Source organism: Olivibacter domesticus (genome assembly GCF_900109575.1).
In the GTDB taxonomy this organism is placed as follows: domain Bacteria; phylum Bacteroidota; class Bacteroidia; order Sphingobacteriales; family Sphingobacteriaceae; genus Olivibacter; species Olivibacter domesticus.
Window position 1 is genome coordinate 1 of record NZ_FOAF01000014.1, and the last position, 57,671, is coordinate 57,671.

At 37.3% G+C, this 57,671-nt stretch carries 36 protein-coding genes (1 of these 36 running past the window's edge); 16 read left to right on the forward strand and 20 right to left on the reverse strand.

Annotated elements, in window-relative coordinates:
• Positions 1-8,714, reverse strand: an 8,714-nt coding sequence (locus tag BMY50_RS26135; RefSeq protein WP_162276676.1) for a DUF11 domain-containing protein, incomplete at its 3' end; no start/stop codon positions are given.
• A 665-nt stretch (positions 8,715-9,379) separates the two neighbouring features.
• Between BMY50_RS26135 and BMY50_RS26140 the strand changes: the two genes are divergently transcribed.
• Positions 9,380-11,935: a hypothetical protein gene (locus BMY50_RS26140; RefSeq protein ID WP_093332250.1), complete on the forward strand. Its 2,556-nt coding sequence runs from the start codon at positions 9,380-9,382 to the stop codon at positions 11,933-11,935.
• Here the strand turns inward: BMY50_RS26140 and ruvA are convergent.
• Positions 11,887-12,471: a Holliday junction branch migration protein RuvA gene (ruvA, locus tag BMY50_RS26145; RefSeq protein WP_093332254.1), complete on the reverse strand. Its 585-nt coding sequence runs from the start codon at positions 12,469-12,471 to the stop codon at positions 11,887-11,889. The two genes, BMY50_RS26140 and ruvA, sit on opposite strands and share 49 nt — an antisense overlap.
• A 130-nt stretch (positions 12,472-12,601) precedes the next feature.
• Positions 12,602-14,899: an NADP-dependent malic enzyme gene (locus BMY50_RS26150; RefSeq protein WP_093332259.1), complete on the reverse strand. Its 2,298-nt coding sequence runs from the start codon at positions 14,897-14,899 to the stop codon at positions 12,602-12,604.
• 523 nt (positions 14,900-15,422) lie between these two features.
• On the opposite strand from BMY50_RS26150, the gene BMY50_RS26160 reads away from it, so the two are divergent.
• Positions 15,423-18,140 (forward strand): hypothetical protein, encoded by a 2,718-nt coding sequence (locus BMY50_RS26160; protein ID WP_093332269.1) that lies wholly within the window; start codon positions 15,423-15,425, stop codon positions 18,138-18,140.
• A 51-nt stretch (positions 18,141-18,191) separates the two neighbouring features.
• Here the strand turns inward: BMY50_RS26160 and BMY50_RS28255 are convergent, their stop codons facing one another.
• Entirely contained in the window at positions 18,192-18,365 is a 174-nt protein-coding gene (locus BMY50_RS28255) for a hypothetical protein (RefSeq protein ID WP_162276677.1), read from the reverse strand.
• A gap of 202 nt (positions 18,366-18,567) precedes the next feature.
• Here BMY50_RS28255 and gcvP point away from each other — a divergent pair, with 202 nt between their 5' ends.
• Complete coding sequence (gene gcvP, locus BMY50_RS26170) at positions 18,568-21,453, forward strand: aminomethyl-transferring glycine dehydrogenase (protein WP_093332279.1); 2,886 nt, start codon at positions 18,568-18,570, stop codon at positions 21,451-21,453.
• A 185-nt stretch (positions 21,454-21,638) separates the two neighbouring features.
• Here gcvP and BMY50_RS26175 read toward each other — a convergent pair whose 3' ends face one another.
• The 5 genes from BMY50_RS26175 to BMY50_RS26195 all read right to left on the reverse strand — a co-directional run bounded on the left by BMY50_RS26175 (position 21,639) and on the right by BMY50_RS26195 (position 25,994).
• Positions 21,639-22,949, reverse strand: coding sequence for a nicotinamide mononucleotide adenylyltransferase (locus tag BMY50_RS26175; protein WP_093332283.1), 1,311 nt, complete (start codon positions 22,947-22,949; stop codon positions 21,639-21,641).
• Between the two features lie 107 nt (positions 22,950-23,056).
• Positions 23,057-23,581 carry an NUDIX hydrolase gene (locus BMY50_RS26180; protein WP_093332286.1) on the reverse strand — a complete coding sequence of 175 codons (525 nt, stop codon included), beginning with the start codon at positions 23,579-23,581 and terminating at the stop codon, positions 23,057-23,059.
• A 13-nt stretch (positions 23,582-23,594) separates the two neighbouring features.
• Positions 23,595-23,996, reverse strand: a complete 402-nt coding sequence (locus tag BMY50_RS26185) for a response regulator (RefSeq protein WP_093332287.1) — start codon at positions 23,994-23,996, stop codon at positions 23,595-23,597.
• 12 nt (positions 23,997-24,008) lie between these two features.
• Entirely contained in the window at positions 24,009-24,869 is an 861-nt protein-coding gene (gene rfbD, locus BMY50_RS26190) for a dTDP-4-dehydrorhamnose reductase (RefSeq protein WP_093332288.1), read from the reverse strand.
• A 168-nt stretch (positions 24,870-25,037) separates the two neighbouring features.
• Positions 25,038-25,994, reverse strand: coding sequence for a glycoside hydrolase family 43 protein (locus tag BMY50_RS26195; protein WP_093332301.1), 957 nt, complete (start codon positions 25,992-25,994; stop codon positions 25,038-25,040).
• A gap of 446 nt (positions 25,995-26,440) precedes the next feature.
• On the opposite strand from BMY50_RS26195, the gene BMY50_RS26200 reads away from it, so the two are divergent.
• Together BMY50_RS26200 and BMY50_RS26205 are read left to right on the forward strand one after the other, a co-directional pair.
• Positions 26,441-27,487, forward strand: a complete 1,047-nt coding sequence (locus BMY50_RS26200) for an endonuclease/exonuclease/phosphatase family protein (RefSeq protein WP_093332317.1) — start codon at positions 26,441-26,443, stop codon at positions 27,485-27,487.
• A gap of 114 nt (positions 27,488-27,601) precedes the next feature.
• Positions 27,602-28,504: a magnesium transporter CorA family protein gene (locus BMY50_RS26205; RefSeq protein ID WP_093332320.1), complete on the forward strand. Its 903-nt coding sequence runs from the start codon at positions 27,602-27,604 to the stop codon at positions 28,502-28,504.
• Here the strand turns inward: BMY50_RS26205 and BMY50_RS26210 are convergent.
• Both BMY50_RS26210 and BMY50_RS26215 read right to left on the reverse strand, forming a co-directional pair.
• A complete protein-coding gene (locus tag BMY50_RS26210) occupies positions 28,499-29,509 on the reverse strand; it encodes a ketoacyl-ACP synthase III (RefSeq protein ID WP_093332323.1) in 1,011 nt (336 codons plus the stop codon). The genes BMY50_RS26205 and BMY50_RS26210 overlap by 6 nt on opposite strands.
• Before the next feature lie 281 nt (positions 29,510-29,790).
• Positions 29,791-31,533 carry a sensor histidine kinase gene (locus tag BMY50_RS26215; RefSeq protein ID WP_093332326.1) on the reverse strand — a complete coding sequence of 581 codons (1,743 nt, stop codon included), beginning with the start codon at positions 31,531-31,533 and terminating at the stop codon, positions 29,791-29,793.
• Positions 31,534-31,828: 295 nt separating this feature from the next.
• Here BMY50_RS26215 and BMY50_RS26220 point away from each other — a divergent pair, with 295 nt between their 5' ends.
• Complete coding sequence (locus BMY50_RS26220) at positions 31,829-31,996, forward strand: twin-arginine translocase TatA/TatE family subunit (RefSeq protein ID WP_093332331.1); 168 nt, start codon at positions 31,829-31,831, stop codon at positions 31,994-31,996.
• Positions 31,997-32,099: 103 nt separating this feature from the next.
• Here the strand turns inward: BMY50_RS26220 and BMY50_RS26225 are convergent, their stop codons facing one another.
• Entirely contained in the window at positions 32,100-33,293 is a 1,194-nt protein-coding gene (locus BMY50_RS26225) for a polysaccharide pyruvyl transferase family protein (protein WP_093332339.1), read from the reverse strand.
• Positions 33,294-33,296: 3 nt separating this feature from the next.
• Positions 33,297-34,829 (reverse strand): oligosaccharide flippase family protein, encoded by a 1,533-nt coding sequence (locus BMY50_RS26230; RefSeq protein ID WP_093332343.1) that lies wholly within the window; start codon positions 34,827-34,829, stop codon positions 33,297-33,299.
• A gap of 183 nt (positions 34,830-35,012) precedes the next feature.
• Here BMY50_RS26230 and BMY50_RS26235 point away from each other — a divergent pair, with 183 nt between their 5' ends.
• The 9 genes from BMY50_RS26235 (at position 35,013) to glmS (ending at position 46,623) form a co-directional block, all read left to right on the forward strand.
• Positions 35,013-35,939 carry a glycosyltransferase family 2 protein gene (locus BMY50_RS26235; RefSeq protein ID WP_093332346.1) on the forward strand — a complete coding sequence of 309 codons (927 nt, stop codon included), beginning with the start codon at positions 35,013-35,015 and terminating at the stop codon, positions 35,937-35,939.
• Positions 35,940-35,957: 18 nt separating this feature from the next.
• Complete coding sequence (locus tag BMY50_RS26240) at positions 35,958-37,022, forward strand: glycosyltransferase (RefSeq protein WP_093332349.1); 1,065 nt, start codon at positions 35,958-35,960, stop codon at positions 37,020-37,022.
• Between the two features lie 8 nt (positions 37,023-37,030).
• Positions 37,031-38,233 carry a glycosyltransferase family 4 protein gene (locus tag BMY50_RS26245; RefSeq protein WP_093332353.1) on the forward strand — a complete coding sequence of 401 codons (1,203 nt, stop codon included), beginning with the start codon at positions 37,031-37,033 and terminating at the stop codon, positions 38,231-38,233.
• Entirely contained in the window at positions 38,202-39,443 is a 1,242-nt protein-coding gene (locus BMY50_RS26250) for an O-antigen ligase family protein (RefSeq protein WP_093332355.1), read from the forward strand. Before BMY50_RS26245 ends, BMY50_RS26250 begins: the two co-directional genes overlap by 32 nt.
• Entirely contained in the window at positions 39,444-40,430 is a 987-nt protein-coding gene (locus BMY50_RS26255) for a glycosyltransferase family 4 protein (protein ID WP_093332359.1), read from the forward strand. It abuts the gene before it with no gap.
• A gap of 29 nt (positions 40,431-40,459) precedes the next feature.
• Positions 40,460-42,220 carry a right-handed parallel beta-helix repeat-containing protein gene (locus BMY50_RS26260; RefSeq protein ID WP_162276678.1) on the forward strand — a complete coding sequence of 587 codons (1,761 nt, stop codon included), beginning with the start codon at positions 40,460-40,462 and terminating at the stop codon, positions 42,218-42,220.
• 10 nt (positions 42,221-42,230) lie between these two features.
• Positions 42,231-43,148, forward strand: coding sequence for a glycosyltransferase (locus BMY50_RS26265; RefSeq protein WP_093332531.1), 918 nt, complete (start codon positions 42,231-42,233; stop codon positions 43,146-43,148).
• Between the two features lie 17 nt (positions 43,149-43,165).
• Positions 43,166-44,110, forward strand: coding sequence for a sugar transferase (locus BMY50_RS26270; protein WP_238383897.1), 945 nt, complete (start codon positions 43,166-43,168; stop codon positions 44,108-44,110).
• A 677-nt stretch (positions 44,111-44,787) separates the two neighbouring features.
• Entirely contained in the window at positions 44,788-46,623 is a 1,836-nt protein-coding gene (gene glmS, locus BMY50_RS26275) for a glutamine--fructose-6-phosphate transaminase (isomerizing) (protein WP_093332362.1), read from the forward strand.
• 258 nt (positions 46,624-46,881) lie between these two features.
• Here the strand turns inward: glmS and BMY50_RS26280 are convergent, their stop codons facing one another.
• Positions 46,882-47,559, reverse strand: coding sequence for a potassium channel family protein (locus BMY50_RS26280; RefSeq protein WP_093332365.1), 678 nt, complete (start codon positions 47,557-47,559; stop codon positions 46,882-46,884).
• 23 nt (positions 47,560-47,582) lie between these two features.
• The gene (locus BMY50_RS26285; RefSeq protein ID WP_093332368.1) at positions 47,583-49,367 is read right to left on the reverse strand and encodes a TrkH family potassium uptake protein; all 1,785 of its coding nucleotides are present in this window, start codon (positions 49,365-49,367) and stop codon (positions 47,583-47,585) included.
• 157 nt (positions 49,368-49,524) lie between these two features.
• Between BMY50_RS26285 and BMY50_RS26290 the strand changes: the two genes are divergently transcribed.
• Positions 49,525-49,779, forward strand: coding sequence for a hypothetical protein (locus BMY50_RS26290; RefSeq protein WP_093332371.1), 255 nt, complete (start codon positions 49,525-49,527; stop codon positions 49,777-49,779).
• Between the two features lie 73 nt (positions 49,780-49,852).
• Here BMY50_RS26290 and BMY50_RS26295 read toward each other — a convergent pair whose 3' ends face one another.
• The 5 genes from BMY50_RS26295 to BMY50_RS26315 all read right to left on the reverse strand — a co-directional run.
• Positions 49,853-52,144, reverse strand: a complete 2,292-nt coding sequence (locus BMY50_RS26295) for a GH92 family glycosyl hydrolase (RefSeq protein ID WP_093332385.1) — start codon at positions 52,142-52,144, stop codon at positions 49,853-49,855.
• 109 nt (positions 52,145-52,253) lie between these two features.
• Complete coding sequence (locus BMY50_RS26300) at positions 52,254-52,979, reverse strand: basic secretory protein-like protein (RefSeq protein ID WP_093332388.1); 726 nt, start codon at positions 52,977-52,979, stop codon at positions 52,254-52,256.
• 26 nt (positions 52,980-53,005) lie between these two features.
• On the reverse strand, positions 53,006-55,309 hold the full coding sequence (locus BMY50_RS26305) for a GH92 family glycosyl hydrolase (protein WP_377533720.1): 2,304 nt from the start codon (positions 55,307-55,309) through the stop codon (positions 53,006-53,008).
• Positions 55,310-55,433: 124 nt separating this feature from the next.
• Positions 55,434-57,068, reverse strand: a complete 1,635-nt coding sequence (locus BMY50_RS26310; RefSeq protein ID WP_093332394.1) for a RagB/SusD family nutrient uptake outer membrane protein — start codon at positions 57,066-57,068, stop codon at positions 55,434-55,436.
• Between the two features lie 57 nt (positions 57,069-57,125).
• Positions 57,126-57,671: the 3' portion of a SusC/RagA family TonB-linked outer membrane protein gene (locus BMY50_RS26315; protein ID WP_238383898.1), read on the reverse strand. It continues 2,505 nt past the right edge of the window; 546 of the gene's 3,051 nt are visible here — the last part of the coding sequence; the start codon falls outside the window, past its right edge; its stop codon occupies positions 57,126-57,128.

The following is a 57,671-nucleotide window of genomic DNA, read 5'->3' on the forward strand; positions in this document are numbered from 1 at the left end:
GTTACCTCGTTCTCATCCACTCCGTTTGCTACCGCATTATCTTTTGTTACTGCTAGGTTGCTCTTCGAGAAATCTATTTCTTGATTACCTACAGTCAGTGTAGCTTCTGCAGAAATCACATCACAACCTGCAGCAGAAGATACAACTACACGATAAGTATATATAGTTCCGGCAGAATCCGAAGGAACAGTAACGCTAAAGGTACTATCAACTTCACCTTGAAGGGTAGTCCAAGTAGTTCCCACTAATTGTTCCCACTGATAGCTCAAGTCAGTACCGGTTGCTTCGACATTAAAGGAAGCACTAAGACCAGGTGCTAAAGTTAAGCTAGTAGGTTGCAAAACTATTTCAGGTTTTGCGCTAATTGTGACAGCGATTGGAACCCTGTCTCCAACATCACACCCTTGACGAACAGCCTGTACATAGAAGGTATATTCACCCGGAGCTAGATCGGCTGGTAATGTAAATGATAATCCATCCGTTGTCTCCAATTCATTACCACCAATTACAGCATCAAAGATTTTATATATTGTACAACTATCAACTTGGTTCAACACAATTGGCTCATCCGGACACAATACCAGATCACCATCAGGATTAACCACAGGGCTAATGGTCGGTTTTAAATTAACATCATATACATTGGTGCTATTTCCAAGTACACTTGCCACGCTACCATAAGTTATTGATACACGATCAAAAGGCTCATTTGTTGGCGCCACAATAATCGCAGCACGTTGACTACTACCTAATAGTTTAAGATTTAGTAAACCACTTTGCTCATCTAGTGGTTCACCTACCGGTGTATTACCCAGGTAACGTTGAATTTTGTATCCTTTTAAAAGTTCTACCTGTAATATTGGATCATTAGGAACCTCGGTAACGATTCTGATCGAATCGTTTAGTTGGCTTTGTGATTTGAAGGCTACTGTTAAGAACGCTTCATTTAATACTGCCACTTCCCTTGAAATCGTAGCATAAGAAGTAGTATCATTATCAACGGCATTCCATGGACTTGTGACAGATGAAGTAGCACTTAATGCTCCCAAACCAATATCCCTTACACCATGTAATACATCGATCACATTTGGCTTCACGTTTGGCGCAACAGGAGCGCAATCATTTGTTGCACTGTTCCTAGTAACATAAGCACCATAGACACGGGTGTTTTGCGCAAGACTCAATACCGCCGCCTGTATCACACGTACGCCTCTATAATTTTTAGGCCCGGTATTATCAGCCGGCACAAATGTAAATTCTGCAACATTATCCCCTACCAGAAGGTCAAGCAATCCACCTTGAACATTTTGAGGTGCGCCAATTTCATTGCCAGCAGAATCTAAACCTACTACAGAAACACCTGTTAACACCCCTACAGCACTCAATTCTTTGCCAAGTTTGACAGTTACAGGTGTACCGGCCTCCGCCTGCTGAGCAAATACTAGGTTTTGACGTACACTACCAATTCCAGCCACACCCACTAATGTTCTTAATGTAGAATTCGTTTGTGGATTGCCATCTACCGCATTACCAGGATTCTCAACATCGCCCGTAAGTACTGCACTCCAAGTTTGCGTATTAGCGTATACACGCTCTACTAATGGAGGACAAGCATTTTCATCATAAACGGTAATAACAACCGTAGTAGAAGCAGAGCAATCACCATTGCTTGCAATGGCTGTATAAGTATATACACCCGGAATAGTAAATGTAGGTGTTAAATTTGTTGTTATATTCCCTTCATTATCATACCAAGTCACGGTCAATCCTGCTGGGTCTGTTGTAACACCAGGGATTTGGACCGCTTCACCCACTTTAGCAGAAATTGCGGGATCGCCATTTAATGTAATTGTAGGCGCTGGATTTACTGTTATAGCAGCTCCATCCGAAGGTAAGCTTACGCAAGTGCTTGTAGGATCAGTAACAATTACGGTATAAGTACCGGCTTCCGTCACCGTCAGTGTTTGTTGCGTAGCTCCCTGAATTTCCGCACCATCTTTGAACCATTGATTGCCAATGCTTGCACTTGAAGTTAAAATTACTTCTGATCCTTCACATATAGCATTTGCTCCATCCACCTGAATAGTTGGCTGTACTGGACGAGGAGTCACATCAACAGTAACTGCTGCCGAGAAATCGCTTTCACAACCACCAGCATTAACCGCTACCACTGTATACTGACCGGCCACGCTCACATCTAGTGTTTGCGAGGTCTCTCCTTGGATTTCAACACTATTGTTAAACCATTTATAAGAATCAGCATCTCCGCTAGCTGTTAAAGTAATAAACTCACCTTCGCAGATAGGATTTGCTCCCGTTATAGCAATAGTAGGTATCTCTGGTGTAGGAGACACTGTTACGCTAGTTTGCGCCGGTGGATTGTTAAAGCAATACCCTTCACCTTCTACAACGACGTAATAAGTTGTAGTTACCGTTGGATTAATCGTGATAGAGAGACCTGTTAATGGTGTTCCTGTCAATGCTTCATTATCATACCATTTTACCGCATTGCCTGTTGGAGGTGTAGTAGTCAATCCTGAGAAGGTCGCCGTCAAGGTTACCTCAGCTCCCGCACAAATAGGATCTGCACCGCCACTTAACGTAATGTTTGTGGCATTAATTGGCGTACAATCTGTAGGCATGCTATGCGTAGCTGTCTCTGATTTATCAGCAGTATCATCCTCATTCCTATAGATAGCCGTTACACTATTATCTATAGCAGTCACTACCGCAGGATCAATCGTATTTACTTCAACTGTAAACGTATATGTTTGTGTCTCACCAACACCTAATGCTGGTATGGTAAGTTCTAAATTATTTCCATTTGGCGTAAAATCACCCGCATTCTCGAGTGTTGTATTCGCTGGAACGGTATCAAGTAATTGAACGTTTGTTAGTGCCTTATTGCCGGTGTTGGTAACCGTAATCGTATAGGTTATTATATTACCTGAAACCGCTTGTCCATTATTGGCTCCATTACTTTCACCGGTTAACGCCAGGTCAAGATCATGTAGAGGTGTTACATCCAAAGACGTACCTGTGGTACCAGTTGTATCAGGCTCAGAAGGATTTGCGTTATCCGTAGGAGGGTAACTTTCGATAGGTGTTGTTACCGAGTCGGCCGCTACAGTCGCTACATTTCGAATAATCGAAATGTTTGTCAAATCTTCTTTTACCTTCACCGTAAATATCTGTGGAACAGAAGTTTGACCAGCCTCTAAGCTGGCTATTGTGAAAGATACCGTATTATTAGCAAAGGTGCCACCTGACACATATTCTACACCCTCCGGCAATTGATCTGTAATAACCACATTATTAAGATCTTGATTGCCCGTATTCCTTGTATATATACTATATTCAACAGTTTCCCCTCCGCGTACGGCGGTACTATCTGCACTGCCATTTACTTTATAGGCTTTCCATGATAATAATCCAGTTGCTGGTTCAACATCAATAACAGTTCCTGTTTCGCCTGTTTCATTTGGTTCTGTTGGATTTGTATTATCTACAGGAGGGAAACTTTCAATAGGTGTGGTTACTTCATCACTTACTATAGTAGCTACATTTCTTATTTCAGTAATACCAGTCAAGTTGTCTTTCACTTTTACCGTGAATACCTGTGCTGCTGATGTTTCACCAACAGCTAGTGCCGGAATTTGGAAAGAAATAACACCACCTGTCTCGGTACCGCCCGAAACATAATCAGTTCCTGCAGGTAAAGCATCTGAAATAACGACATTAGTAAGTGCTTGGTTACCTGTATTACGCACATAAATAGCATATTCAACATCCTCTCCCCCATTTACAGAAGTAATAGAGGCATCGCCATTTACTGTATATGCTTTCCATGATACCAACGATTTCAGTTGTTCCACTGGTATGTCTGTACCTGTATTACCGGTCGTATCAGGTTCTGTAGGATTCGTATTATCCGTTGGAGGATACGTTTCACTACCAGGATCGTTGATGTCTGTTTTAACTAAAGCGACGTTACGCACCGCAGTTACTCCAGTTAAATCAGCGTTGACTGTTACCTTGAACGCAACTGTTGCAGTAGCACCGGCGGCAACATTCACACTATCAAAGGTTACAATATTATTATCCAATGTTCCACCTGAACCATCTACATAAGTAGTATGTGCCGGAATAGTATCGGCAACAACTAACCCGCTTAAATCAAGTGTTCCTGTATTCTTTATATGAATAGTATATTCTATTTCTTCACCGCCTTTTACAGAAGTGATGGATTTATCATTATTCACGGTGTAGCTCTTCCATCCGACATAGCCAGAAACTGCATCACAATCTTGCTGGATATAATATAAACGTACATTTGGCACTACCGTAACTCCCACTAACGACCTTAATCGAATGGCAATTTCATCTACGGCAACGTCAGGGGATATCTTAATTTCAGGAGCTGCTCCATTATTGAACAATTGCAATAAATTAACATTTCCAACAACGGCATTTTGTAATGTATCGGCATACACCTCTTGACCATTTTTATAACCAACTACATCAATTCTACCGAATACACCCGCGTCCAGTGTTCCGGTACCTACAGCCATTTTAATTTTGAAAACACTGTTTGCTGCAACTTCCTTATTGAATTGAACGTTCTGTTGTACGGCACCAGCAACATTGATAGTACCTAAACTGAGTTCAGAGTAATCGCCATTATTGTTATTATCTAATATTCTATCTGCATTTTGAACACCATAGCTACCAATACCTGTTAAACCAACTGTTAGACCCGAACCGTCAAAGGACGTTGTAAAGGCTTCCGCGCAACCGTCAAAATTGGTTTCATAACACATTCCGTATACATTGATACTGTTATGTTGTCCTAATAACAAAGCATCCGTATGGTCTTCAATACGTACGCTGCTATAATCCACATTAGGCTTAATGGCTATATAAAATCTTCCGGCCTTATCTTGAACAATACGAATTTGGTTGTTTGGATTAAGACCTGTAGTAGATCCGGTAAACGAATCTTCACTTGACCCAGTAACCACTTCATTTCCAGCAGCATCTTTCACAATGACATTAAAATAATGGTTACCTAAAACAACATTACCAATTATATCTGTCAATAATTTACCAACACTACCTCCCAACAAGGACGCTAATAGACCTTCATCTCCCGCGTCAATTCGGACGAAGGATGTAGTGCCTGCCGGCACAACAGCACCATAACCAAATTCTACATGTCCAGAATATTTAGTCAATCCGGCATCCGAATGGATCGTTGCATAACTGTTATGATTACCATCAAATAAATTTGGTAAATCATCTACGTGTTCGGAATTCACTAAGTTATCTGCACATACAGGATCTCTATATGGCGGTGCTAAGAAATCAGGATCAGGACAGGCGTCTGAAATACGACTTACTCCATAAAATCTTATTGGCGCGCTGGTATTAATGCTCGCTACTGATTGCAGACCAAATTGTACACGATCATATACAACTCCCGGTGCAATTGTTAGTTGCTGAATGCCGCCAGAGTTCAATAATCCTAATAGATCTAAATTATTAATAAGAGCGCTTTGAAGTGATTCATTGTATACTTCTTCGCTACCATTAAATAATTTCACGCGATAGGAACCTGCTAAATCAAGATTCAGTATACCCGGTTGATCCAATTGAACACGTAGTCTCAATGAATCGGTTGCCGACGATTTTGTTTTGAAATAAATGTTTTGGTAAACAGTCGCTCCTACTCCTACAATTCCTAAATTGATAGTGGAATAATTGGATGAATTCTCATCAATCGTATATTGAGGATTGAATACGCCCCCTTTGCTAATATCCAATAAATCCAGTGAAAGACCGTCACCATCAAATGAAGTGAAAGTGGCTTGCTCACATGGATCAAACACTGTTTCCCTACACATACTATACACATTCATGGTAGCGGTATTATTTCCACCAATTAAAGCAGCTAACCCATGGGTTATACGCACAGACTGATATGGAACGTCTGCCGTTACGGCAATATAAAAGCGTCCATTAGCGTCTTTTACCACTTTGACCGCCTGTCCATCAAAACCATCTACACTAGAAGCATTGAAAATTTCGGCTCCAGCAGCATCTTTTAGTGCTACTTCAAAATAATGGTTACCCAATACCAATCCACCTGCTAAATCTGCAAGCGCTCCCCCAAGGCTTCCGCCCAATAAGGAATTAAGCATGTCATCCTCAAAATCTATACGGATATAGGAGGTTTCTTTTGCAGGAATAGCATTTGGATAAGCTAGTTCGATGTGACTACTAAATGATCCTAAACCAAGAGCAGTACCAGTACCCGCATATAAGGTGGCATAAGTATCATTTTTATCATCAATGGTATTCAGTGGGAAATTGGTATTTTCAAAGCTAGTAACGGTAGTTCCACAATCCTTTTGATTAAAAGGAGGTGTCGTTACCGGTGGATCTTGTAATTCAGGATCCGGACAAGCGGCACTAAAGCGCTCGATACTAAATACCTGTAATGGATTATTGATCACATTGGCGCTGAGCAGTGATTCTATACCTATTGCTACTCGATCAAAGGCTCTACCCGGACCAAACGGCAATGACAACACTTCTCCTCCCTGCAATAAATCTAATAAATCTAAATCGGAAACAAGGCCGTCTCGTAAGCGTTGCGAGAAGACTTCTTGATCGCCATTAAATGCTTTCACGACAATACTTCCCAATACTTCGGCGGAAATAACTGATCCACCATCCATTTTCAGTTTTACACGGAAGTGATCCGTTAAAGCAGACAATGTATGAAAATCAACATATTGATAAACACTGGCGGCTACACCTGCTGCCCCGATGCTGATAGATGAAGCAGTATTCGCGTCACCATCTATAGCATGTTGAGCATTCGTCACACCTGCATTTCCTGCTCCTAATAAATCTAAAGAAATTCCGTTAGAAGCCGTATAGGTATCAAATGCTTGTTCACAAGGTTCTGACCCTGTAGATACGCAAGCATGATACACATTCATATTACGCACTTCGCCTAGCCCTAGTAATGCACCTAGGCTCTCTGTTATACGTATACTATTGTAATCAGCATTAGGGGTTATTGCTATATAATAACGTCCTAGTTTATCCTGAACAACCTTAACCCGTCCGTCTGTATTATAAAAACCGGTGTTACTTGAACCGCTTAAAACAGAAGTACCATCATTTTTAGCATCCACTGTGAAATAATGGCTTCCAAATAAAACATTATTAACAACTCCTCCCAATAATTGCCCAACACTTCCATCTAACAAACCTCCTAAGACTTCGTTATCAAAATCAATACGAATATAACTTGTTGTTCCTGCTGTTTTTGGTTGGTTAAAGCCTAATTCTATATGGCCATTATAGGAACCAATTCCCACTGCTGTGCCAGAGCTAGCCTCCAAGGTAGTATAGGTATCATTATTACCATCAACAGCATTGTATGGAAAATTGGCATACTCGGAAGAGATCACGCTAGTAGCACAGTCCTTTTGACTGAGCATATGATCTGTTGGATTAGGAGGGATTATAGGATTTGGATCAGCACAATTTAATACCGGGCTATTTGCTCCACCATAACGTTCGACACTGTAAACTCTTAATGGCGAGCTAGCTAAGCTCAACCCAACCGACGTGTTTACGCCAATGGCCACTCGATCAAAAGGTACCCCTGGCCCTATTGGAAGTGTTACTGTTTCTCCATTCCGCAATAAACCTAATAAGTCAAGACCATTAATTAGGCCTCCTTGTAATTTTTTAGAATAAACGACTTGATCGCCGTTATACGCGCGAATCTCAAAGCTACCTATCAGGTTAAGATCAAGTAAACTTCCGCCACCTATTGCAAACTTCACTTTGAAATAATCCTGCGGGGCAGATAATCCATTAAAATAGAAAGTCTGAAAAACAGAACCTGCTACCTGCAACGTTCCCGTACTGATAGTGGAATAATTATTCGGATCACTATCTACCGCAAATTGGGGATTTTGAACGACATCTGTTAACGCAACACTGATTCCTGTACTTTTACCGACATCTGTATAAGTAGCTAAGCCACAAGAGGTCCCTGACAAGGTAAATCCATTATGCACGCGCATTGAAAGCGTTGAAGCAACATTTACTTCTGGCGGAAATGTCAACCTAATTCTTACACCATTATAAGGCACGGTATTTTGTGGAGCCGCTACCGCTAAATACAGCTCTCCATTATTATCTCTTATAAACGATGTTTCTATAGTAGCCCCTGTAATCTCTGTTCCCGCGTCACCTGCTGCAGTACCATTCGAAGCATTTTGATATAACCCAGCAATAATAATATCATTAGGTGTCCCAAGTAGTTGTCCTAAATTAAGGCCTAAACCTGATTCTGTTAGTTCGGAAACTTTTATGAACGAAATAGCATTTCCTGTTTGTGCGGTAGGATACTTTAGTTGCAACCATGCGTCCCCCCCCGCCAAAAGAACGGTCCTTTGCGAGGTCATGGTTGCATAAGTGTCGTCTGGTAACGCCGCATTAGCAGGATCCGTCACACCGCCTCCTGCAAACAATCCGATTTGTACACGTCCTGAATTAGGTGTCCAAGTAGCATAAGTTTTATTTTGCCCATACCCTATCCCGGCCATACCAAATACGGCAAAGAACACTGCTAAAACAGTAAACACAAAATGGGAAAAAGATTTTCTGAACGTAAAAGTTGTTTCCATACAACAGCTTGTTAAGTAATATTCAACATCAAACTGAATAATCACCAATTCACAGCCGTGCATCTCTACGACAAGACAGAGAATGGGCAAAACATTGCCCTAGATTTCATTAAAAACTGTTCTTCTAGTAGATTAAATGCAATAACAATAAATTAGTTTACTATTCGTTTATATTATTAGATCAAGTGAAATGTGGCTATGCACAATTCCTCTTCATCATTTAATTCTTCTGGATAAATGTCATACAAATGTATTTCACCGATATGAAGAATCAGCTGTTCACAATGTTCATTCGCGCAGCGACCGTTCAGTCCGTTCAGGTTATAAAAATTTCGTTCACTTTGTTCAGTTTTTAACAAACTTGACCCGTTTATACACAATTTTTCACACTTATTCCTATTGTTCAGTTTTATAATTTCTTAATATTGCACAGTTATTTAAAAATCAAATAACGTCCAGGAACATCATAAATCACTTATTTTAAATCAATTAAAAAAACAATACCGTCTTTTTAATTAACATTAATGCGCGTTGCTAGCGCCAGCTTTTTTAAATGAAGTGAAATAAACTTTCACTTCCCTTAAACTATGAACTGTTGCCAACGTTAGTTTTAACTTCTATATTTATCTCATGTATTTATACTGTAATTAACCAAATTTCCAAGCATGAAGATATTTTTACAGCCTCATATCCAAGAACTAAAAGATAAAGTACTCGAAATTGCACGTATAGAAAATATCATTTCGGCGGATTGCTATAAGCTTTCCGTAGAAATTTCTGCGAAAACACACAAGACTATTAGTCAGACTACTATCAAACGTGTTTATGGCTTCGCCCATGCACGCTACGCCCCTTCAACCTTTACACTTAACGCGCTGTCTCAATATTGTGGCTACGAAGGCTGGTCGGATTTCATCCAACAAATGGAAGCTAAACAGGAGAAGGCTAAAGAGCACGTCGCCTGGAACGAAATTGCACAGGCTGCACATAATATCACACGGTTCACTATACAAACGAATAAACATAAAAGTGGATTGTCTTATTTATATACTATTGAAAGACAATCTATCAACGATCATATAGATCGTTTTCTAAAAACGGGATCTACCGGTTGTATTATCAGTGCCCCATCTGGTATGGGAAAAACTATAGGTATCACCCATTGGGTAGACAAGCAGATGACTGCAAATCATTCGGCAAATAACAACCATATTATCCTTCACGTAAACAGCTCTTCCCTGTTCTTTGCTGCAGGTTTCGGCTTTCATAGCAATAAATGGCTCACCCATTTATTGAACTTTCCTCAACAGCAGCATTTTGAAGATTTCATAGAAGAATATAGAAAAAGTGCCCCAGGGAATTTTTATCTCATCATTGACGACTTTAATAATAATTTAATTAATAATCGCTTATTTGACATCGTCTTCAGGCAGCTTATTGACATGGTAGCTTATCTATCCAATTATCCATGGATGAAAGTTATTATTACATTACGACCTTCTACCTGGCAGAAATACGGTCATCTAATAGAAAATCATCTGGAAACCAATAAGCTTTGGTATACTAATTTTTCAGGTGCCAGAAGAGTCAATGCCATCAATCTGAATCCTTTTAGTAATCAGGAGATACAGCAGTTGGTTGATAAAATAAATGATGCATCGAGAGAAGAAGTTGTCTATACTCGAAAGTACTTCCCCGTAATCGCCACTCCTTTGCATTTTCAATATTATTATCAGCTTAAAGGGAATGCCATCCGTACAGATCAGTTAAATCCTGCGGACGAATATGCTATTGCTTCCGTATACCTAAATAAAAACATATTAAAGGGGGCTCTTGCCGCTGAAAAGCAGGTCATGTTGACGCAGTTTGCAAAGCTGTTACATTTTTCGGAAGAGGAAGCATTTGTGAACAAAAAAGATGCTTATGATATTATAAAGGAAAATCATAGCATTTATAGCGAATTACTGCATGCAGGCATTGTATATGAATACCAACGAGAACAGGGAACCCGAGCGGCATACCAGATCAAATTCAAGTCGCTAGTATTGGCAGCCTATTATATCGCGCAGGAAGCTATCGAAGAAAATAGTGGAGATATCGATGAAGCATTGATGGTCTGGATGCAAAAAAGTGACTATCCTGATCATGTAAAATTAGCCATCTTAAAGTGGTTAATCCTATTTTCGTTAGAAATAGGTGATCTGAGTATCTTCAATGAAATAGAGAAAATAGATTTTATTGAACCTCATCAGGCATCCCTTATTTTATTTACCTGCAGTAATCTTGATTATGTTATTCATGCAGATCCGTCTATTGCAGCTCCTCTTAATGATGCATTTGCCGCTTCTGCATTTATCGACATTGCCTTGGATCATGTATTATTGGAAATTGAATATCACCTTGCTTTAAAAAAACTACAATATTATAAGCTTTCCTATAGACAGCAAATTTTATTGCATACCTCACTCGCTTTCTTTGAGTTATTATATTTACAGGACGATGAAGCGTCTAAACATATAGAAATACTACAATCCATTCCGCGAGAGCATTTTGCAGAATTCTCATTGAATCCTTTAGTAATCATTGAAAGCATTCATCATTATTATAGACATAACTCGTTAAAAGGTGATACGCTACAAGAAATTAAACTGTTTTGTACATACCCTGAGCGTAATACTAATTTAACGCATAAACAACTTATTTATGTACTTGCTTATATTGCTTTAAATTTAGAAGGAAATCCGGAGATGTCCATCACCTATTTAAATGCTGTTAATGATTATGTACTAAACTTAAACCAAAACATCACGGCAGATTTTAAAGCATGCCTTCATTTTGCATTAGCTGATCGCTATGCCCATGCAAAGAAGATAGAGCAAGCCAAACAAGAGCAGCAATTAGCCGTAAAAATTAATAGTACTCATACATTAAACCGCATCCAAGCAGGACTTTTAGATATGGAAATGCTTCGCCATGAAAATCAAGACTTTCTTACACATGCACGACAATTAATCTTAATTACCAAACAATATAATCTCAAATACTACGAAGCATTTGTTCGTGTATATTTAATAAAGACTTTGAATCCAGACGACTATCAACACCTCATCGAGGAACATCGAATGGCTGTTTCTTCTTTGTTTGGTAATTCAGGATATAAGTTAGAAAGTTTTTATAATCTTTTTAAAGCAACTTTTATTAGTTCTTCGACAGTTAACTGAGTAGTATTTGCCTTAACCGTTTCGGCAAGTACTTTATCTGCTTGTGTTTTGTTAAATCCTAGCATTACTAATGCCGTTAACGCCTCTTCATAAGCAGATTGATGATGCGGAATGTTAATAAGTGTATCTGGACCTTCCTTTTTAAGTTTATCCTGCAATTCAAGGATTATACGCTGAGCAGATTTTGGTCCAATACCCTTTATTCGCTGTATCTGTTTTACATCACCTTGTACAATCGCTGCTTGAATTTCGACAGGGGTAATAGATGACAAAATCATTCGCCCTGTATTAGCACCTATACCCGAAACAGACAAAAGATGGTTAAACAAACGCCTTTCTCCTTCATCTGCAAAACCATATAATGTGTGCGAATCTTCTTTTACCTGAAAACTAATAAACAACTTGCACAACTCCTTGTCTTTAATATTTCCAAAGGTGTGTAAGGAAATATTGATATGGTAACCGATACCATTTACATCAAGTACTACATATGTTGGACATTTGAAGGCTAGTTTTCCATTTAAATATTCGTACATCTTTTTGTTTTTTTGTTACTAGTTATTCGTTCTTTGTTAAGGCTTGTGAATGATGGTTTCCAATTGGTGTATCTTATAAATAATTAGCGAATTGGCTTAATAGACCAATTCGCTAATCATATGATAATTTTTATTTCTTTTTCGCCTTAGCGTTTGCTTCTTTTTCTTTGGACTGTACATCTACAACAGCAATAGTTACCATGTTAACGATTTCTCTTACCGAACTACCTAATTGCAATACGTGTACAGGTTTATTCAAACCTAACAATATCGGCCCAACAGCCTCCGCTTCACCCAATTCTTGCAACAGTTTATACGCGATATTACCTGATTCGAGTGTGGGAAACACTAATACATTAGCAGGCCCATCACTTAAGTTGCTAAAAGGAAAGTTCTCGGCAAGCATATTGCTGTTTGTCGCAAAATTGGCCTGCATTTCACCGTCAACTATAATTTCAGGATATTTCGAATGCAGTATTTTGACTGCATTGCGCATTTTGGAAGGGATCTCTCCTTCATTAGAGCCGAAATTCGAATAAGATAGTAAGGCTATTCTTGGCTGTATATTCATTTTTTTTACGGCATCGTGAAGAAGTACCGTAATGTCCACCAACTCACTTTCCGAAGGATCCTTGTTCACCGTTGTATCGCCAAAGAAAACGGGACCCTTTTTTGTTAACATCATGTACATACCGGCTACGCGACTACCCGGTTTGGTACCAATAACATGTAAGGCAGGGCGTATAGTGGTGGCATAATTTTTGGTTAATCCGGAAATAAGGCTATCGGCTTGGCCAAACTCTACCATACTTGCTCCAAAATAATTACGATCTAACATAAATTTATTGGCTTCAAGCAGTGTCATTCCCCTACGTTGTCTTTTAGCATAAAGGGCTTCTACATATTGTCTAAACTGAGGCGTATCTACTTCCTCAAAAGGATCAATAATTTTAACATCATGTAAATCTAGACTATGCTCTACGATTATTCGTTTAATTTTCTCTTTTTTCCCTAATAGTATTGGGTGTGCGATCCCTTCGTCTTTAACAATTTGAGCTGCTTTAAGGATTTTATAGTTATCCGCTTCAGCAAAAACAACACACTTAGGATTTTGGCGTGCGGCCGCACTTAAATCACGCATTAACACATCATCAAGACCTAAACGTTTTCTAAGGGCATCTTTGTATTCTTCCCAATTTGTAATTTCTGCACGCGCAACCCCAGATGTAATAGCAGCCTTTGCTACCGCCGGTGCAACTTCTGTTATTAAGCGTGGATCAGTAGGTTTCGGGATAATATAATCTTTCCCAAATTTCAGGTTATTTATGTTGTAAGCCAAATTCACCGATTCTGGTACCGGTTCTTTGGTAAGCCGGGCAATTGCATATACCGCCGCCAATTTCATCTCTTCATTTATAGCTGTTGCCCGCACATCAAGAGCGCCCCTGAATATATAAGGAAATCCTAAAACATTATTTACTTGATTTGGATAGTCTGAGCGCCCAGTTGCCATGATGACATCTTTACGGGTGCTCACAGCAAGGTCGTAAGCAATTTCAGGATTAGGATTTGCCATAGCAAAAACTATTGGATTCTTATTCATTGTTTTTAACACTTCTGCCGACAGCACATCTGCAGCGGATAAACCAATAAACACGTCTGCATCCTTTACTGCTTCTTCTAACGTATGAAGATCACGCTCGGTAGCAAATTCTCCTTTTAATGCATCTAAACCCTGTCTGTCTTTACGAATCACCCCAGCCCTGTCAATCATCACAATATTCTCTGGTTTTGCGCCCAAAGAAATATAGATTCTAGAACACGAGATTGCCGCAGCACCAGCACCATTTACCACTATCTTTACTTTATCGAGTTTTTTCTTCTGTAACTCGCAAGCATTGATCAAAGCTGCTCCAGAAATAATTGCCGTGCCATGCTGATCATCATGCATAACAGGAATAGACATCTCTTCTTTTAGTCTTCGCTCAATCTCAAAACATTCAGGTGCTTTAATATCTTCTAAATTAATACCTCCAAAAGTTGGTTCTAGCAATTTCACCGTACGGACAAAATCGTCTACATTTTTTGTATCTAGTTCAAGATCGAATACATCTATATCTGCAAATATTTTAAATAATAAGCCTTTTCCTTCCATTACAGGTTTACCTGCTTCCGGTCCGATATCCCCAAGACCTAAAACGGCTGTACCATTGCTGATAACTGCAACTAAATTTCCTTTGGCAGTATATTTATATGCATCTTCTTTATTTTCAGCAATCTTTAGGCAAGGTTCTGCAACACCTGGTGAATATGCTAAAGATAAATCACGTTGCGAATTAGTTGGTTTCGTGGGTACTACGGCTATTTTACCAGGGCGGCCGTTAGCATGATAATCCAAGGCATCTTGCTTACGATTAATTTTACTCATTTTTTAATTGTTCCTTTCGAGATAACAGTTATTTAATCTTTAACGCTGATTGTTGCTTACAATTCAGCTAAGCACCAAAGGTAGGAAGTTTTACGACCAGTACCTAACACCCATCATTATTTGTTGTTGATTCATCAAGATGCTGCTATATGTAGCAAATTTAATTACTAGTTATATTGAAATAGCATGGCATCTAACATGCAGATTAGCTATTACTAAAATATTGATTAATTCGTATCTAATTAGGACTTTATTCGGAGATTGTTCGGACCTTCTTCGGACAAAAGCGAATAATATCCAATTTAATTTCAAATTAAACCACAGTCAATTATTTATATTCATACTATTTATAGCGTTTTTAGGGATTACAAAACACGAGTGTGAGATCACGAAATATTAGTGAAGTGAATTAGCTATCAACAGCAATATGTAAGTAAAAAATATTGTTAAAAATCTGTTAAAAATCAGAAGTAAATGAATAAATCAATAAATTAGCCATTCCAAAAAATTTGATCATCACTTTATGGTACATCTTAATAGATACTCACTTTTTATTATTTTATCTTTTTTAACGCTTACATCTTGGGGACAATCTCGCCAGAAAGGAATTAATCTGAACACTATTGTTGAAAAAACCAATACTCTTGCAACACAACAACCTGTAGAAAAAGTATATCTCCATTTTGATAAACCTTATTATGCCGTTGGTGATACCATGTGGTTTAAATCTTATCTCACCAGTCATCATCAACTGTCTACATTAAGCAAAGTCCTATACATAGAGGTTCTTAATAGCCGAGATTCTTTAGTAAAAACAACAATGATTCCTATAAGCCAAGGAACAGGAAATGGAACCATTGTGTTAGACCCACTTATTTACAAACAGGGAAACTACCGTGTTCGCTCATACACCAAGTATATGATGAACTTTGATCCTGATTATTTCTTTAATAAGAATATTCCTATTGGCGACGTTTTCAATAAAAGAGTGAAAACACATGCTAATTTTATTGCTGATACCAAAGCTAAAACTGTCGTTGTAAATGGACGAATTCAGTATACCGATGAAGAAGGCAAACCCTTAGCAGATAAGCGTGTTACATGGGAGCTCGTGAAAGGGACCGCCAGTTTGAGTAAAGGTAGGGGCAATACTGATAAAAATGGCTATTTACAGGTGAGCCTCAGCAATGAACAACAACAAGCTTTAAAAGAAGGGATTTTAAAAACCACGATTAACGTGGACAACAACCGCTCAACTAATATCAGCTATACATTGCGTTCCGCCTTCCAAACCCCAGATGTACAATTTTTTCCAGAAGGGGGCTATCTTATAGCCGACTTACCCAGCGAAATTGCTTTTAAGGCAGTTGGCGGCGATGGCCTCGGAATACCTGTTACCGGTATAGTGATTGATCAAAACAATCAGGAAGTTGCCAAAATGGAGACAACACATTTGGGCATGGGCAAATTCACTTTAACACCTCAAACAGATGTCAACTATACTGCAAAAATAACGTTAGCGGATGGCTCTCAGCGCAGTTATTCGCTGCCAAAAGTTAGACCTTTTGGAACGAGTCTTGCTGTTGATCCCACAGACAGTACAAACATTGCTCTTAAAATTATTTCCAACGATCTATACCTTAAACAAAATCAGGGTAAAGTGTTTTCTATAGTAGCGCAGAGTGACGGTGTTATTTACTATGCCGCTCAGACGCCACTTAATAGTGCAAGCATCAACGCATCTGTTCCGAAAGAGAAGTTTCCTTCTGGTATTGTTCAATTTACCTTATTTTCGCCAGCAGGAATCCCTCTAAGCGAGCGGCTTGTATTTATTCAGCGGCCGACCGAGCTTCAGCTCAGTCTCAGTTCTGACAAAAAGAGCTATCAGCAAAAGGGGCTTGTGAATTTATCATTAAATGCACGGAATGACAGTACGCAAGCCGTTGGTACTTTTTCTGTTGCTGTAATTGATGAGTCAAAGGTTCCCTTCAATGAAAATGCAGAGACCACCATTCTAAGTAGCCTACTTTTAAGCTCCGACATTAAAGGTTATGTGGAACAACCTAATTATTATTTTAAAACCGTAAATGCGGAAACCCGGGCGAAATTGGATATACTGATGATGACACAAGGTTATAGACGTTTTGATTACAAAGATATCATTGCGGATAAAATCCCCTCTTTAGCCCTAATGCCAGAACAAGGTGTTGATATTACCGGGGCCTTACGTTTACTTAATGGTATTGCCGTTCCGAATGGAAAACTTCAGCTCACTATTGGCAACAATAAAAATGCCGTCGAAACAATATCAGATGCACAAGGTAATTTCAAATTTAGCAATGTAATGTTTACCGACTCCGCACAAATAACAATTAGTGCGCGAAATAACGAGAATTATAAAAATCTTAAAATCACATTAAACGGAGACGCATTCCCTGCTATTACTCAAGGATATACCGCGGCAGATGAAATTTTAAATATCGACAGTACACTTACGCCCTATCTTAAAAACAGCGAAAAACAATACCGTACTGAGCGCGTACTAGAGGAAGTGGTGATTACTGCTAGAGCTGCGCCTAAACCCCGTCATACGCAATACCCTGCCTTATCTGGGTTAAGTCCTATTCCGGATCACCTAATAGATGGTGCACGATTTAGTGGTTGCAATTTATTGATTAACTGTTTGCAGACAGCGGCTATGGGGCTAACCTTCATGGACAACACTTTTTATATTACGAGAGATTATAACCAGGGCAACCGAACTCCTGTTCAGGTTTTTCTTAATGGAATGGCCATCGATGTGAATGGAATTAACACGGTGAGCCCGGCAGAGGTAGAATCGGTGGAAATATTTCTGCGGGATGATTTAGGCACTGTCAATAGAACTTATCAAAGTAATGGTGTTTTGGTAATTAATACCAAGAAGAAACCGGAAGGTACAAGGATCAGTAAAACAGAACTTGAAAATTTATTGCCAAAATCTAATGTTGTAACTATTACGCCATTAGGTTTTCAAGCCGAAAGGACCTTCTATATGCCCAAATATACTCCCACTAGTACACCAGGGCTAGATTTAAGAACTACTGTTTACTGGAATCCAACAATTATTACGGATGATCAAGGGAAGGCCAACTTTCAATTCTTCAATGCCAGTGGCTTGGGTACTTATAAAGCCGTTGTAGAAGGAATGGATGAAAATGGAAATATTGGTAGAGGTGTTTACCGGTATAAAGTAGAATAAGCAATTTGGGCAATGTAACTTATCAATTTAGCTAGTCAGTTACATTGCCAACTACTGTTCTTTCTTTCCCATCAAATACAAGCCCAGCACTCCGGAACAAGCGGCCAGTATATATATTATAAAAACCATAATATTCGACACGCTTGGTGTTAACATCATATAAATGATCCCTATAAAAGAGATAAAACCTGTAAGCATTGCAACAAATGGAATATGTCTTTTCATATCTTGCAAAGCTAACAAATCTGACAAAAACATTTCCCATCTCGCATTTCAAAGGCGTAAAAGTTAAGACATATTTTTCGTATCTTTGTGTCCTTAATAAAAACGATTTTGGTGCCCTGTAACAAATAAGCGGAAACCTCTCAAACCATCAATAAATAGTGGTTGCTTATCATTAGAAATTGCCAAAATAATTCATACGTGAATGAACTTAGATATAAATTTTCAAGAGAAATTTGAGGAGCGTCACATAGCTCCTCAGGGTCAGGATGTACCTGAGATGCTTAAAACAATCGGAATTGAAAGCCATGACCAATTGATTGCTGAAACTATCCCTTCAAAAATTCGCCTTAAAAGCCCACTTAATCTACCACCAGCACTAAGTGAAGCAGGATATTTGAATAGACTAAAACAGATGGCATCAAAAAATAAGGTTTTTAAATCTTATATTGGCCAAGGCTACTACGATGTCACCACTCCGGCTGTAATATTGCGCAATGTTTTTGAAAACCCAGGCTGGTATACGCAGTATACACCTTACCAGGCAGAAATAGCGCAAGGCAGGTTACAGGCATTACTAAATTTCCAAACTGCCATTATTGACCTTACAGGAATGGAAATTGCCAATGCGTCTTTATTGGATGAGGCGACAGCGGCCGCTGAGGCTATGTTTATGCAGTACGGCCTTCGTAAAAATAAAGATGCTAACACCTTCTTTGTATCCGAAAATGTTTTTCCACAAACATTAGATGTGTTAAAAACACGTTCAGTTTCCTATGGGATTCATTTACTGGTCGGTAATCATGAAACTATCGAACTGAATGATCATATTTTCGGAGCATTAGTACAATATCCTGCCGGTGATGGAAAGGTAATTGACTACCGTGCCTTCGCTGAGGCATTACATGCCAATGATGCAACATTGAGCGTTGCAGCAGATCTCATGAGCTTAGCCTTGCTTACTCCCCCGGGAGAATGGGGAGCGGACGTGGTCATTGGGTCTTCCCAACGTTTTGGCGTTCCCATGGGTTTTGGCGGCCCACATGCAGCCTTTTTTGCAACTAAAGATGCTTATAAACGTAATATTCCCGGTAGAATCATTGGCGTCACAATTGATTCAGCGGGTAACTACGCTTTACGAATGGCGTTGCAAACACGCGAACAACATATAAGAAGAGACAAAGCTTCTTCTAATATCTGCACAGCACAGGCTCTACTAGCTATTATGGCAGGTTTTTATGCTACTTATCATGGCCCACAGGGCATACGAGCAATTGCTGGTAGAATTCATGGTTTAACTGTTCTTTTATCTAAGGCTTTAAATCTCTTAGGCTATAAGCAAGAAAACACCATTTTTTTCGATACACTGACACTCCGTGCTGGCGACCTATGTGATCCTTTACATGCGGAAGCACTCAATAATGAAATGAATTTTCATTACGCGGAGAATTCTATAAATATATCTGTTGATGAAACCACTACCTTAGCAGATATTAAAGAAATTGTAAGAGTTTTTGCCAAAGTGAAAGCCAAAACACTGGCTGACCTAGACTTTGCATCTTTGGAAAGTAGTTTAACAACAGTAATTCCTAGCAACTTACAACGATCGAGCGCTTATTTAACGCATGAAGTATTCAACTCACATCATTCTGAGCATGAAATGTTGCGATATATCAAATCATTGGAGTCAAAAGATCTATCACTTTGCCACTCCATGATACCGCTTGGATCATGTACCATGAAATTAAATGCGACTACGGAGATGATTCCGGTTTCTTGGGAAGCCTTCAGTAAACTGCATCCATTTGCACCGACAGATCAAGTAGGTGGGTATATGCAATTGTTAGATGAGCTGAACCAATGGCTTTCGGCAATTACCGGTTTTGCAAAAATGAGTTTTCAACCAAACTCCGGAGCACAAGGTGAATATGCAGGGTTGATGGTTATCAGGGCATATCATGAAGACCGAGGAGACCATCATCGAAATGTAGTTCTAATCCCTTCATCTGCTCATGGCACCAACCCAGCCTCCGCATCGATGGCAGGGATGAAAGTGGTTATTGTAAACTGTGACGATCGTGGAAATATTGACGTGAATGATCTAAAAGCTAAGGCGGAGGCGAATAAAGCACATTTAAGCTGTTTAATGGTAACCTACCCATCAACCCATGGTGTATTTGAAGAATCTATTATAGATATCTGCCAGATCATACATGATAATGGAGGGCAGGTTTACATGGATGGTGCTAATATGAATGCGCAAGTTGGTCTTACAAGTCCGGCTGTTATTGGTGCAGATGTTTGCCATCTTAATCTGCACAAAACCTTTTGTATTCCTCATGGAGGAGGTGGACCAGGTATGGGGCCTATTGGTGTGGCTGAGCATCTTGTTCCGTTCTTACCAGGGCATGAGGTGGTAAACATTAATGAAGGCAAATCTATTTCAGCCGTTTCTGCAGCCCCGTTTGGCTCAGCTTCCATTCTCATCATTTCCCATGCTTATATAGCGATGATGGGAGCTGATGGATTAAAAAATGCCACGCAATTTGCTATCTTAAATGCGAACTATATAAAAGCTAGGTTAGAAAACAGCTATAAGGTGCTATATGCAGGCGCCAATGGCCGTTGCGCACATGAAATGATCTTAGACTGCAGAAGCTTTAAGAACGTAGGCATAGAAGTAGGTGATATCGCGAAAAGACTTATGGACTATGGCTTTCATGCCCCAACGGTGTCTTTCCCAGTAGCGGGCACCTTAATGGTTGAACCAACTGAGTCTGAACCAAAAGCAGAGCTTGACCGCTTTTGCGATGCTTTAGTTGCTATCAGGAAGGAAATTGAAGCAATTGAAATGGGAGAAACAGATAAAAACAACAATTTGTTGAAACAAGCTCCCCATACATTGGCCGTGATCAGCACGGATATTTGGGATCGTCCCTATAGCCGACAAGAAGCAGCGTTCCCTCTTTCTTATGTTGCTACTCGTAAATTCTGGCCAGCGGTAGGAAGGGTTAACGATTCTTATGGAGACCGCTCGTTGGTATGCTCTTGCCCTCCGTTGAGCGAGTATGAGGAAGTAGCGGCTAGTTAGTTAATAGCTATCAGTTAGCAATTATGGTTATTCGTTTGTTGATTACTCAAAGACATCAACCGATTCATTTAACCTCAAGAAATACACCACTGCCCCCAAAAAGTTAGACACTTCTTTGGGGGCAGTACATTTCAATCACACTTTTTTATAATGTCTTTAGCCCTTTGGCTGAATAGAACAATCATTTACACCGTCTTTACAAAACGTTCGTCGTAGTTTTCTATATCCATTATATAATGGTTCTGTATTAAGAAGTCAAATAATGGCTTGGCCGCAGTGGATACAGGCATGTTCTCGGTAGTAATGATTTCATTATTTGTCTTATCCAAATATGGATAAGCATATAGCTTAACATTTTTGCTAAACATTCCGCTTACATAAGCAAGCAATTCGTCTGTATAGGTATCACCATAATTTTTAGAGTTGAAAACATTTCTAAGATTCGAAATATTAGTGGATATACCAACATTATTAGGTTTAAATTGTGAAAGAAATCCCGCTAGTTTATGATTCCTCGTAAAATTAGAGACAAGAATATGGTTACCGGTTGCAGACATCTCTTCTGCCCTTTTTGCAAAGTATTCTAAATCTTCATTACTCAAAACAGGATGATCATCCAATGCATTGGACATCAGCACTTCAATCATAACGAGGAGATTATTATCTTTTACACCCAGATTTTTTTTAAATTGATCAACTGCTAGATTAAATAAATCAAAGTTGGGGTTAGATTTCTGTCGATATTTAGTTCTTAAGATAATTACATCCTTTTTATATAGAAAATCTTTTGCCTGATGCGCATGGCCATGGCGATCAAATATGGCGGCACTGGAAAATCCTTTTGCTATCAGATAAAGGTTGATCAACCTTTCGTTGACATTTTTAAATATTGGCCCGTTAAGCTTAACGAAATCAATTTCTACAGACCCGGAAGCTAAGTTATCTGCCAAGCTTTCAATCATTGTTTGAATATCATGGATGTAGAAATAGGCTGCAAAAACCAGATTCACACCAAGAATACCTAATACTGTTTGTTGTAAGGAGGCATCGCTATCCAACAAACGCACATGCATGATAATACTATTTGGATTTCCTCCAACCTCAGACTGAAATTGTAGGCCTATCCAACCATGAGGATCATTGGTTTTGCTAAAATTCAACGTGGTAACGGTATCGGCAAAAGCGAAAAATCTGCGATTTTGATATTTAGCACCAACTAACCGATCGGTTAAAAGCCTATATTCATGATCTAACATTTTTTCCAAACGAGAGCTACTCACATACCTTCCATTTTCTTCTGCTCCATATATAGCATCACTAAATGCCATATCATAGGCACTCATTGTCTTTGCAATAGTTCCCGAAGCAGCCCCAGCTGTAAAAAAATTACGTGCGACTTCTTGTCCGGCTCCTATCTCGGCAAAAGTGCCATAAATTTGTTCGTTTAAATTAATTTTTAATGCTTTACGTTTATTTTCCAATATCTCTCTTGCCATATGGCAAAGGTAGGGATTTAGTTATGTTTGTGAATTATGAGTTGTGAGTTTTTTAAAATTAAGCCGCTTCCTAATTCGCCACCAAACCTTAAAGCAAGACAAGTCTATTAACTAAGCGCATAAAAAAGCGCCGCTGCATGGAGTGCCTGGCCGATTTGATTATCCTTGAGTAATTTTTTTGTTTCTTCTATCGAAACCAATAGTACCTCAATCTCCTCCTGATCATCTAATGCTTGTTCTTTTACTTTTACACCGCCTTTAGCAATAAAAGTAGTGGTAATATTTGTACTTGTCGCCGGATTTGGGTATAAATCGACCAATTTTTCCATACTATCAAATATATACCCTGTTTCTTCCAGCATTTCTCGTTTGGCAGCAAACAAAGCCTCCTCTCCTTCGTCAATAACACCTCCAGGTATTTCTAAAAACTCTTTACCAGCACCATGTCGATATTGTCTAACTAGTATAATTTCATTTTGCTTTGTAAATGCTACTACATTAACCCAATTGGGATATTCTAAAACATAATATTCGGGTACTATATGACCACTAGGCATTTCGCATTTATCTCTACGGAGTACAGCCCAAGGAGCCTTCACTAAATACTCCGATGTTAATATTTTCCACTTCATGTTAATATAAGATTTAGGACAGGAGATTCCCTTGAATAACATTCATGATAACTTGTGTCAATTCTTGTTGGCTTGCGTTCTTTTTTACATAACCTTTTGCACCTGCTCGCATAGCTTTTATAATGATATCTTGATTTTCCATATCAGTGAGTATGATGATAAAGCAATTCTGAAAATGCTGAAATAGCGTCGGTAAACGTTGCATACTCGTCTTGCCAATTATACTAACATCACACAAAACTACTTCAGGGGCAATATTATTTTCGCCTACTGAAGGTTTACTTCTTAAAGAATCTAATTCTAGCACTAAATTAAACGAAGGTTTGTTATGGTTTATGAGAAGAATTTTTAAAACGTTACGAATAACTTCATTATCACTTATAAGTCCAATTTTTATTGAGTCGAGATTGATCATACGTCTCTTTTCTTACCGACCTAATTCATTTAACCGGATCAAACAAACCTTCAGACTCTCTCGCCAATGAGGGATCGACAATTGAAATTGTTTCTTAATTTTTGTTTTATCTAACACGGAATAGGCAGGCCTTCTAGCTTTCGTTGGGAAATCAATCGTTTTTATAGGCTTTAAATGAAGCTTTTTATTGCTTAATTCAAAGATAGCATGAGCAAAATCATACCAGCTGGCGACTCCTTCGTTACTGTAATGATATAGGCCGTATTTATGATCCGTGTTGTCAATTATTGCTAAGATTGCACTGGCTAGATCCATTGCATAGGTTGGTGTTCCTACCTGATCTGCTACGATGTTAAGTTCATCCCTATCTTGGGCCAACCTTAGCATCGTTTTAACAAAATTGTTAGCGTATTCAGAATATAGCCAACTGGTTCGAATAATTATATGCTTGTTCCAAACTTCTTGGATAGCGCGTTCTCCGTCTAATTTTGTTTTGCCATATATTCCCGTCGGTTTTGTTACCTCGTCTTCATTCAGCAAACCTGTTATCGTACCTTCAAAAACAAAATCGGTTGAAATGTGGATTATTAACACGTCAAACTGTCGGCATAGTTCAGCTAATAACGCAGGGCCGGTTGTGTTCAGCGCGGTAGCTACCGCAGCTTCATCCTCGGCCTTATCTACGGCAGTATAAGCCGCGCAATTTATGATCACTTCCGGTTTATATTTATTAAACAAGCTTTCTATTTGCTCCTTGTTGCAAATATTTGCTTCGGCAGAAGAGAAAAACACTAAATCATCATTCTTCGAAACAGACCTTAAACATTGTCCTAATTGTCCTTTGCCCCCAAACACTAATATTTTATTACCCATTTAACATTTTATATATTGAGTTGAAATTTTCATATTACTCTTAAGTCTTATTTCGCTTAACACATTACTTAATGTTTTGTGTGATATTGACACACCAAGTTATGCTATAGTAACAAAAGGTAAATAATTTTGCCAATAACAAATTCGAATACCTAATTAAACCAATCGCTATTTAGTCATTTTAACAGGTTGAATAAAACCGTCTTTATCAAAAAGCATTTTATCTATACAGGTAACACGATGATGCGCACTGGTTTCACCGAGAGGTCTTCTATGATACACAATATACCATTCGTCATTACCTTTTCCTTGAATAACCGAATGATGGCCAGCACCCGTTGCAATTGCAGGATCCTGCTGTAAAATGGTGCCGATCCTTTCAAAAGGGCCAAATGGAGAATCAGCTATTGCGTATGCAACTTTATAGTCGGGCCCCGTCCATCCTCCCTCTGACCACATAAAATAATATTTGCCGTTTCTAACAAACATAAAAGGGCCTTCAACATAATCTTTAGGAGTGACTTCCTTATATAGCTTACCATCCTCAAAGGGTTCCAAGCCTGTAAAATCTTTTTTCAGTTTAACCAGATTACAATGCCCCCAACCACCATAATACATATAATAGGCTCCATCTTTATCTTTAAAAACAAATTGATCAATAGGTTGAGCACCATTTACAATTTCATTTATCAGGGGTTTCCCCAATAAATCTTTATATGGGCCTTCTGGTTTATCGGCAACAGCTACGCCAATTCCACCGACCTCACCTTCGTGAACATCGTTTGCTCCAAAAAAAAGATAATATTTTTCATCTTTTTTTAAAACAGCAGGGGCCCACATAGCTTTTTTTGCCCACTTAACACTGCTCGTGTCAATAATACGCGCATGTTTTGTCCAGGTTTTTAGATCTTTTGAAGAAAATGCATCCATAAAAATCTGTTCTTCATAGGGGGCTGAATAGGTTGGAAAAATCCAGTACTCATCCCCGTACCTTATGCCTTCAGGATCTGCATACCAACCCGCAACAATTGGGTTATGTTGTGCAAAGCTTGTTGATAGATTGAAATATATACTCAGAAACAATACCGTAGTCAGACCGTAGAATTTTAATTTTTTAATTTTCATCAGTATAAATTGTTTTTAAAATGGCTATGAAGCTATCATGAGCAATATTCGTTACTGTTTTTGAGCGCTTGCTCATGATGGTGTTTCATTTAAAACGATTAGTAGAATGGATAATTATTTATCGAAAGCAATAGAGACTGTAAATATAATGGTTTATAGCCTAATTTTTAAGGTTTGCTGCTAGGTATTTATTACAGGTTGTTGTACGGTCAATTATCTACTTTCATTTACAGCGAAACTCATATAGCAAACAGGGTGCTTTATGGAAGCATATAGTTTGTTTTCCGATCATTGCAACAGTTAATAGGTTAAGTCAATTGATTAATTCCTTTTCGCATGTAAAGACATATCAGGTCATTAATTTACGTATCTTCACAATTTTCAACAAGCATCATCGGTCTCAATTAAAAATAATGTAGAATTACAAAAAAATACTATTTTAGAGAATGTATTTGTTTATTAATATTCTGGCTATTTTGCTAATTTGTTCCACGCTGTTACCGCTTGTAAGACATGATTATTGGACATTTAGAGTCTTTGACTATCCGCGTTTACAAAAGTTAACACTATCTGTGATCTGTTTTATTTTATTACTTGTATTCTTTAAGGTGGATTCTGTATTCCATTGGATTTTAACGATTACAATCTTCTTCGCCATCATTTATCTTTCATCGCAGGTTTTTCCTTTCACACCATTTGCTAGAAAGCAGGTACTTACCGCTGGTATTGATAATCCAAACAGTTGCATCAGTCTTATGATTGCCAATGTGTATGAAGATAATACAAATACAAAAGGCTGTCTGAAAGAAATTAAAAAAGCACAGCCAGATGTATTATTATTATTAGAAACGAACAAACGTTGGGACGAGTCGACAAGGGGTTTGGAGAAAGAATATCCTCATCACATCAGGGTTCCACTAGAAAATACGTATGGGATGTTGCTATATTCTAAATTTCAACTTTTCGATTGGGAGATAAAATATATGGTTGAAGATGATATTCCATCAATTCATTGCCAAATACTTTTAAATAATGGTAAGAAAATACAGTTGTATGCTGTTCATCCCACTCCCCCTGTTCCTAATGAAAACCCTCGTTCTACAGAACGAGATAAAGAATTATTACTTATAGCTGATTTAGCCAGAGCATCGACAATTCCTGTTATAGTTATTGGAGATTTAAATGATGTGGCTTGGAGCTATACTACAGAATTATTCTTAAAAATGAGCGGCTTGCTTGACCCAAGAAGAGGCAGAGGTTTTTTTAACACCTTTCATGCCCATTATCCTTTTATGCGTTTTCCTTTAGACCATGCTTTTTTTTCGACAGATTTTAAATTGAAGGAAATGAAAAGGCTTTCCAATTTCAATTCGGATCATTTCCCAATTTTTATAAATTTACAATATGAAATTACTGCTTCCGAGGAACAATCTTCCTTGGAAGTGGACATCGAAGACGTACAAGCGGCAGCGGAAAAAAAACAAACAGCATAGCATTAAAGTGTTGCATGTTATTGGACATAGCATATAATCGAACATTTTAAAGATTCTGCCTGCTGCTCAATTTGAATAGATTATTTGCTGCTCGACCATCTTAAATAGATCTAAATGGAAAGAATATTTGCCTCAAAAACATCACAAGGGTTTGATTGGATTGATTTGACAGATCCTACAACAGAAGAAATACAGGCAATTGCCAAACAATTCTCATTACATGAAACATCAATTAAAGACTGCATGCAACCCGATCATTTGCCAAAATATGAGACTGTTGATAATTATACCTTTATTATATTTAGGGTATTTACTAAACAAGCCATAAGCGAGGCTGATACCATACAAGAACTAACAAATAAAATAGCCTTATTTTTCACATCAGAATATATGATTACCGTTCACAGATCGGAGCAGCCCTTAATAGATGAAGTAAAGGCAAAAGCGATCGATGAGATAGGCTGCAAAGACACGCTGTGCTTGCTTAATAGACTTATTAGAGCTGCATTACTTACCTTTGAAGAACCGAGCATGAAGCTTTCCAAATCGTTAGATTATTTTGAAGAGAACGTTTTTTTAAAACAACGAAAAGCCCCAATTTTGAGAGGCTTATATTATGTAAAAAGAAAAGTAGATGTTATGAGAAGGCTTCTTATCTTATCGTATGAAATAATTGATAAAATAGATACTCCTAAACAACGTAATATCTATACGCGCGATTTACGCGATTTATATATACGTATGCAAAATATTTACGATAATTTATCTGAAAACACAGCACAATTACTTTCAGCTTATTTTTCTATTGCCTCTCATCGCACCAATGAGATTATGCGTGTACTTACCATTTTCTCTGTTTTCTTCATGCCTTTGACATTCGTGGTGGGGGTATATGGCATGAATTTTCATTTTATGCCAGAGCTAGATTGGTATTTTGGATATCCATTAATCATGCTCGTAATGGCTATTATAACCTTGGCTATTTATGCCTGGTTCAAGAAAAAGGGGTGGTTATAGATTTTTAGAAATTTCGATTAGTCCTGCAGACCAAGACAGACCTACTCCAAAACCTGCGATAATAATAGTAGCGCTTTGGCTTTCCATATCTTGATTACTATAATTTTTGAGCGCAATTGGAATCGTTGACGAAACCGTATTCCCCCCTTCTCTTAAATTAATATAAAATTTGGAAACAGGTAATAGTAGCCTTTCTCGCATCACCTTTAGCATGTGTGCATTTGCCTGATGGAAAATAAATTGTCCTACATCTTCTTTATTGATCTCATTAAATTTTAATACTTCTTCTATAAAAGGAGGTATTACAGTGCTAGTAAATCTAAAAATTTCTGGGCCATTCATATATAGGTTATTTTCGGTATAAATGTTACCTCTACCATATATGTGCTCAATGGCCTGACCGTTAACAGGGAATTTGGTACCTCCATTTTTTACAATGAGTTTGTTGAAGCCTTTACCATCCGTACCAAATTTAAATCGATAAATTCCATTTTCGGCAGTAGCGGAAACCAACGAAGCTGTAGCGGCATCTCCAAATATGGCTCTGTTAGACCTATCTTTTTTATTAATATATTTCGAGTAGGTATCTGTTGTAACTAATAACACCTGATTTGCTTGTCCGCTTTCTATAAAGGCCTTTGCCATGCTTAGTCCATAGGTATAGCCAGAGCAACCTAAATTAAAGTCAAAAGCGCCTACTGTCTTTTTAAGCCCCAAGCGATCTTGTAAAATGCAAGCGGTGGAGGGCATAATATATTCAGGACTTTGTGTGCAATAAAGCACGTAGTCTATCTGCGTTTTATCAATACGTTTAAAAAGCTTTTGGCAAGCTCTCTCCGCTAAATCAAGCGCAGTTTCTCCTGTTGCTGCGATGTAACGGCTGCTGATACCAATTTTAAATTCAAACTTAGAAAAATCGTAATCCGGAAATTCCTCACTAAGATCTTGGTTGGTAATTTTTTTCTCAGGAAAGTAATATTCTATAGCCTGTACTCTAGCCCCCATAAAAGGTTTTATGTTAACATTTTTTTAATAAAGAGTGCAAACCTACTCCTTTTCGTCGTAATTTTCACAAAACAGCATTAGAAAATTACATACCGGTGGCGATAATTTTTCGGCTAAAATGAAACACTAAAATGGTTTTTGGTTCAATAACCGAGCTAACGGTAGCAAATAAAAAGCTAAAATCTAAATAAGACAATAAAACACAGAAAAGAAAAAATTCTCTGAAAATGGAAAAAATTTAAATTAAAAAAGCATTCAAGCGATACAGATATTCAATCTGATCATACATTTGCAGATTTATAAGGAATGCGGAAACTGAAAGCAGAGCCTTTTCGCTCCTCGCTCTTAACTGTAATTGCACCTTGCTGAAGCTTAATTAAATGATAACAGATATAAAGACCTAATCCAGTGCCTGGCCTATTATTTTCTCTGGAAGCCTGGTAATATTTTGTAAAAAGCTTGGATTGCTTGTCAAGAGGAATTCCAATTCCTGTATCTTTTATCGTCACGGTTAATTCCTCCATATCTGCACGTTCACCAGTTGTTAAACTACAGTTTACTTCTACTCCTCCTTCATCCGTGTATTTAATAGCATTACCTAACAAATTAATGATAATCTGCTTCAGCCTGAATGGATCTCCATAGACCATGTTATCTTGTGGGCCTTCAAAATGGAGAGTTAACGATATATTTTTCCTTATCGTAATAAATCTCATGGTTTCAATAGTCTCATTGATCTCATGATAAGGTGTAAATGAAACGATCTTAAGTACCTCTGATGGCTGGCTTTCCATCTTGGTCATGTCTAAAATATCGTTCACAGTTTCCATTAACATATCGGAAGATGTTTTAATGGAACTAACCATTCTACTTTGTTCTTCCGTAAGATTTGTATTTTTAATCAAATAAACAAAGCCTGTGATGGCGGTTAAAGGATTTCGTATTTCATGGCTCATTGTTGCTAACATCTCCGATTTCTGCTCAGCCAAAGCAATAGCCCGAGTGTTTTCGGCTTTATATTGATTTTCTGCTTTACTAGCTTTTTTAATATAAACAAGCAGTAAAACGACAAAGATAAGCACCATAATGATTGCTGTTATGGTAAAGGTATCCAATTCGTTTACTGCCGCTTCATACTCTGCTAATGTTTCCTGCTGGTTTTGCTCCCAACTGTCAAGATAATTATCCTTTATCTGATCTATGAGTTGGCGCAATTGAGTAATGAGCGATAAATTTGAAGAAATAAGTTGTTGTTGAGATTCAGCGAGTAGATTATGCTCTTTACTTAGCTTTTCTAAAAGCTTCCTCTGCCCACGCTCATTTCGTGATTGAAGTTCTCTGTAAATTGAATCTCTAATAGCATTCTCTCTAGTTACCGTTAAAAACTTTGTCCGTAATGAATCTTCGCCCGGGACAAATACATTCTGCAACCTTTTGAAAAAGCCTTTTTTCTTAACAGCCGAAGCTACTTCCTGTATAATAGTATCTTGAGCCGCTTTACGTTCTGTATCTCTGCTAGATCTTGTAGTTGTTCTTGTTTTATTTTTTCCTATAAATTTATCTTCCGTCGTAATCGTTAATAACGAATCAAAATTCTTTTTTAGGGCAAATACTTTTAGTGACAGATCCAGTTTTCCATCCAAGGATTTCTTAAAGTCCTCTTCATTTTTAATATCAACATCTGAAGTAGATACCGTCTGATATTCTTTTAAAATTCTTTCTATCTGCTTAAAAACCTCTAATAATTTGTTCTGGTATTCTCCCAGTTTATCACCGTAACCATACAAACTGGCCTGCTGAAAATCATTCTCTGCACTATTTAGTTCAAGCAATATATTGCTGATTTCGCCTGTTTCTGGAGGAGCCTTTAGTTTATTGCTCAAATGATTCAGTCTTTCTGATAGAGAATGCCGAAGTGACAGAGAGCCTGCTGTTATTAAAAAAATAAAAATCAAGAAAATAACGAGAAGTTTCTGTAAGATACCTGTTGTTTTACCTTGATCTTTTTTCTTACCTATTGTCATCGTTTATTTATTATTTTCGTTGCTTGCATGCTGCCAAGCTTTGGTGCAGAAATTTACGTCTCCAGTAGCTACGTTTAAAATAAAACCCTATATATTCAAATGACATGCTCCTTCTACAGTAGTGCAGCTATTTAGACATATAGCATTTATATTAGGCGCTAATTCACATATTTTTTTCTACGGGAATTAAAATAATATAGGATAAATGTATCAAAGAAGCAATCCTAATGCATTTCTAATCGTTTTCTAATGTCTGCTTCTATAACTTGGCAAAGTTAAAACTAAAAATCGTAATATGCTTCATACAATTTTGTTAGGTGTTATAGGTGGACCAGAACTCGCTGTAATTATTTTAGCACTCATTATTCTATTTGGTGGAAAAAAAATACCTGAGCTCATGCGTGGTTTGGGCCAAAAAATAATGAGTCCTTCTTATTTTTTTTGTAGCCTCATACCCGTTTAAAACGGGCATATGTAAATCCATTAGAATTAATGGCGTAAGAGAATTCAAAGAGGGTCAATCAGAGACCTCAAAGGATGATAAATCAACACAAGCTGAAGAAGGATCAATCAGGCATCAATAACTTCTTCATATATTCAAACGATTTTTCAATTTCTTGAAATTGGATATCTCTTGCCTGCACTAGCTTTTCCTTCGAAATATTAATCGCAATATTGAATTGCTCAGATAGAGAATCAATTTTTACAATTTTATCAATACCGTCTATTCCCCAGGTATTGAGGTAGCTATTTAGTTTGGTTACATTTACGCCCACATAAGGAACGGCGTAACTCATTGCTGTGATGGCCCCGTGCAAACTAGTGCCTATGTAACATTTTGAATTAGCAATTAAATACATAATATCCCATATGTTGACCTCTTCGAAAAAGTGGCCGGTATTTTCAAGGTATGGTAAAATTTTCTGCAATGCTTCGTCATCATTATGATTGGAAGCCTTTCCGATGGGACATAAACAAATTTCAGTTTGGGTTTGGTTATAAATTGCATTCAGCTGATTCGCAATCTGTTCTTCTTGATTCTTAGCATGGTTTCTATTTATTTGAAAAAACACATAATTGCCTACATTCTTCTCAACGTAAGATTTTACGTCAGCCGAAACAAGCGTTTCTAGCACCTCATTCGGATAAAATTTTGCCATTAAGATAGCGGAATCAGGGAATAGTTTCGTTGGAATATCCAGCCGATCCATATTGCCCTTTGTTACCTTATCTCTCACAGAAAAATAATCGACCTGCTGTAACTTTTTTCTTAAACCTTTTACTTTTTTAAAAATACTATCAGGAATTTCTGATCCACCTAATGAATTAAATATTACATGATCTACGCTCTTAAAATCATCACTATTAAAAACAAAAGGTAATTCTGTTTGCCCTTTTAATATGTTTTTTGCAAACTTATTCAGATCTATAAACTTTTCGAAATGGTGTTGATATCTTCTTATTATTTTATATTTTTTATTTAAAGCAACCAGTAATGAATGCCAAGTTACAGCGATTGATTCTCCTCCTGCTACAATAATATTTGCTCGCTGTGTTCCGCTTTCACAGCTTTCATAAAATTGCTGTATACTTTTGGTTGGCTTGCCTCCTAATGAACTTAGATCACTTTCAACGATTCCAAAATATTCTATATCCAGGGCGCTTGAATACGTCTTCAGCTGCTGCTCTATAATAATTGGGAAAAGTAAATCTCCATAGTTAAATCTATCAAAGGCACCTATTATCAATATTTTGTTCATATACTACTTTTTTATGAGTTTTGCTTTCAGTTTCTTGGCAAAGTTGTTTAATAATATTTTTTCGTCGTCTGCTAAACCGAATAAATAAACAGTTATAGCAAAAAGCATACTACTTATTGGCAACGTAATTAAAAATCGCAAAGGATGCTGTATATACGATGTAATTAACCAAGCAGAAACTACAATTACAGCGATTGGGATTATTTCTTTTACTATTACCCTCGAAAAATAACCTTTTATAGATAATCCGCCTGTATGTTTTAAGAAAAAGAGTCTTAATACACATGCGATGAGTTCTATGATGGCGTAGCTGATAATAACTGTATATACCGGAAAATCTAATTTTAAACATATATAAGCAATTGGTAGATTAAGAAGTAAAACAGAGCCAATTACGATTTGATACTTTTTAATATCACCAATAGCCTGAGCAGCAGATTGAAGTCCGATAGTAAATTGATTAATAAGAGTAGCTATTAATATTAGTTGGCAAAATTCAACGGTATTAGGCGGAACATTCTTTAGCCATAATGTTAATAAAGGTGTCATTTCAAAGCAACATGGAATAGCTACAATGGCTAGCAGAAAAAAACTGAATTTACTTGCCATCATTGATAAGCGAAACATGCGTTCACGATCGTTTGCACCCTCGCTTTTCATAATTTGAGGGTTTAAAGCCCTCAATAAAGTAGCAGAGAAAAAATTCAACTGAGCGGCCACTTGATTAGCAATACCATATGCTGCATTTATTACCGCTCCAATAAACATATTTAATAAAATAGCCAGTCCTTGCGTTCTGCCTATTGTACATAATGTGCCGAATAAGTTCCATCCAGCGAAAGACGTTAATTCTTTCAACAAGACGCTGTCTTTCTTTACCATTAGACCTACCAGCGAACAATCATTGTATTTCTTTAAACAATAAACCGCATAAAGAAGAAAAATCACAATACTTACACTAGCGGTAAGCACCCCGTAAACTATCAATTTATCAAACGACACCACACTCAATATCAAGGCAATACCTAACTTAAGAAGTGTCTCGATAATATTTACCAAGGCTACCCAAAGCATATTTTCATGCGCAATCAGTACGCCATTAAAAGGAACTACAATAACATTAAAAAATACTGTTGCTGACATAAAATGAAAAATAGTTTTAGTAGCTGACAATCTTGCTTGAGGGATATTCAATGCTCCATTAAACAAAAAAAAACCGGCTATCTCTAATCCTAACACGACAATAGCACCAATAACCAAATGTAGCAGTAAACTGTTACTGAAGACTTTTTGCTGCATAGGCAAATCATTGGTTCCCTGATAATAAGAGAGAAAACGTTGTGTTGACGATGCCATTGTTGTATTTAGAAAAGAAAGCATTACAACAATTCCAGCCACTAAGTTATAAATTCCATAATCTGTACTCCCCAGTGCATTAAGCACTACCCGTGTTGTATAAAGTGTAATACCAGTCGTAATTAACATTCTGGCATATAATACGGAAGTATTAATAGCTACTCTATTCGCTGCGTTCATTCATTTTTATATCTTGAAAATTGTACTTTCGTAAAAGTACTATTTGTAGCTGTAAAGATCAGCATAATGGCAATGAATAGTAAAAATCATGCCGTTACTTCCCTTTTCCTAAAAATATTCTTAAAAAAACAGAATATTATTGGACTAAAAATTGTTAGTATGGTTGAAACAATTAAAATATAAATGATCAAATTCTCTATATGTATACCTGCTTATAAAAGCCTTTACCTCCGTGCATGCATTGAAAGTATTTTGAAACAAACGTTAACGGACTTCGAATTGATTATTTTAAATGATTGTTCCCCTGAGCCAGTTGACGCAATAGTGCAACAATTTGGGGACATAAGGATAAAATATTTCAAGAATGACCAGAATGTTGGCGCTATTGACTTAGTCAAAAATTGGAATAAATGTCTTTCTTTAGCTGCTGGAGAATATATTATGATCATGGGAGATGATGACTTACTGGCTCCCGATTATTTAGAAGAATTTTCAAAACTTATTGACTTATATCCAGCCCTTCATGTATTTCATTGCAGAACCAGGATTATTAACGATGCGGGTGAAACGATTATGTTTACCCCGGCTCACCCAGCTTTTGAACATGTTTATGATAGTATTTGGCACCGACTGGAGCAATATCGATCGAACTATATATCAGATTTTGTTTATCATGCCGCAAGTTTAAGAAAGCAAGGAGGTTTTTTTTATCTACCTTTAGCTTGGGGTTCTGATGATATAACGGCCTTTATGGCATCTCATAAAAAAGGTATTGCACATACAAACAAGCCTATCTTTTATTACCGAAGCAATGCATTATCTATTACATCCACCGGGAATGACCTTTATAAGATGGCAGCCAATGTGGGCTACAGCAAATGGCTAGAAAATTTTCTTACCGAAAAGCCGGCAGACGAAGATGATTTAGTTATTCGTCAACATTTGATAAAGAATCAAAATAGATTAATGCAGAAACGGAAACGATATACCATGATACTATCTATGCGATCGAATAGGTTTAAAAAAATCGTTTTTTGGTATAAAAATCGTAAACAATTTGGCATCAATGCAAAGGATATTTTAATAAGCGCCATCAAAAGTCTGTCTTAAAACAGGAAAAATTTATATATGAACATTATTTTCAATCCGCCCGATAACGATGAAAACAAATATATAGCTAATATGGTTGGCCCTTTGAGAGAAGAGGGGTTTAAAATTTTCGCACTTGATAGTTTTCTCTCTTCCTTGCAGCATTACAGATCTATTAAACTTGTACATATAAATTGGTTCGAAAATGTAGATGATAGTAGTTTTTTTATCGCTCTAAGAAGCTTTATGAGAAAATTAGTAGTGTTACTGGCGATTAAGCTAGGCAATAAAAAATTGGTTTGGACCATGCACAATAGAACTTCGCATGAAACGGGGTTGAGTTTTTTCAGTCGAACACTTATGTATTTATTAATACGCGGTGCTGATAAGATTATTGTTCACAGCAAGGTATCAAAAGCAGTATTGAACGAGTACGTGAAAAACGCTGATCGGAAGGCGGTTTATCTGCCGCATCCAAATTTCATTGGATCTTACGGTCCTATACCTACCGTAGAGAGAGCTGATTTAGAAGATAAAAGGCTCAATCTATTATTTCTTGGAACGATTAAGCCTTATAAAAATATTGAATTATTAATAAATATAGCCAAAAAATTCCCGTCAAGTGTGCAGCTTACCATTGCCGGTAAGCCGAACTCTAAAAACTATTATGAAAAACTCCATAAATTAGCTCAGCGAGAAGAAAACATTCATTTAGCCCTTCGTTTTATTGCTGATGATGAGATTCCTACGATCTTGTCTGCATCTGATTTGCTCGTCCTTCCCTATGATATCAAAAGTAGCTTAAACTCAGGTACAGTAATTTTAGCTTTTTCCTATAAAAAGTCGGTGATATGTCCTATCATCGGAACTATAAGTGATTTGGAAAACGAAGAGAAATATGTATTAGGTTATTTGTATAACAATGTTCAAGAACACGAGCAATCGTTGATGAAGAGTATAGAGCGGGCTATTGAAATGAAATCAAGTGATCCTTATATTTTTGATTTTTTTGGAAATCATTTATTTGATTACGTTCAAAAATATTATAACAAAGAATTAATAGGCAAACACCTTAGCTCCATTTACAAAGAATTGTTAAGTTAGGAAACAACATGAAAATACTCTATATAAATGCGCTTTACAGTCCGCTCATTAAAGGTGGAGCAGAAATTTCGTTGAAAGTGCTAGTAGAAGGTATGCAAGCGAGAGGACATGAAGTAGTTGTTTTAAGCTTAAAACCAGAAGAAGGACTGATCAACGAAACGATAGATGGTGTGAAAGTGTATAGAGCGGGTTTAAAAAATGCTTATTGGCCTTTTTATAACATTAAACCTGGTAAAATTAGTCGTTTGCTATGGCATATCCGAGACCGCTATAACGCTGCCATGCGAGATGTAGTAAAGAAGGTGATAGAAATAGAGCAGCCAGATGTTGTTTCATGCCATAATTTAGTTGGATGGAGTATTGCTGTTTGGGATGAAATTAAGAAAGCCAATATCCCGCTTGTGCAAGTATTGCATGACCTTTACCTCCTATGTCCAAATAGTGATATGTATAAAGATAATCGATCGTGTGATAAACAATGCTTTCAATGCTCTTTACTACGTAACCAACACAGGTCGCTATCTAATCAAGTAAATGCTGTTGTTGGTATCAGTAAATTTATTCTTAAAAGATTTACTGACTTTCATTATTTTCAAGAGGCAAAAAAACATGTTATCTACAATTCGCGCAATATACCTGAATCATCTATACCCAAAGATCGGACAATAGGGCAACCATTACGCGTTGGTTATATTGGGACCTTGGCAGAAAAAAAAGGTATAGAATGGTTAATTGATCAATTTAATAAAATTGAAGTAGATGTTAGCCTCGTTATAGCAGGCGGCGGACAAAAAGCTTATGAAACAAATCTCCGATCAATTAACAGAAATCCAAAAATTTCGTTTATTGGTTATGTTGATCCTGCCCAATTTTATAAACAAATTGATGTTTTAGTAGTTCCATCATTATGGCAAGAACCGCTGGGCATGGTGGCTATTGAAGCGTTAGCGTATTATGTTCCTGTTATTGCAAATGCAATTGGCGGCCTGCAAGAAACGGTTATTCATGAACATAATGGTTTGCTTTGCCATGATGAAGAACAAGATTCTTTAGGACTTGCCATACTGCGCCTTTGGCAAGATGTAGATTTATACAACCATCTGATGAAAAACACAAGGAGATCAGTATCACGAATTCTTAGTCAGCAACGGATGATTGATGAATATTTAGAAGTTTTATATGGAGTACACCAGTCGACCAAGTCAAAATAAATCTATATTTAGCACCGCTATATTTGGCGGGCCTTTAAACTTTTCTGAAGCACTTTTTTGCATCAGTCTATGCGCTATGTTTTTGCCTGTAAAAGTTTACCCTGCGGTTTATCTTTTAAGTTCGATCATATTTATTGCTGATGGTTTAATGAATAATCCATCATCGTTAAAGAGCTTTTCAAAAAATATGTGGCTACTGTTTTTAGGTATCTTTACAGTATATGCAACGCTAAGTTTCTTTATCCATTACAAAGGTGAGGTTTATTTAGCCTCCAGTTTCTTGAAACTACTCATTAATTTCTTGTTTTTAGCAGCTAGTACCTTTTGGCTTTCCAATCGAAACAACCAAAATCTTCTACGATCATCAGACATTACATTACTCTTTATTTTTTTGTTATGCCTGGCTCAGCTTCTATATTACCATAAAGCTTTTCATTTTCATTTAATTTACGGCTCTGAGTCTTCCGGAAAAGCCAGTACATTATACAACAAAGCTCTTTATTTTTGGGGTTTAGATGACAAGAATATGTTCGGAGCAAGATTGGCTCTAATGGGATTTGCTTATATATTGATACCTATTATCCGTTTCAATCGATTGGTATGGTGGCGGATAATTTTTGTTTTTCTATTAGGATATCTTTCCCTGTCAAGAACCCCTATTGTTGCCCTCATTATTGGTGTTTTCTTTTTAATCTGGATAGTCTCCAAGAAATATACAAGAATTGCCTTGGTAGTAATAAGTATGAGCAGCTTACCCTTCGTAGCACAAAAATTAATCCGTATAGACAACCTAATGGCATCTAATGATGGCATGGGAGTAAGGATTACCTATTGGAAAGCTTTTTTTAAGCATTTCACTGACATTTCGCCGTTAGGTAACGGCTTTTTACAAGGCAATAAGTTCCTGGAACAATACGCTGCTTTTTATCACGGGGAACCGCATCTACATAATACTTTTATGTCGTGTTATTTAGAGTTTGGAGTCATCGGTTTTTTATCCTACACATTGTTTATTATTTATTTTTATCGTTTTTGTCTATTAAAAAATAAATCCACATTCTTTTGGTTGGCAGCATTTTTGCCCTTGCTGGCCATTATGATGATACTGTATTCGGGCTACGACAATGATATCATTATATACTTAACGCTGATGTATCTGCTTGGTAGTATTAAACAGATTGATCTGACGCAAATAAAAATGAGAATCTGAATGAAAAAAAACGTTTTAATAGATAATAGATGGGCAGGAGACACTGGTATTGGGAGATTGTACAAAGAAGTAATGATGAGAAAACCTGTTGAGGTAGATACATCATTTGTTAAAAGCCGGTTAAGTTTGGGTAGTATTTACACGCCCATCATGTTGGCTCAAGCAATCAAGTCGTCTTCTGCCGACATATTTTATAGCCCTTCTTTCATGCCGCCTTTGTACTCCAATATCCCGTTCGTTTTTACTGTTCACGATTTAATGCACTTATTCTATTATTCCGGTTTTCACAAAATCTATTATAAACAGGTTATAGGAAGATTAGCGAAAAAGGCAAAAAAAATAATTACTGTTTCTCATTTCAGCAAACATCAATTGGTGGATTTATTAGGAATAAATGAGAACATCATTACAGTGATTTATAACGGTGTAGACGACAACTTTTTATTAAACAACGAAAAATATGAGATGGAGAATCCCTATCTCCTTTATGTTGGAAATAGAAGAAAGAATAAGAATATACCTGCCATGCTGAGGGCTTTTGCTAATGCCAGCATACCAAATGAAATTGTTTTGGCATTAACAGGCAATGAGGATCAGCTCTTGGGAGAGGAGATAAATAAACTTGGCATAAGACAACGGGTGAAATTTTTAGGTTTTATTCCAGACGAAGAATTACCAAAACTATATAAAGGCGCATTAGCAACACTTTATGTATCATTAATGGAGGGGTTTGGGCTTCCTATTATCGAATCCATGGCATCAGGCACTCCAGTATTAACTTCAAATATAAGCTCATTGCCCGAAATTGCAGGAGACGCAGCGCTTTGTGTTAATCCACTTGATATTGCTGCAATAACAGATGGCATCGAGCGGTTAGTAAGTGACTCATCCCTTTATCAGTATTACGTGCTTGAAGGAAAAAAAAGAGCGCTAGATTTTAAATGGCAAGATACCGCATCACACACATGGGAAACTATCCTTTATTAATTTCATTAATTCTCTTATTCAAATTTATAATGAGTAACTTATTAATATTCAAAAAAGGAAAAATCTATCTACTGCTAATAAACATCAGTTTATTAGCTTTAACATTAAATTCTTGCAACATTTCAACCTCTGAGAAATCTAAAAGATCCACTGAAGAGATCACGTCAAAAAAATATCAAACGTTAAATGTAAAAAATTTCGAAGCGAAGGGTGACGGAATTGTCGATGACACAAAACCTATTCAAGCAGCCATAAATGCCGCCAAAAATGGGGATACTGTTCTTATTCCTGAAGGTCACTTTAAAGTGCAAACTTTAATCTTAAAATCCGATATTTCCATCAAAGGTGTAGGATTACTTAAACAATATCTTGCTGCAGACACGCAAAATTATTCAAGGCGTATACAAAACTCGTCGACACCGCTTTTCTTCGGACGTAATTTAAAAAATGTATCGCTAAATTTTAGAGCAGAAACAAGAAATGAGGCTTTATATATCTCTAAAAGTAATCACATAAAAATCAGCTATACGAATATCAAAGGAAATGCTAAAAAGATAAAATCGTTTCCAGCATTGTTATTCTATGAGTGCAATAGCATCCAGATTGATCATTCAAATGTAAGTGGTTATGGATCTCCCCGCCTATCGGCAAAAACTTATCAGGCAGGCACCGCCATTCGACTACTATCTTGCACCAATATTACTATTGAGGGGAATAAATTGCAATATAATGGGGAAAACGGAATTTTCATGCATGGTAGTTCTTCAGCTCTTATTAATAATAATCTCATCTCTCATAATGGCATGAGTGCTATACAGATAGGTTTTGGAAAAACAAAAAAAGAAAGAGACTTTATTATTAGTAATAATATACTTGAACATAATGCTGCTGATGCTATTGACATTAACAATAAAATAACACCAGCTCCTTTGGTTATTGACTGTTTTATTAAGAATAATAAAAGCTTCCATAATGGATTTGTTAATGGAGAATCTACGGTAGATGGGTCTGGATTAGCTACGCTAGTTAATGTTAGTGGGGTAACGATTACAGACAATGAGTCAAACAAATCTAATAGGCCAGCGCTTTATTTAGATAACTGTGGTGATATTATAGCAAAACATAATAAAAGTGACAATAAGGTAGAGATTGTGAATGGCTTTAATAAGATAACATTACAAGAGAACGTTTTTGATGCTATCACCATACTGGCCCATGTTAAAGGTAAGTCTCTACATGCCATTGGAAATGAAATGCGCACCTTACTTTTGCCCAATTCAATAAGTATTGATTCGCTTGTACTTCAAGAGAATAAATTAATGAATGCCAGCTTAAACATTAATATGCAAGGGAACTTATTAATGAATAAAAACATAATCAACAGTAATGCTCCTAGTGGCGCGATATTATTAGTGAACATCAACAGCGCACAGTTAGATCAAAATCAAATAAAAAGCACACGTTTTTATGCGATTACTATACGTAAGATGGCCAAAAAGGTAAATTTGCGTCATAATGTTATCCAATCCGTAGATGCTTGTATCTACGATGAGGGTGCAGAAAATCTCACTCTTTTCCGCAATAAATTACATTCGATTTCTGGCGGAAAACTTAATCGCACATTTATCAGCAAAAATCCAAATCATTTAAAAATGAAGCAAAATGAACATGTAGGAGGAAAATCAGATAATTCGATACGATTTGAGGGGACAGGGATAGCCTTTCTTTCAAAAGAAAAAATCATCAGCGGTTATCCAGATTATGGCAAAGTTGTTATTAAAAAATTCTAGCCAACCTCTTATGAAGACTATTTTATATATTCCAACTTTAAATGCTGGGGCCAAATGGCAGGAGGCGTTATTGGCTATCAGCAAGCAGACATTAAAACCTACGAAGAAAATAATTATTGATTCCGGCTCTATCGATGGAACGCTAGATCCAGCGCTCATCGAGGGGTTCGAGGTCGTTAAAATTGACAAGAGAGATTTTGACCACGGTGGGACGAGGCAAATGGCAATTAGCCTATTTCCTGATGCAGATGTGTATATATTTCTGACCCAAGATGCTATCTTAGCGACCCCAAATGCGTTAGAAAATTTGATAAAACCTTTTATTGATGATCCATCTATTGGGGTCGCTTATGGCCGTCAGCTTCCACATAAAGGAGCAAAAGCCCTTGAAGCACACCCCCGCTTATTTAATTACCCAGCAAGCCCCCAGATAAGGAGCCTAACAAATGTTCAACAATATGGCATAAAAACAATCTCTTGCTCGAATTCATTCGCTGCATACAGGAAAACCGCTTTTCAGGAAGCCGGTGGTTTTCCCTCTGGAACTATTCTAGGCGAAGATGTAATAGCCGCTGGAAACATTCTTCTAAATAACTGGCGACTGGCCTATGTATCCACTGCTGCTGTTTATCATTCTCACGATTATACAATACAGGAAGAATTTAAGCGATATTTTGATATTGGCGTTTTTCATGCAACTAATAAATGGATATTTGATCACTTTGGGCATGCTGAAAGCGAAGGATTAAAATATGTGAAATCAGAGCTGAATTACGTTGTTAAACATAATGTATTACAAATACCCAAAGCTATTTTATCAATTGTAGCTAAATGGTTAGGGTACAAAATAGGATTATTGCACTCAAAGCTGCCAACAGCTCTAAGCAAAAAATTTTCCATGCATAAAGCATATTGGCTCAAGCGATAAACAGTCATAATTTATGATTGAAAGCTGAAAATCAATATATAATTCATCATCAATCTACACTATCTGTAGAAGAAATTCCCCATATATTTCACTGTTTTTTAGTCTCAAAACCAGAAAAAAGCCCATTAAACACCAATAAAACACATTTTGATTTAATGGCATATTTCTTGGCTTTAAGTAAACAGAAACTAGAAAACAAGAAAGACATGTTAAGAGATTCGCAAATACAAGAAATAAATAAAGTCTCAAGGGTAGAGCAAAGCATGGTTATGCCTAACGTGATGTTAAAGACTACTTTCTCTAACTTGATAGAACACAACTTTGTTCATTACGCAGACTTTCCTTTAATCTTGATAAATAAAGGTGAGGCTATAGATATCAGCACTAAGTTCTTTAAAAGGTGCTTTGATATTTTGTTCTCCCTTACAGCAATGATACTTGGTGCGCCAGTTTTTTTATTGGTTGCTGCTTTGACTAAATTAACCTCAAGAGGTCCCGTTTTTTATAAACAAGAACGTATGGGGCTTAACGAAATACCCTTCTATATCTACAAATTTAGAAGTATGCGTGTGAACGCAGAAAAAGCTGGCCCTCAATTGGCGAAAGATAACGATCCTCGAATTACTAAGTGGGGTAAGTTTATACGTAAGACGCGTTTAGATGAGCTACCTCAATTTTGGAACGTGTTAAAAGGAGACATGTCTGTTGTAGGACCGAGACCAGAACGTGCACACTTTATTGAACAAATTGTAAGTAAAGCACCGAACTATAAAAAACTGTTAACAATAAAACCAGGTATCACGTCTATTGGTCAAGTAAATTTCGGTTATGCACAAACAATTGATGAAATGTGCGAACGGATGCTCTTAGATTTGCAATATCTTCAAGGCATTAATTTCTTCTCCGATATAAGCATAATTTTTAAGACAGTTAAGGTAATGTTTCAAGGAAAGGGAAAATAAAACCTTTGCTACAAAATAGTCTTGGTGAAAGGCGCTTAAAGAGAGTTTAAGCGCCTTTTTCTTTTAATATTTACGCGTGTAAATCAACACAATTAGACATTGTTTTTGCAATTATTAGCAAGCGTCCTAACTGTGATAATTAATACATGAAGAGTCAAAGAAGTACGTATACTATCTATTCGGCGATGTCTACAGGTGTCATTAACACAACAATTGAAGGATTAAAAATCCTACAAAATCGCTTTCAAAATTTCAGTTATATATTTATACCTGTATAAGGCCAACAGCGTCATATAATGCCATTCAATTTAGGAGACTCTATCCTTGAACAAAATATTTTACAGCTTTCATTTATTTACACCCTCATTTTTTTTAAGGTTTATTGAATGAATTATGGCCTGAATTGAAGGGCTCTTTGAAATAAAGGGCCTTCAAAAAGGACATTGAGAAATATGCAAAAGCCAGTTGAATATATTGCCTATTCATTAATGAAACATCTATAAAATTTCTTTAAAGAAATTGCCAAGCAGTAACCCGTTATTATTAAATTTATCAATATTATCCAGTTTCACTGTAATAAAAATAACGTGCAATCGGTTGCGTATTCTTTTTAATTATCATATTTTAGACCCATTATTTTTTTTAACCAATACATCATCTATTTAAAACAGTAATTTATGTGCGGAATTGTAGGTTATATAGGGCATCGCAATGCCTGGGAAATTATTATTAAAGGCCTAAAAAGGTTGGAATATCGTGGTTATGATAGTGCCGGTGTTGCTCTTGTAAATGGCAACATGAATATTTATAAAAAAACGGGAAAAGTAAGCGATCTAGAAAATTTTGCTGATAGTGCGGATTTAGCAGGAAGCTTAGGTATGGGACATACAAGATGGGCCACTCACGGTGAACCAAGTGATAGGAATGCACATCCACACTTATCTAGAAATCAAAAATTAGCCATTGTACATAATGGTATTATAGAAAATTATGCTTCTATTAAAGAGATGCTTATACAAAAAGGGCATACTTTTACAAGCGATACAGATACAGAGGTACTCATTAAATTAATTGAACAAATACAGCTAGAAGGAGAAACGGACCTGCGAGATGCAGTACGAATGGCTTTAACACATGTAACCGGTGCTTTTGCAATTGTAATTGCAAGTCAAGAAGAACCTGATTTATTAATTGCAGCTCGAAAAGGCAGTCCTATGGTAATAGGAATAGGTGAAGATGAGTACTTTATTGCTTCTGATGCTTCTCCTATTGTTGAATATACTAAACAAGTATATTATCCAGAGGACAATGTTTTGGTCTATCTGAACAGAGACCAGATGGAAATAAGAGATTTGACAAATCTTGAGTTAACTCCTTATATTCAAGAATTAGAACTTGAACTTGAAGCAATAGAAAAAGGCGGTTATGAGCACTTTATGCTAAAGGAAATACATGAACAACCTCGATCAATAGCCAATTGTATGCGCGGTCGAATTTACGCCGATGAAGCGCGTATCAATTTAGGAGGTATAAGCGAGTACGCTGTTAAACTAGCGCAAGCAAAAAGGATTATAATTGTTTCTTGCGGCACGTCTTGGCACGCAGGATTGGTTGGAGAGTATTTAATTGAAGAATATGCACGTATACCTGTCGAAGTAGAATACGCTTCCGAGTTTAGATACAGAAATCCTATTATCAGTGAAGAAGATGTTGTCATAGCCATCTCACAATCTGGCGAAACAGCGGATACAATGGCAGCAATTGAATTGGCAAAGAAAGCTGGAGCTACCATTTTGGGAATATGCAACGTGGTAGGTTCATCTATTCCCAGGTTATCACATGCTGGTATGTACACGCATGCTGGCCCAGAAATAGGGGTAGCTTCTACCAAAGCTTTCACTGCTCAAGTCACAGCCCTCACCTTGCTTTCTTTATATATTGCCAGACAGCGAGGCACGCTTCCGGCTTCAAAAATAGCTACACTTTTAGCTCAATTGCAAAAAACACCGCAGCTTATCAAGGAATGCCTGAAAAACGAACCGCTTGTTAAACAAATAGCATATGAAATAAAGGATAGCACAAACTGTTTATTTTTAGGTCGCGGCATTAATTTTCCTGTTGCATTAGAGGGCGCTTTAAAACTGAAAGAAATATCCTACATACATGCAGAGGGCTATCCAGCTGCTGAAATGAAACATGGTCCTATCGCGTTAATAGACGAGCAAATGCCTGTCGTTGTTATCGCCACCAAAGATTCGTCCTACGATAAAATTATCAGTAACATACAAGAAGTGAAAGCCCGTAAAGGTAAGATAACGGCGATTGTGACAGAAGGGGATACCATTATTAGTGAAATAGCAGATTATATTATTGAAATTCCTCTTTGTGAAGAGGCACTCACACCTATATTGGCCACTATACCTCTCCAGTTATTATCCTATCATATTGCCGTTATGAGGGGTTGTAACGTAGATCAACCAAGAAACTTAGCTAAATCAGTTACCGTAGAATAGTAGTTTATTGAAGCGTCCAGCACAAGTACCCGTAGAACCACCAACGGGTACTTTTTTGTGCATAGACTATTCACACATGAAAAACGTCGATTTGAATAAGTTTATAAACTTTTGATAAAAATACATTTTATTTTTTATTTCAATGCAAATTATTCAAATTTTTTTTTTAATTGTTTTCTTATTTACAAAAATAGGACGTTTAAACACAAATATTTCCAGCTAAGTATTTAATGTCGTTTGACAATAGAATAAAGTGCGTTAATTGATCAGTTTGTTAATATCTTTTATTTCACCAAAAAGCACTAAAACGTCATCCCGATTTAATAAAGTGGTTGATTTAGCAATGCCGGTTACATTCTTAAGATTAATTTCTTTTTGGTTCTCTAATTTGGTAACAGATTGTATTGTAGTAAGCACAAGCACTTTATATTTATTAGTTAGATCGGCTTCTCCCAAAGTCAACCCCACAAACTCTTCGGGTACCACCGTTTCTACAATACTGTATTTATCGGAAATTTTGAAGGAATCAACAATATTAATATTATCTAGGCGCATTGCTAATCGTTCTGCAGATTCAACCTCTGGTAAAATATACTCATCAATATCCATTGCCTCCAACACAGTCTTCTGAAGATCAGAGACGACTCTCCCAATAATTCGTTTTACCTTAAGTTGTTTCAGCAAAGCTGTTGTAAGTAGTGATGCTCCCTCATCTTCTCCTATTGCAACTATAACAGCATCCGTATCCTTTAAAGGTAAAGAACTCATTGCATCGCGATCCGTACTATCCATACAGATCGTGTGTGTTATTTTTTCCTTCAGCTGCTCCACACGTTTCATTTGATTATCTACTCCAATTACCTCATGTCCGAGGCCTGTTAGACGTATGGCTAAAGCATGCCCAAAATTTCCTAAACCTAATACTATGTATTTCATATAGATTATCTATCAGAATAAATTTAAAACAAGACCTTTTCTTGCGGGTAAGAATATGTTTTCATTTTAGTGTTACTAATTAACCCTACTAATAAGGTAAGTGCCCCAATCCGACCAATGAACATAATACAGGCAAGTACCATTTTTCCTGCACTTGAGAGCTTTGCTGTTATACCTAGACTTAAGCCAACAGTTCCATAGGCAGAAACACATTCAAACATCAAATTCTTCAACCCTAATGCCCCATCAGTAATTGTTAAAATAAGCAAGGAAAGGCTAAGGGCCGCTACTGAAAGAGCTATAACAGCAAATGCTCGCTGAATAGAATCTGCAGACACTTGCCTTCTAAAGATCTCAACCCTGTCTTTTCCCCTCACTAAACTCACAATATTTAAGGTGGCAATAGCAAAAGTGGTGGTTTTAATTCCTCCACCGGTTGATCCTGGCGAAGCGCCCACCCACATCAAAAATAACATTAAAACAAAGGAAGGAGAAGCAAGATCATTAAGATTAACAGGACTTAGTCCCGCAGACCTTGGTGTCGCAGACAGAAAAAATGCCGTTGTAAGTTTCCCCCAAAAAGAATTTTTCGTATCCAGTGTATAGTAATATTCAAAGACGAAAAAAGAGATTGTGCCAATAACTAACAGAAAAAGTGTGGTTATGGCTATGATTCTAGAATTGAAGCTTACCACCCACGCCTTATATACAAATGGCTTATGAAAAAAAACACGCTTATAGATATTGATTGTCCATCGTTTTATGAGTGCGTAAAAATTGAATACTATACCAAACCCAAGGCCTCCAAGAATAAATAAAGAAGCCATTGTCAGTTGTAAGGGAAAATTATTCTGTAACGTGGGGTGTAGCAGTCCGTCAGGAACAGTAGAAAACCCCGCATTACAGAATGAGCTTATTGCATGAAAGATTGCAAATGAAACACGATCAGAAAAAGAAGTAAACAAAGTAGAATCGCTATTTAGGAAAATCAGAACTGCACCAATGGCTTCAAAGAAAAACGTAACTAAAACGATCTTTAGGAGCGACTTTATTACAGATGCAAGTTTATTCTCACTTAGAATTTCTGTATACATTAACTGGTTTCTGTAAGAGAAGCCACCTGAGAAGAAATAGCCAAAAAAACCAGTGAAGGTCATGATCCCCAATCCGCCAATCTGAACAAGTATAATTAATATAGTTTGTCCAAAAGGTGTGAACGTGCCAGCAATATCTACACTAGATAACCCCGTAATACATACCGCGCTCGTTGCCATGAAAAGCGCATCAACCAGCGTTAAAGGAATATCTTTGGTTATATTGGGCAGTAATAACAGAATAGTCCCAATAAAAATTAATAGGATGAAACTTAAGACAAACAGAAGAGTGGGATTGAAAAAAAGTTTGTCAAAAAACAAGCTTTGTTTTGAAATCTCTATTAAGAATAATGCAAAGATGCCGATATATATCCATTCCTCGCGCTGAAACTCAGAAATCTCTTTAAAATATCCCGCATAATGTACAAATACAACAAAGAGGTAATAGAACAGAAGGAATATCTCGGCAAACTTCATTTTCCCTTCTTTCCTGTAATGTGTTAAAAGTAAAATATTTCGCACGGAAAGAAGGGAGGTGAGTAACTGGAAAATTAAAAATATTCCCTTCTGAAAAGCTTGTTGCGTAAACGCTTGGGTATCATATCCGGTATTGAAGATAATCGCAATTGATGACAGCAAACTTACATATAATATAAAATGATCGATTTTTCGATTATATTCTTTATAAAATGTACGCCATCTAAAAAATTGCATAGGCCTTAAATAAGATGATTATATACAAACCTACATTTTCTAAAATATATCACAAAAAACAACTGTTGCTTACCAGTTCTTCTTGACGATTTATTTGAGTTAAAGAAAACACCTTTATCCTCTTAACTGTTATGAAAAGACAATTAAACTAAGCAATATGCACGAACATATAACAATACCTCTACTTAAAAAATTATTGGCAGAGGAGTTTACGACCTTAATTGCCAGCGCTCAGGAAGGTAAGGACTTGGTATATATACCAAGTAAGGAACCTATTAAGGGACACTTAATGGATGACGCTTCCATTACTGCACTTAGCGATCTGGAGCTCCTTTCGATAGAAGATGTAATAAATAATTTTTCTTTTTACCAAGAGAAGGGAATTGAGATAGAAATAGATGAGGGCGTGTAAGCCAAAGTATGCATTACGAATTGAACTATGAGAATAAATGGCCGACTAAATAGCCGGCCATTTCTTAAAGCTATTATATTTTCTTTTTGGCACTCATGTAGAACACCAATTCACCCCCGCCTATTAAGTCGGCATGTTTTATTCTATTATTTTTTACCTCTTTGCCGTTAAGAAGTACCTTTTTTACAAAAACATTTTTCTCTGATTGATTAACCGCTTTAATGACAAACTCTTTGCCATTTCCTACCGATATTTTTGCCTCGTTCACAGCTGGACTGCCCAACCAGTATTCATCTGATGCAGGCGCCACAGGATAAAACCCTAGTGAGCTAAAAATATACCACGCGCTCATTTGTCCGCAATCATCATTCCCTCCAAGGCCGTCAGCCCCGTTATGATATTGATGTTTGAGAATCATTCGTACTTTTTCCTGAGTCTTCCACGGTTCGCCTGTAATATTATATAAATAAGCCACATGGTGAGATGGCTCATTTCCGTGCACATAATTGCCAATAATACCTTCTCTAGTAATATCTTCTGTATGTGCAAAAAACTCATCTGGTAGGTGCATGGTAAACAAAGAATCTAAATAACGAGATAAACGTTTCTTCCCACCCATATTTTCCATCATACCTTCGGGGTTATGCGGTACATATAAACTGAAGTTCCATGTATTACCCTCTATAAATCCTTGACCATCTGTTTTAAGTACATCGAAATCTTTTTTGAAAGAACCATCATTCAATCTAGGCCGCATAAAGCCGATACTTTTATCGTATACATTTCTCCAATTATCCGATCGTTTGATAAAATCTTGATAAATGGCTGTTTGTCCAAGTTTTTTCGCTAATTGAGCAATGCACCAATCATCATAAGCATATTCTAAGGTGTTAGATACAGACGTACCCGATTCTTCGGCAGAGATATAGCCCTTATCAATATATTCGCCGATGCCTTCATAGTTTCTGGCATTGGCTGTTTGTACACAAGCGTTCAATGCAGCCATTGCATCGCCTTTATATATGCCCTTTATGATTGCATCAGCAACGACTGAAACACTATGATACCCGCTCATGCACCAATTATCGTTTGCATAGTGTGACCAAACGGGGAGCATATGTAAGACGCTTTGATCATAATGAGCCATCATAGACGCCACCATATCTGCATTTCGCTTCGGGTTAATCAAGTTAAGATAAGGGTGGAAGGCTCTAAATGTATCCCATAAAGAGAAGGATGTATAATTGGTAAATCCAGCAGATTTATGTATCTCCTGATCTAGTCCTTTATACTCACCATTGGTATCCATATAAACGGTCGGCATTAATGCCGCGTGATACATAGCAGTATAAAAATTAATTCGATCCTCTTTTGTTGGCACATTAATCGCAATCTTTTGCAGCTCCTTTTCCCACGCGTTTTGCCCCTCTTCCTTAACACGTTCGAAATTCCAGTCAGGAATTTCCTCTCTCATGTTTGCCACAGCATTTTGCATACTAACCGGACTTAACGCAAATTTTATTTTTATCTGTTCATCTGCCTCTGTATTAAAATCAAAGTGCATTCTCAAATTTCTACCAGCGATATCAGGAAAATTTTTGTTTTGATCGAACTTCCGCCAAAAACCCTTATAAACTTGTGGCTTATCATTATTTTGTGTACCATATTCTTTAAATGGCTTTGAAAAACTCATGGCGAAGTATGCCGTACGCGTTCTGGCCCATCCGTTCGTTTGTCTGTATCCTGTTACGAGCGTATCATTTACAACCCTAACCACCGTCCACACATTTTTATCTTCATAATTATAGATCCCAGCCATTAGATCCAGTATAATATGAGACTGGCTTGATTTAGGAAAGGTATATTGATGAAAACCTACCCTGGTACTTGTTGTAAGTTCAGCTAAAATATTGTGATCATTTAGTTTTACCTTATAGTAATTTGGTTCAGCTATTTCATTATCATGGCTAAAAGCTGATCTATAACCATCTTGAGGACGATCAGCCGTACCAGGATTCATTTGTAACTCTCCTGTAGTGGGCATAATTAAAAAATCACCTAAATCAGAATGCCCTGTTCCACTAAAATGAGTATGACTAAACCCAACAATTGTTGGGTCATTATACTGATATCCGGCACAATATTTATAAACATCTCCATTATACTTCCCATCTACAGCATAAGGAATAGTGTCTGTATCTGGACTTAGTTGTACCGCTCCAAAAGGAACCGTGGCTCCGGGAAAGGTATGGCCCATTTTTGCAGTTCCAATAATAGGTTTAACGTACTGCACCAATGATCCATTTTGTGCGTATACGCTCGCCGGTAATAAAATTGTCAATAAAAAGCTTCTTACGCTCATCATAAGTTTATTGTTTTTTTATCTATTTTGAAAATAAAGACAGCCGTAACCCTCATAACAAACCAAAATGAAGGTTAAACGGCCATCCCTAAACTAATAAAAATAGTGCTTACTAGCTTATATCAGGCTCTTTTGCATATTTTACCCAAAGCTCATCTACACTCATTCCGGTATTTTCTTCCCAGAAGGAATTAGTATAACGCTTATTTCTCATTGCTGCATCCAGTTTTTTAATGGTTCCTTTTTTAACATGTTTTTCGATCCAATAGAAAAACCTAGCTGTAATCCTATATGCATTTTCGTAAGATTGTTTCTCATTGTAAGCAGGCAATTTCCAGTTGGCCCCTTCATTATCTACTCCCAATGTGAACCGAACGTAATCAGCAATTCCTTCCGTTATCCAACCCGGGCCGGATCCATCGGGATATGACTGTACTAAGTGCATTACTTCATGGGTCACTACATCTATATCTCCAGGATTTTTTTTAAACCAAGACGGATTAAATCGGACCACTCCCCCACCTGCAGCGGCCACACCTTGATATGCTGGATCGATCACAAAAATCACCTTATCCATCGTTTTCTTATTATATATTTTCGCCTCTTTTGGATAATTCACAAAGAAAACACCTGTTAATCTATTTTTCAATTCGGCATTAAAATCGACGGATTTATTGATAAAGACAAGCGTATACCGACCTTTTTTTATCGTATCTACTGAAATGGCGTCTTTTATATCTCCGTCTATCCGGCTCCAGCCATTTTGCGAAAAACATTTCTTTGTGCTAAAAGCAAGAATACTAAAAAAAAGAACTGTTCTCAATTTATTTGCGTACATAAGTCAGTTAATATCTTTTTACTTTATTAATTTGATGAAGAGAATGAAAAAGGATATGCCTTTTCTTCAACCCCTCTTTGTTTGTTCGGTATTGCATCCATATTAAAGCGTAATTTCCCACCTTCAAATATACGTTGATGGCCAATCCAATTTTGGTTTAACGACTTATTATCTAATAATACGTCTTTGACATAGCGATTACTATCTGAATTATCCGGTGCTTCAATTTCAAGTTGTTTACCGTTTTCGAATTTTAAAGTCACCTTTCTAAATAGGGGAGCTCCTAGTACATATTGATCTGTTGCAGGACATACTGGATAAAATCCCAACGCAGAAAAGACATACCAAGCAGATGTTTGTCCATTATCCTCATCTCCACAATAGCCGTCGGGTGTAGAGAGATATAACCTGTTCATTACTTCTCTGACCCAATATTGCGTTTTCCAAGGCTCTCCTGCATAGTTATAAAGATATATCATGTGCTGGATAGGTTGATTTCCATGAGCGTATTGTCCCATATTAGCTATTTGCATTTCGCGTATCTCATGTATCACGCCACCATAATAGCTATCATCAAATGAGGGAGCTTGTGCAAAAACAGAATCAAGCATATGAACGAAGGTGTGTTTACCTCCCATTAGATTTATTAATCCCTGTACATCGTGAAAAACGCTCCATGAGTAATGCCAGCTATTACCCTCTGTAAATGCATCGCCCCATTTTAGTGGATTAAAAGGCGACTGAAAAGATCCATCCTGATTTCTACCACGCATCAAATTTGATTCTTTGTCAAATAAATTGCGATAATTTTGGCTTCTTTTTGCATAAAGCGCTATTTCCTTTTTAGGTTTTTTCAATGCTTTTGCTAATTGATAAATCGCAAAATCATCATAAGCATACTCCAAGGTCCTAGCGGCGTTCTCATTAATTTTCACATCGTAAGGAACATAGCCTAATTTATTATAATATTCAACTCCTTTCCGTCCCACTGCCGTCATGGGTCCTTCGTTGTTAGCACCATGAACAAGCGCTTCATACAATTTTTCAATATCATAACCTCTTAAACCTTTTATATAAGCATCTGCTACAACAGAAGCAGAATTATTTCCAACCATAATATCTGCAAAACCCGGACTACTCCATTCGGGTAAGAATCCTCCCTCTTTATAATCGTTAATCAACCCTTCCTGCATTTCTTTGTTAATAGATGGATACATTAGATTTAAGAAGGGATATAATGCCCGAAATGTATCCCAAAAACCAGTGCCGGCAAACATATACCCTGGCAAAACTTCTCCATTATAAGGACTATAGTGGACGATCTTTCCAGCAGCATCAATCTCATATAGTTTGTTCGGAAAAAACAATGTGCGGTATAGGCTAGAATAAAAGGTACGTAATTGATCGACGTTATCACTTTCCACCTGTAATCTTCCTAGTTTCTCATTCCAGATTGAACGTCCTTTGGCCGCGACCTGCTCAAAGGAATCTGTGCCAAGTTCATTCAAATTCAATGCTGCCTGTTCGGCACTAATAAAAGAAGAAGCTACCTTGGCATGTACCTGATCTGTTTTACCTTTGACAGAAAACCCCACAATTGCTCCTACATGATTTGCAGAAACACGCCGCTGGCTATCAAACTTCACCGAATCAGACCAAGTAGCATAATTGCTAAAAGGTTTATCGAACACAATAACAAAGTAATTCCGAAAATTCTTAAGCTTCCCGCGGCTATAACGTGTTGAGTAGCCAATAATCATGTTTTTTTCCGGAATGATCTGAACCTCGGAGCCTCTGTCAAAAGCATCCAGTACCACAAAAGCGCTATCCGTTTTTGCAAAAGAAAATCTAAACATAGCCGCTCTTTCTGTCGGTGTTATTTCGGCTGTCACATCATGATCGGCCAAATACACACTATAATAATAAGGTTTGGAAATCTCGGCTTTATGCGAAAACCAACTGGCTCGCCCCTCTTGATCAAAAACACTTTTCCCACTAACTGGCATGAGTGAGAATTGACCATAATCATTCATCCAGGGAGACGGTTGATGCGTTTGCTTTAAACCCCGAATTTTATCAGCAGCATACGTATATTGCCACCCATCCCCGTTCTTACCTGTTTGTGGTGTCCAATAATTCATTCCCCAAGGTAAGCCAATCGCGGGGTATGTATTTCCATTTGATAAAGAGACCTTTGAATCAGTCCCCATTAAAGGGTTTACGTAATCCACCGGTTCTAGCGCGGCAACAGATGTTTGGGCATGGGCAGATAAAGCAAATAAAACAGCCATAGCCGCGCAAAACATCATTTTTTTAATTCTTTTTAACATCATTTTCAAAATATAAATACCAAAACAGCCGATTTGGCTGTTTTGGTTGCCAATTTACAGTTCTATTTGGAACTATCCCAATTTTGAGTGGAGCCATCCCAATTGCCAGCAAAAATCACAGGTTCTAATTATAGCCAGGGTTTTGCTGGAGATTGGGGTTTAAATCACGTTGTTGTTGAGGTATCGGATACAGTGTTTTCGTCAAGTCACTAGGTTGGTGATCCCACCAGGATCCAGTGGCGAACTTTCCAAACCGTATTAAATCATCTCTCCTAAAACCTTCAAAAATAAATTCCCTACCTCTTTCCTCTAATAATTCATCCATCGTAAGCGTTGCCGGAGTATAGGCATTATTACTCCAATCTGCATCTAGGAAAGCTCGCTTTTTTGAAACGTTAATTAACGCTATTGCTTCTTGCGTTGCCACTCCACCATTTTTCCGCATCAATGCCTCTGCCTTCGCAAAATAAATCCAGGTTAACCTATAAATGTTCCAATCGGTATTATTATAATTTTCGTCAACAGGTGTACCGTCAAAGCCGACCACTTGGCTACCCAATTTATATTTATTAAAGCGTACACCGCTATTCTCCTCCCCTTCACTCATGTTAGAAACGGTAGAACCCGACTTATTCTTTTGAATATTGTCTACAAACACTAGTGGTAAGTCCCGATATTCCTCCGATCCCGTCACCGGTTCTCCTGTTGCAAAATTAACCATTTCGCCTTCCCAAAACCATGATTTTTTCCTCAGATCCTGATTTTTGTATTTAGTGTATACACCAGGAATAAGTACGATACCATCATTTCCGTTTCGTCCGCCTCCATATATTTCTCGCTGTTTGAAGTGATAAAACTCACTTGGCCACGAAGGTTGAAAATTTGCTGTGGTATAATCATAAGCTATAGAAAAAACAACTTCTTTCGACTGATCATTCGTTGAAATATAAGTATCCGTAATATTGGGATCCAAAGCCATGGCACCATTTTGCGCGCCACCATCTCCATTAATCAGATGATCGGCCGCAGCAATACAGTCGTCCCATCGCGCTGTACCAGTCCATACTTCGGCGTTCAAGTAAAGCTCCACCAACATAGCATAAGCACCCGCTTTCGACATTCTACCCAACATTTCATGGGATAAAGCGGGTACATTGTCAATGTTTGCTAATATTTCACTTTCGATAAAATTAAACACTTCTTGCCTAGACAGCGTCTCCGGCTGAGCGGGCTCTCCAACTTGAGTTACCACGGGGATATTACCAAAAAGGTCCATCAGCTTCAAATAATGAAACGCCCTTAGCAATTTAAGTTCGGCAATATAAGCATCCTTCTCTTCTTGGGTAATACCCATTTGAGCGATGTCCCGCGATTCTAAGTTTTGAATCGGGTCATTACAAAGTCCCATTCCCCAATATATCAGCGACCAAGCTCTGTTTAAACCGCTTTCGTCTACCGTCCAAGTATGATAATGTAAACGTTTCCACTTCCCCCCATCTTCCCCATGTCTACCCTTAGTTGGCCAAGCTAATTGATCACCAGACAACTCTGCCGCACGCCACCAGCCATCCTGACCAGAAGGAGAGACCCACGCGTTAGCATGGGTGTAGGGCCGCAGCACTGCTGATACAACTTCATTTCTGTTGTTATAGAAATTATCGGTAAGCATTTGGTCGTAGGCATTTTCGTCAAGCTTAGTACAGCCTGTTAAAAGTAAAGTGCCCACCAGTATATTCTTGAATAGTGATTGTGTTTTCATCTTTTTTTATTTGCAGTTATAAAACTCGGGAAGTTATATATGGATAGATTCCCTAGACTAAAATGCGAGATTAAGGCCAAAAAGGAAAGATCTTGTACTTGGATACGAACTTCTATTGTCAATACCTAATCTTCTATCGTTTCCATCAGGATTTCCTAGTCCTGTATCGGACACTAAATCTGGGTCATTACCGGAGTAACCAGTAATAGTCGCTAGATTTTGCCCTGTAGCATACACCCTTAAATTTTTAATCAATTTGGATGGTAGTTTAAAAGTGTAACCTAAAGTTATCTCATCTATTTTCCAATAACTACCGCTTTCCAAATAATAGTCGGAGTACATATACGTATCATTGATTTCACTGTACTCCGTAAAGGTTTCTTTCAATAGATTACCGCTCCAGGTTTTATTCCCATAACTTAACGCCATCGTATTCAAGATATCATAATCAAATTTACCTCGCATAAATATGCGGAAATCGAATTGCTTGTATTTAAAGCTGTTGGTTAATGATAAATAATACTTAGGGACAGCATTACCTATGGGAGCCAAATCTGTCACACTTCTATCTTTAGAATTGTTAATTTGGTCATTTCGAACCGC

Bases quoted from the DNA above. Each gene is read 5' to 3' on its own strand.
- BMY50_RS26140 (WP_093332250.1), top strand. From the start codon at position 9,380: ATGAAGATATTTTTACAGCCTCATATCCAAGAACTAAAAGATAAAGTA.
- ruvA (WP_093332254.1), bottom strand. From the start codon at position 12,471: ATGTACGAATATTTAAATGGAAAACTAGCCTTCAAATGTCCAACATAT.
- BMY50_RS26150 (WP_093332259.1), bottom strand. From the start codon at position 14,899: ATGAGTAAAATTAATCGTAAGCAAGATGCCTTGGATTATCATGCTAAC.
- BMY50_RS26160 (WP_093332269.1), top strand. From the start codon at position 15,423: ATGGTACATCTTAATAGATACTCACTTTTTATTATTTTATCTTTTTTA.
- BMY50_RS28255 (WP_162276677.1), bottom strand. From the start codon at position 18,365: ATGAAAAGACATATTCCATTTGTTGCAATGCTTACAGGTTTTATCTCT.
- gcvP (WP_093332279.1), top strand. From the start codon at position 18,568: ATGAACTTAGATATAAATTTTCAAGAGAAATTTGAGGAGCGTCACATA.
- BMY50_RS26175 (WP_093332283.1), bottom strand. From the start codon at position 22,949: ATGGCAAGAGAGATATTGGAAAATAAACGTAAAGCATTAAAAATTAAT.
- BMY50_RS26180 (WP_093332286.1), bottom strand. From the start codon at position 23,581: ATGAAGTGGAAAATATTAACATCGGAGTATTTAGTGAAGGCTCCTTGG.
- BMY50_RS26185 (WP_093332287.1), bottom strand. From the start codon at position 23,996: ATGATCAATCTCGACTCAATAAAAATTGGACTTATAAGTGATAATGAA.
- rfbD (WP_093332288.1), bottom strand. From the start codon at position 24,869: ATGGGTAATAAAATATTAGTGTTTGGGGGCAAAGGACAATTAGGACAA.
- BMY50_RS26195 (WP_093332301.1), bottom strand. From the start codon at position 25,994: ATGAAAATTAAAAAATTAAAATTCTACGGTCTGACTACGGTATTGTTT.
- BMY50_RS26200 (WP_093332317.1), top strand. From the start codon at position 26,441: ATGTATTTGTTTATTAATATTCTGGCTATTTTGCTAATTTGTTCCACG.
- BMY50_RS26205 (WP_093332320.1), top strand. From the start codon at position 27,602: ATGGAAAGAATATTTGCCTCAAAAACATCACAAGGGTTTGATTGGATT.
- BMY50_RS26210 (WP_093332323.1), bottom strand. From the start codon at position 29,509: ATGGGGGCTAGAGTACAGGCTATAGAATATTACTTTCCTGAGAAAAAA.
- BMY50_RS26215 (WP_093332326.1), bottom strand. From the start codon at position 31,533: ATGACAATAGGTAAGAAAAAAGATCAAGGTAAAACAACAGGTATCTTA.
- BMY50_RS26220 (WP_093332331.1), top strand. From the start codon at position 31,829: ATGCTTCATACAATTTTGTTAGGTGTTATAGGTGGACCAGAACTCGCT.
- BMY50_RS26225 (WP_093332339.1), bottom strand. From the start codon at position 33,293: ATGAACAAAATATTGATAATAGGTGCCTTTGATAGATTTAACTATGGA.
- BMY50_RS26230 (WP_093332343.1), bottom strand. From the start codon at position 34,829: ATGAACGCAGCGAATAGAGTAGCTATTAATACTTCCGTATTATATGCC.
- BMY50_RS26235 (WP_093332346.1), top strand. From the start codon at position 35,013: ATGATCAAATTCTCTATATGTATACCTGCTTATAAAAGCCTTTACCTC.
- BMY50_RS26240 (WP_093332349.1), top strand. From the start codon at position 35,958: ATGAACATTATTTTCAATCCGCCCGATAACGATGAAAACAAATATATA.
- BMY50_RS26245 (WP_093332353.1), top strand. From the start codon at position 37,031: ATGAAAATACTCTATATAAATGCGCTTTACAGTCCGCTCATTAAAGGT.
- BMY50_RS26250 (WP_093332355.1), top strand. From the start codon at position 38,202: ATGGAGTACACCAGTCGACCAAGTCAAAATAAATCTATATTTAGCACC.
- BMY50_RS26255 (WP_093332359.1), top strand. From the start codon at position 39,444: ATGAAAAAAAACGTTTTAATAGATAATAGATGGGCAGGAGACACTGGT.
- BMY50_RS26260 (WP_162276678.1), top strand. From the start codon at position 40,460: ATGAGTAACTTATTAATATTCAAAAAAGGAAAAATCTATCTACTGCTA.
- BMY50_RS26265 (WP_093332531.1), top strand. From the start codon at position 42,231: ATGAAGACTATTTTATATATTCCAACTTTAAATGCTGGGGCCAAATGG.
- glmS (WP_093332362.1), top strand. From the start codon at position 44,788: ATGTGCGGAATTGTAGGTTATATAGGGCATCGCAATGCCTGGGAAATT.
- BMY50_RS26280 (WP_093332365.1), bottom strand. From the start codon at position 47,559: ATGAAATACATAGTATTAGGTTTAGGAAATTTTGGGCATGCTTTAGCC.
- BMY50_RS26285 (WP_093332368.1), bottom strand. From the start codon at position 49,367: ATGCAATTTTTTAGATGGCGTACATTTTATAAAGAATATAATCGAAAA.
- BMY50_RS26290 (WP_093332371.1), top strand. From the start codon at position 49,525: ATGCACGAACATATAACAATACCTCTACTTAAAAAATTATTGGCAGAG.
- BMY50_RS26295 (WP_093332385.1), bottom strand. From the start codon at position 52,144: ATGATGAGCGTAAGAAGCTTTTTATTGACAATTTTATTACCGGCGAGC.
- BMY50_RS26300 (WP_093332388.1), bottom strand. From the start codon at position 52,979: ATGTACGCAAATAAATTGAGAACAGTTCTTTTTTTTAGTATTCTTGCT.
- BMY50_RS26305 (WP_377533720.1), bottom strand. From the start codon at position 55,309: ATGTTAAAAAGAATTAAAAAAATGATGTTTTGCGCGGCTATGGCTGTT.
- BMY50_RS26310 (WP_093332394.1), bottom strand. From the start codon at position 57,068: ATGAAAACACAATCACTATTCAAGAATATACTGGTGGGCACTTTACTT.